The sequence below is a fragment of the Pseudoclavibacter sp. VKM Ac-2867 genome (assembly GCF_015351275.1).
In the GTDB taxonomy this organism is placed as follows: Bacteria; Actinomycetota; Actinomycetes; order Actinomycetales; family Microbacteriaceae; genus Pseudoclavibacter.
In genome coordinates this window covers 1-57,153 of record NZ_JADKSL010000005.1, presented here as the reverse complement: position 1 = coordinate 57,153, position 57,153 = coordinate 1, and the positions used below count along the sequence as shown (strand labels likewise).

Annotated in this window: 49 protein-coding genes and 2 tRNA genes (1 of these 51 only partly in view); 23 read left to right on the top strand and 28 right to left on the bottom strand. The window is 68.7% G+C overall.

Annotated features, from left to right (window positions below; all coding sequences use genetic code 11):
- Positions 1-263, bottom strand: the 5' portion of a protein-coding gene (gene ptsP / locus ITJ67_RS06725) for a phosphoenolpyruvate--protein phosphotransferase (protein WP_160072788.1). Its footprint begins 1,429 nt before the window's first position; the window shows 263 of its 1,692 coding nt (coding positions 1-263); the start codon lies at positions 261-263; its stop codon lies off the left edge, out of view.
- Positions 264-417: 154 nt separating this feature from the next.
- Between ptsP and ITJ67_RS06720 the strand changes: the two genes are divergently transcribed.
- The 7 genes from ITJ67_RS06720 to ITJ67_RS06690 all read left to right on the top strand — a co-directional run bounded on the left by ITJ67_RS06720 (position 418) and on the right by ITJ67_RS06690 (position 8,878).
- Entirely contained in the window at positions 418-1,506 is a 1,089-nt protein-coding gene (locus tag ITJ67_RS06720) for a YihY/virulence factor BrkB family protein (RefSeq protein ID WP_194677132.1), read from the top strand.
- Positions 1,507-1,594: 88 nt separating this feature from the next.
- Positions 1,595-2,443: an exodeoxyribonuclease III gene (locus ITJ67_RS06715; RefSeq protein WP_160072792.1), complete on the top strand. Its 849-nt coding sequence runs from the start codon at positions 1,595-1,597 to the stop codon at positions 2,441-2,443.
- Between the two features lie 90 nt (positions 2,444-2,533).
- The gene (gene trpS / locus ITJ67_RS06710; protein WP_194677131.1) at positions 2,534-3,541 is read left to right on the top strand and encodes a tryptophan--tRNA ligase; all 1,008 of its coding nucleotides are present in this window, start codon (positions 2,534-2,536) and stop codon (positions 3,539-3,541) included.
- A gap of 91 nt (positions 3,542-3,632) precedes the next feature.
- Complete coding sequence (locus ITJ67_RS06705) at positions 3,633-4,370, top strand: polyprenol monophosphomannose synthase (RefSeq protein ID WP_160072795.1); 738 nt, start codon at positions 3,633-3,635, stop codon at positions 4,368-4,370.
- A 14-nt stretch (positions 4,371-4,384) separates the two neighbouring features.
- Positions 4,385-5,020, top strand: coding sequence for a GTP cyclohydrolase II (gene ribA / locus ITJ67_RS06700; RefSeq protein WP_160072797.1), 636 nt, complete (start codon positions 4,385-4,387; stop codon positions 5,018-5,020).
- Between the two features lie 239 nt (positions 5,021-5,259).
- Entirely contained in the window at positions 5,260-6,669 is a 1,410-nt protein-coding gene (locus ITJ67_RS06695; protein WP_160072799.1) for an MFS transporter, read from the top strand.
- A 187-nt stretch (positions 6,670-6,856) separates the two neighbouring features.
- Complete coding sequence (locus ITJ67_RS06690) at positions 6,857-8,878, top strand: ABC transporter ATP-binding protein (RefSeq protein WP_228502401.1); 2,022 nt, start codon at positions 6,857-6,859, stop codon at positions 8,876-8,878.
- A gap of 397 nt (positions 8,879-9,275) precedes the next feature.
- Here ITJ67_RS06690 and ITJ67_RS06685 read toward each other — a convergent pair whose 3' ends face one another.
- The 14 genes from ITJ67_RS06685 to ITJ67_RS06625 all read right to left on the bottom strand — a co-directional run bounded on the left by ITJ67_RS06685 (position 9,276) and on the right by ITJ67_RS06625 (position 23,247).
- Positions 9,276-9,842, bottom strand: coding sequence for an isochorismatase family protein (locus ITJ67_RS06685; RefSeq protein WP_194677130.1), 567 nt, complete (start codon positions 9,840-9,842; stop codon positions 9,276-9,278).
- Positions 9,843-9,906: 64 nt separating this feature from the next.
- Complete coding sequence (gene dacB, locus ITJ67_RS06680; RefSeq protein ID WP_194677129.1) at positions 9,907-11,313, bottom strand: D-alanyl-D-alanine carboxypeptidase/D-alanyl-D-alanine-endopeptidase; 1,407 nt, start codon at positions 11,311-11,313, stop codon at positions 9,907-9,909.
- 160 nt (positions 11,314-11,473) lie between these two features.
- On the bottom strand, positions 11,474-12,256 hold the full coding sequence (locus ITJ67_RS06675) for a dihydrofolate reductase family protein (RefSeq protein ID WP_160072807.1): 783 nt from the start codon (positions 12,254-12,256) through the stop codon (positions 11,474-11,476).
- A 62-nt stretch (positions 12,257-12,318) separates the two neighbouring features.
- Positions 12,319-13,248, bottom strand: coding sequence for a dihydropteroate synthase (gene folP / locus ITJ67_RS06670; protein WP_194677128.1), 930 nt, complete (start codon positions 13,246-13,248; stop codon positions 12,319-12,321).
- Between the two features lie 95 nt (positions 13,249-13,343).
- Positions 13,344-13,419, bottom strand: a tRNA-Thr gene (locus ITJ67_RS06665).
- Between the two features lie 87 nt (positions 13,420-13,506).
- Entirely contained in the window at positions 13,507-15,105 is a 1,599-nt protein-coding gene (locus ITJ67_RS06660; protein ID WP_194677127.1) for an alpha/beta hydrolase, read from the bottom strand.
- Complete coding sequence (locus ITJ67_RS06655) at positions 15,102-16,271, bottom strand: DNA polymerase III subunit delta' (RefSeq protein WP_104243154.1); 1,170 nt, start codon at positions 16,269-16,271, stop codon at positions 15,102-15,104. The genes ITJ67_RS06660 and ITJ67_RS06655 overlap by 4 nt, the downstream gene beginning before the upstream one ends.
- 2 nt (positions 16,272-16,273) lie before the next feature.
- A complete protein-coding gene (gene tmk, locus ITJ67_RS06650; RefSeq protein WP_160072813.1) occupies positions 16,274-16,912 on the bottom strand; it encodes a dTMP kinase in 639 nt (212 codons plus the stop codon).
- Positions 16,909-19,803: a type I DNA topoisomerase gene (gene topA, locus ITJ67_RS06645; RefSeq protein WP_104243158.1), complete on the bottom strand. Its 2,895-nt coding sequence runs from the start codon at positions 19,801-19,803 to the stop codon at positions 16,909-16,911. Before topA ends, tmk begins: the two co-directional genes overlap by 4 nt.
- Complete coding sequence (locus ITJ67_RS06640; RefSeq protein ID WP_323741407.1) at positions 19,755-20,324, bottom strand: Rv3654c family TadE-like protein; 570 nt, start codon at positions 20,322-20,324, stop codon at positions 19,755-19,757. Before ITJ67_RS06640 ends, topA begins: the two co-directional genes overlap by 49 nt.
- Positions 20,321-20,689 carry a TadE family type IV pilus minor pilin gene (locus tag ITJ67_RS06635; protein ID WP_228502400.1) on the bottom strand — a complete coding sequence of 123 codons (369 nt, stop codon included), beginning with the start codon at positions 20,687-20,689 and terminating at the stop codon, positions 20,321-20,323. The genes ITJ67_RS06640 and ITJ67_RS06635 overlap by 4 nt, the downstream gene beginning before the upstream one ends.
- Positions 20,686-20,904 carry a DUF4244 domain-containing protein gene (locus ITJ67_RS19680; RefSeq protein WP_228502399.1) on the bottom strand — a complete coding sequence of 73 codons (219 nt, stop codon included), beginning with the start codon at positions 20,902-20,904 and terminating at the stop codon, positions 20,686-20,688. Before ITJ67_RS19680 ends, ITJ67_RS06635 begins: the two co-directional genes overlap by 4 nt.
- Positions 20,905-21,022: 118 nt before the next feature.
- Positions 21,023-22,072 (bottom strand): type II secretion system F family protein, encoded by a 1,050-nt coding sequence (locus tag ITJ67_RS19675; protein ID WP_228502398.1) that lies wholly within the window; start codon positions 22,070-22,072, stop codon positions 21,023-21,025.
- Complete coding sequence (locus ITJ67_RS06625) at positions 22,069-23,247, bottom strand: TadA family conjugal transfer-associated ATPase (RefSeq protein ID WP_194677126.1); 1,179 nt, start codon at positions 23,245-23,247, stop codon at positions 22,069-22,071. The genes ITJ67_RS19675 and ITJ67_RS06625 overlap by 4 nt, the downstream gene beginning before the upstream one ends.
- 573 nt (positions 23,248-23,820) lie before the next feature.
- Between ITJ67_RS06625 and acs the strand changes: the two genes are divergently transcribed.
- Positions 23,821-25,788 carry an acetate--CoA ligase gene (gene acs, locus ITJ67_RS06620; protein ID WP_194677125.1) on the top strand — a complete coding sequence of 656 codons (1,968 nt, stop codon included), beginning with the start codon at positions 23,821-23,823 and terminating at the stop codon, positions 25,786-25,788.
- A gap of 102 nt (positions 25,789-25,890) precedes the next feature.
- Here acs and ITJ67_RS06615 read toward each other — a convergent pair whose 3' ends face one another.
- Together ITJ67_RS06615 and ITJ67_RS06610 are read right to left on the bottom strand one after the other, a co-directional pair.
- The gene (locus tag ITJ67_RS06615) at positions 25,891-26,352 is read right to left on the bottom strand and encodes a RidA family protein (RefSeq protein WP_104285911.1); all 462 of its coding nucleotides are present in this window, start codon (positions 26,350-26,352) and stop codon (positions 25,891-25,893) included.
- Positions 26,349-26,513, bottom strand: coding sequence for a hypothetical protein (locus ITJ67_RS06610; protein ID WP_194677124.1), 165 nt, complete (start codon positions 26,511-26,513; stop codon positions 26,349-26,351). The genes ITJ67_RS06615 and ITJ67_RS06610 overlap by 4 nt, the downstream gene beginning before the upstream one ends.
- 164 nt (positions 26,514-26,677) lie before the next feature.
- On the opposite strand from ITJ67_RS06610, the gene ITJ67_RS06605 reads away from it, so the two are divergent.
- The 8 genes from ITJ67_RS06605 to ITJ67_RS06570 all read left to right on the top strand — a co-directional run bounded on the left by ITJ67_RS06605 (position 26,678) and on the right by ITJ67_RS06570 (position 37,434).
- Positions 26,678-29,134: a transglycosylase domain-containing protein gene (locus ITJ67_RS06605; RefSeq protein ID WP_160072823.1), complete on the top strand. Its 2,457-nt coding sequence runs from the start codon at positions 26,678-26,680 to the stop codon at positions 29,132-29,134.
- 31 nt (positions 29,135-29,165) lie between these two features.
- Positions 29,166-30,128: a metallophosphoesterase gene (locus ITJ67_RS06600; protein ID WP_160072825.1), complete on the top strand. Its 963-nt coding sequence runs from the start codon at positions 29,166-29,168 to the stop codon at positions 30,126-30,128.
- 5 nt (positions 30,129-30,133) lie between these two features.
- On the top strand, positions 30,134-32,662 hold the full coding sequence (locus ITJ67_RS06595; protein WP_194677123.1) for a transglycosylase domain-containing protein: 2,529 nt from the start codon (positions 30,134-30,136) through the stop codon (positions 32,660-32,662).
- Between the two features lie 85 nt (positions 32,663-32,747).
- A tRNA-Pro gene (locus ITJ67_RS06590) sits at positions 32,748-32,821 on the top strand.
- Positions 32,822-32,970: 149 nt separating this feature from the next.
- A complete protein-coding gene (locus tag ITJ67_RS06585; RefSeq protein WP_194677122.1) occupies positions 32,971-33,858 on the top strand; it encodes an aminoglycoside phosphotransferase family protein in 888 nt (295 codons plus the stop codon).
- Positions 33,859-33,951: 93 nt separating this feature from the next.
- Positions 33,952-35,073 (top strand): N-methyl-L-tryptophan oxidase, encoded by a 1,122-nt coding sequence (solA, locus tag ITJ67_RS06580; protein ID WP_194677121.1) that lies wholly within the window; start codon positions 33,952-33,954, stop codon positions 35,071-35,073.
- Entirely contained in the window at positions 35,070-35,972 is a 903-nt protein-coding gene (locus ITJ67_RS06575; protein WP_194677120.1) for a LysR family transcriptional regulator, read from the top strand. The genes solA and ITJ67_RS06575 overlap by 4 nt, the downstream gene beginning before the upstream one ends.
- A gap of 67 nt (positions 35,973-36,039) precedes the next feature.
- Complete coding sequence (locus ITJ67_RS06570; protein ID WP_323741406.1) at positions 36,040-37,434, top strand: sodium:glutamate symporter; 1,395 nt, start codon at positions 36,040-36,042, stop codon at positions 37,432-37,434.
- 24 nt (positions 37,435-37,458) lie between these two features.
- Here ITJ67_RS06570 and ITJ67_RS06565 read toward each other — a convergent pair whose 3' ends face one another.
- Both ITJ67_RS06565 and ITJ67_RS06560 read right to left on the bottom strand, forming a co-directional pair.
- Positions 37,459-37,971 carry a mycothiol transferase gene (locus ITJ67_RS06565; RefSeq protein ID WP_160072835.1) on the bottom strand — a complete coding sequence of 171 codons (513 nt, stop codon included), beginning with the start codon at positions 37,969-37,971 and terminating at the stop codon, positions 37,459-37,461.
- The gene (locus tag ITJ67_RS06560) at positions 37,968-39,059 is read right to left on the bottom strand and encodes a glutathione S-transferase family protein (RefSeq protein WP_160072837.1); all 1,092 of its coding nucleotides are present in this window, start codon (positions 39,057-39,059) and stop codon (positions 37,968-37,970) included. Before ITJ67_RS06560 ends, ITJ67_RS06565 begins: the two co-directional genes overlap by 4 nt.
- 149 nt (positions 39,060-39,208) lie before the next feature.
- On the opposite strand from ITJ67_RS06560, the gene ITJ67_RS06555 reads away from it, so the two are divergent.
- Complete coding sequence (locus ITJ67_RS06555; RefSeq protein WP_160072839.1) at positions 39,209-39,991, top strand: glucose 1-dehydrogenase; 783 nt, start codon at positions 39,209-39,211, stop codon at positions 39,989-39,991.
- A gap of 68 nt (positions 39,992-40,059) precedes the next feature.
- Positions 40,060-40,452, top strand: a complete 393-nt coding sequence (locus tag ITJ67_RS06550) for a DUF1801 domain-containing protein (protein WP_194677119.1) — start codon at positions 40,060-40,062, stop codon at positions 40,450-40,452.
- 38 nt (positions 40,453-40,490) lie between these two features.
- On the opposite strand, the gene ITJ67_RS20220 is transcribed toward ITJ67_RS06550, so the two are convergent.
- From ITJ67_RS20220 to ITJ67_RS06535, 3 genes are all read right to left on the bottom strand, one after another.
- Positions 40,491-42,161 (bottom strand): polysaccharide deacetylase family protein, encoded by a 1,671-nt coding sequence (locus ITJ67_RS20220; protein ID WP_194677118.1) that lies wholly within the window; start codon positions 42,159-42,161, stop codon positions 40,491-40,493.
- Positions 42,158-42,820, bottom strand: a complete 663-nt coding sequence (locus ITJ67_RS06540; RefSeq protein ID WP_194677117.1) for a hypothetical protein — start codon at positions 42,818-42,820, stop codon at positions 42,158-42,160. The genes ITJ67_RS20220 and ITJ67_RS06540 overlap by 4 nt, the downstream gene beginning before the upstream one ends.
- Positions 42,821-42,984: 164 nt before the next feature.
- Positions 42,985-43,596 (bottom strand): TetR/AcrR family transcriptional regulator, encoded by a 612-nt coding sequence (locus tag ITJ67_RS06535; protein ID WP_160072847.1) that lies wholly within the window; start codon positions 43,594-43,596, stop codon positions 42,985-42,987.
- 206 nt (positions 43,597-43,802) lie between these two features.
- On the opposite strand from ITJ67_RS06535, the gene ITJ67_RS06530 reads away from it, so the two are divergent.
- Together ITJ67_RS06530 and ITJ67_RS06525 are read left to right on the top strand one after the other, a co-directional pair.
- Positions 43,803-45,065, top strand: coding sequence for an MFS transporter (locus tag ITJ67_RS06530; protein ID WP_194677116.1), 1,263 nt, complete (start codon positions 43,803-43,805; stop codon positions 45,063-45,065).
- On the top strand, positions 45,062-46,696 hold the full coding sequence (locus ITJ67_RS06525) for an amidohydrolase (RefSeq protein WP_194677115.1): 1,635 nt from the start codon (positions 45,062-45,064) through the stop codon (positions 46,694-46,696). Before ITJ67_RS06530 ends, ITJ67_RS06525 begins: the two co-directional genes overlap by 4 nt.
- 30 nt (positions 46,697-46,726) lie before the next feature.
- Here ITJ67_RS06525 and ITJ67_RS06520 read toward each other — a convergent pair whose 3' ends face one another.
- Entirely contained in the window at positions 46,727-47,668 is a 942-nt protein-coding gene (locus tag ITJ67_RS06520) for a LysR family transcriptional regulator (protein ID WP_194677114.1), read from the bottom strand.
- Between the two features lie 121 nt (positions 47,669-47,789).
- On the opposite strand from ITJ67_RS06520, the gene ITJ67_RS06515 reads away from it, so the two are divergent.
- Together ITJ67_RS06515 and ITJ67_RS06510 are read left to right on the top strand one after the other, a co-directional pair.
- A complete protein-coding gene (locus ITJ67_RS06515) occupies positions 47,790-48,782 on the top strand; it encodes a DUF1852 domain-containing protein (protein WP_160072855.1) in 993 nt (330 codons plus the stop codon).
- Positions 48,783-48,802: 20 nt separating this feature from the next.
- Complete coding sequence (locus ITJ67_RS06510) at positions 48,803-49,828, top strand: methionine synthase (RefSeq protein ID WP_194677113.1); 1,026 nt, start codon at positions 48,803-48,805, stop codon at positions 49,826-49,828.
- A gap of 53 nt (positions 49,829-49,881) precedes the next feature.
- On the opposite strand, the gene ITJ67_RS06505 is transcribed toward ITJ67_RS06510, so the two are convergent.
- Together ITJ67_RS06505 and ITJ67_RS06500 are read right to left on the bottom strand one after the other, a co-directional pair.
- Positions 49,882-50,484, bottom strand: coding sequence for a thymidine kinase (locus tag ITJ67_RS06505; RefSeq protein ID WP_104299734.1), 603 nt, complete (start codon positions 50,482-50,484; stop codon positions 49,882-49,884).
- 92 nt (positions 50,485-50,576) lie between these two features.
- Entirely contained in the window at positions 50,577-51,086 is a 510-nt protein-coding gene (locus tag ITJ67_RS06500; protein ID WP_160072859.1) for a GNAT family N-acetyltransferase, read from the bottom strand.
- Between the two features lie 100 nt (positions 51,087-51,186).
- Here ITJ67_RS06500 and ITJ67_RS06495 point away from each other — a divergent pair, with 100 nt between their 5' ends.
- Entirely contained in the window at positions 51,187-52,431 is a 1,245-nt protein-coding gene (locus tag ITJ67_RS06495) for an APC family permease (RefSeq protein ID WP_194677112.1), read from the top strand.
- Between the two features lie 79 nt (positions 52,432-52,510).
- Here the strand turns inward: ITJ67_RS06495 and ITJ67_RS06490 are convergent, their stop codons facing one another.
- The 3 genes from ITJ67_RS06490 to ITJ67_RS06480 all read right to left on the bottom strand — a co-directional run bounded on the left by ITJ67_RS06490 (position 52,511) and on the right by ITJ67_RS06480 (position 56,541).
- On the bottom strand, positions 52,511-54,001 hold the full coding sequence (locus ITJ67_RS06490; protein WP_194677111.1) for a malate:quinone oxidoreductase: 1,491 nt from the start codon (positions 53,999-54,001) through the stop codon (positions 52,511-52,513).
- 190 nt (positions 54,002-54,191) lie between these two features.
- On the bottom strand, positions 54,192-55,244 hold the full coding sequence (locus ITJ67_RS06485; RefSeq protein WP_194677110.1) for an aspartate-semialdehyde dehydrogenase: 1,053 nt from the start codon (positions 55,242-55,244) through the stop codon (positions 54,192-54,194).
- A 25-nt stretch (positions 55,245-55,269) separates the two neighbouring features.
- Complete coding sequence (locus ITJ67_RS06480; protein WP_104243220.1) at positions 55,270-56,541, bottom strand: aspartate kinase; 1,272 nt, start codon at positions 56,539-56,541, stop codon at positions 55,270-55,272.
- Positions 56,542-57,153 lie beyond the last annotated feature (612 nt).

Genomic DNA, 57,153 nt, shown 5'->3' with positions numbered 1-57,153 from the left:
GCCGCCTTGATGCTGTCGGCGAGCGACGGGTCGGCAGCCATCATGGCCTGCGACTCCAGCACGTTCTTCGCGGCGCCGTCGACGGTCGCTGCGCGAGCGGTCAGCGCCTCGCCGGTCTCACGGAGTGCGGCGATCGCGCGCTCGTACTCGGTCGCGGCGTCGCCGGTGGCGCGCTCGTCGGCCGGTTCGGGGAGCGGATCAGGCATGCGCAGGACTTCACCGAAAGCGACGCCGGTCCCGACGCCAAACCCCGTGTATTTCATAGCAACTCCTTCGTGCTGGTAACTCAGACAGCGTATCGGCACAGCAACGTAGGCTTCGACCGTGACCGAGCAAGACTCAACCAAGAGTTCGCGCAGTTCCACTTTCGCGCCGCCGTTTCCGAAGTTCCCCCCGGAGGCGCCGTTCGGCGAGCGCATGCAAGCACTGATCGCCTGGGCCCAAGCTACTCGCCCCGCCCGAGTCTTCGCCCATTTCGGGGCGAGAAGTGCTTCGGTCCTGGCCGGCGGCATGGCCTACTCGGCTATCTTCTCCATCTTCGCGGGCATCTGGCTACTCTTTTCTGTCGCTGGCATCTTCCTCGCGACGAACACCGAACTTCGCGACGGGCTCATCGGAGTGCTCAACTCATCCCTGCCCGGCCTCATCGGCGAGCAGGGCGCGATCGACCCGAGCCTCCTTGAGAGCACGGGCGCCTTCGGCTGGGCGAGCGCCATCGCCCTCATCGGTACCCTCGGCACCGCACTCGGCTGGCTCGGGCAGGCGCGCACGGGCATCCGCACGATCTTCGACGTCCCCGTCGCCACCAAGCGGAGCTTCGTCGTCCAGAAGCTCATCGACCTCGGCTTCCTCCTCGCATTCGCCGTGGCCCTGGCCATCTCGACCGCGCTCACGGTGCTCTCCTCGACCTTCCTCTCGTCGCTGCTCGAGACGGTCGGCATCGACGAGTCGAGCGGATTCGCGCTTGTCGTCATCCGCATCGTGACGATCCTCATCCTCCTCGCGTTCGACACCGTCGTCCTGGCCGGCATCCTGCGCATCCTGGCCGGCCTGCGCATCCCCACACGCTCGCTGTTCTTCGCCGCCTTCCTCGGGGCGATCATCATCGGCATCCTGAAGCAGGTCTCGACGGCACTCATCGGCGGCGCCACGAGCAATCCGCTCGTCGCCTCCTTCGCCGTGCTCCTCGGCCTCATGATCTTCCTCAACCTGCTCTGCACCGTGCTCCTGCTCACCGCGGCGTGGGTCAAGGTGACGATGGATGACATCGGTGCCTCCCCGAGGCTCCTCACTGCCAAGGAGGCCCGCGAGGAATCGTCCGACACGATCCTCCGTGCCGAGCGGGAGAAGATCGCGACCCAGGTGATCGAGTCCCGAGAGCGGCTCAACGCTGCGCCTCGGTTCTTCCGGTGGAAGGCCATGGCCGAATACCGCGCGCTCCTGCGCGAGCAGCGCAGGATCGAAGCCGAGGCGCAGCGACGCCGCTTCCAAGGCGGACGCGTCTAGACGACGCGCCGCAGACGAGAGGCGCCAGGGGACGAGCGACCGGCGACGCCGAGAGCCCGTGTCGGTGGTCCCGTCTAGACTCGAGCGCATGCCAAGAACCATTCGCATCGCGTCAGTGAACGTCAACGGAGTCCGTGCCGCCTACAAGAAGGGCATGGGCGAGTGGCTCGCCGAACGCGAGGTCGACATCCTGGCGCTGCAGGAGGTTCGCGCACCCACGGAAGAGCTGCACAAGCTCATCGACACGTCCGATTGGGACTTGCACGACCACCTGGCGACCGCGAAGGGCCGTGCCGGCGTCGCCATCGCCTCCCGCATCCCGATCAGCGCCGTCCGCACCGAGCTCGGGCCCGACGACTTCGACTCGGCCGGCCGCTGGCTCGAAGCCGACTTCGACATCGACGGCGTCCCGCTCACGGTCGTGAGCTGCTACGTCAACTCCGGCGAGGCAGACACTCCGAAGCAGGACGAGAAGTGGAAGTTCCTCGACGCCATGAGCGCGAGGCTCCCCGAGCTGCAGGCGCACAGCGCCCACTCGCTGATCGTCGGCGACCTCAACGTCGGCCACACGAAGCTCGACATCAAGAACTGGAAGGGCAACGTGAAGCGTGCCGGCTTCCTGCCCCGCGAGCGCGCCTACTTCGACCGCATCTTCGGCGAGCGCGGCGCGAGCATCGAAGGCGCAGACGGCAGCGCTGGCACCGGACTCGGCTACGTCGACGTGGGCCGCGCGCTCACCGGCGAGGTCGAAGGCCCATACACGTGGTGGTCACAGCGTGGCCAGGCCTTCGACAACGACACCGGATGGCGCATCGACTACCAGGTCGCGACCCCCGACCTCGCCAAGCGTGCCGTCTCCTACGCCGTCGACCGCGCCGCCAGCTACGACACCCGCTGGTCCGATCACGCGCCCGTCGTCGTCGACTACACGTTCTGATCTCCGGGGCCGTCGCCCCGCATCCGCCCGCAGCGGCCCACCCCACTACCCCACTCGCACGACCAACCGCACGACCTCGAGGATCTCCTGATGACCAAGCCCGTGCTCTTCTCCGGCATGCAGCCCTCCGCCGACTCGCTCCACCTCGGCAACTTCATCGGCGCGCTCAGCAACTGGGTGCCCATGCAGGAGGACTTCACGGCCATCTACTGCGTCGTCGACCAGCACGCCATCACCGTGCCCTTCGAACCGAGCTCGCTGCGCGAGCGCACCCGGGTGACGGCGGCGCAGTACATCGCGGCAGGCATCGACCCCGAGAAGTCGATCCTCTTCGTGCAGTCGGCCGTGCCCGCGCACGCGCAGCTGCAGTGGGTGCTCTCCACCATCACCGGTTTCGGCGAGGCCAGCCGCATGACGCAGTTCAAGGACAAGTCGCAGCGGTACGGCGCCGACACGACCACCGTCGGCCTCTTCACGTACCCCGTGCTCATGGCCGCAGACATCCTGCTCTACCAGGCCGCGTCCGTGCCCGTCGGCGAAGACCAGCGCCAGCACATCGAGCTCACCCGCAACCTCGCCGAGCGGTTCAACTCGCGCTTCGGTGACACCTTCGTGGTGCCGGAACCGCACATCATGAAAGAGACCGCGAAGGTCTACGACCTGCAGAACCCAACCGCCAAGATGTCGAAATCGGCGGAGTCGGACGCTGGCCTCCTCCGCCTGCTCGACGACGAGAAGGTCACACGCAAGAAGATCATGCGCGCGGTGACCGACGCCGACGGCGAGATCCGCTTCGACCGCGAGTCCAAGCCAGGAGTGTCGAACCTCCTCACCATCGCGTCCGTGCTCTCGGGGTCGTCGATCGACGAGATCACGGCACAGTATGCGGGCGGCGGCTACGGCGACCTCAAGAAGGGCCTCGCCGAGCTCGTCGAGTCGACGTTCGCCCCCATCCGCGAACGCACCAACGAGCTCCTGGCCGACCCCGCCGAGCTCGACCGCATCCTGGAGCGCGGCGCAGAGCGGGCAAGCGAACTCGCCCTCACGACGCTCGACGAGGTCTACGCTCGCGTCGGCTTCCCCAAGCCGAGACGCTGACCTCGCCCCTCCCCTGAGGGGCGAGCTGGGCACTTCCCACACCCCAGCTGATCGCACCGTTTCTGCCGAATCTCCGCGCTAGGATGACGCAATGCCCGAAACGCTCGTCATCATCCCCACCTACAACGAACGCGAAAACGTCCGCTCCATCGTGGACCGTGTTCTCGGGGCGGATTCGCGTATCCACGTGCTGGTCGTCGACGACAACAGCCCAGATGGCACCGGCGACATGGCCGACGAGATGGCCGCGGCAGACGAGCGCGTCAGCGTGCTGCACCGAGCCGGCAAACTCGGGCTCGGCACGGCCTACCTCGAGGGCTTCGCGCTCGCCGCCGAGCGCGGCTACACCTACGTCTTCGAGTTCGACGCCGACGGCTCGCACCCACCCGAGCGACTGCCCGAGATGATCGACGCGCTCGATGCGGGCGCAGGCCTGGTCATCGGAACCCGCTGGATGCCCGGCGGGCGCACCGAGAACTGGCCCCTCCAGCGCCAGATCCTCTCCCGCGGCGCGTCCATCTACGCCCGCGTGCTGCTGCAGAGCAAGATCCGCGACATCACCGCCGGCTACCGCGGCTACCGCGTCGACCTCCTCCAGGGTTTCGACCTCAGCCGCATCAAGAGTGCCGGCTACTGCTTCCAGATCGAGATGGCCTGGCTCTTCGAACGCTCCGGCATTCGCGTGAGCGAAGTGCCCATCACGTTCGTCGAACGCCAGGAAGGCGCATCCAAGATGTCGAGCGACATCATCGTCGAGGCCGTCTGGCGAGTGTTCGCCTGGGGCCTCGGCTACCGACTCGGCGCACTCTCGCGCCTGACCGGTCGTTGAGCGAAGGCGATTCCATGAGCGACGCACCCACCCCCTCCGTCACCTTCGAGGCCGAGACCTCGATCCCCACGCGCCACGGGGTGCTGCGCTTCCGCGCGTACACCGACGATGCCGACGGGCAGCTGCACCTCGCGATCGTCTCCGGTGAGCCCGAGAACGGCGCCATCGTGCGCGTGCACTCCGAGTGCCTCACCGGCGAAGCCTTCGGCTCGCTGAAGTGCGAGTGCGGGCCGCAGCTCGACGCCTCCCTCGAGGCGATCGGCCGCGACGGCGGCATCGTGCTCTACCTCCGCGGCCATGAAGGCCGCGGCATCGGACTCCTCAACAAGCTCCGCGCCTACGCCCTGCAGGAACAGGGGCTCGACACGGTGGATGCGAACCTCGCGCTCGGCCTGCCCGCCGACAGCCGCGCCTACAGGGCAGCCGCCCAGATGCTCGACGACCTTCAGATCTCCCGCATCCGCCTGCTCACCAACAACCCCGCCAAGGCCGAGGCTCTCGAAGAGCACGGCATCACGGTCGAGGAGCGTGTGCCCCTCGAGGTCGGGCGCGAAGACGCGAACCTCGCCTACCTGACCACCAAGGTCCAGCGCATGGGTCACATCATGAGCGAGCTTCCGCAGCTGCCGAACGACGACGCCGCCAGCTGAGCACGGCCGGAACCGCATACCTCATGCGGCCCACGATTGGGTAGTGGGCCAGCGAAAGTGACGAATGACGTGTAACCTCGTCTCGGCCGGAAGCCACAAGCATCCGACCGAGCACGCGTCAATCGGCCTCGCATCCGCACGGTCCGACGCGTTCCACCCACCGCTGCTCTGAGCTCAAGCACCGCGCGACCCGCACCGAAACCGCGTCTCACCAGCGAGCCAGCTGTCTCAGGAGCAACGTGTCATCCCCCAGCAAGACCAAGACCGGAGCGTCCGTCGAGGAGTTCGAGGTCAAGAACTCCCGCGGCAAGGTCCTCACCGCGAGCCTCGTCGGAACCTCGATCGAGTTCTACGACTTCTACATCTACGCGACCGCCGCGAGCCTCGTCTTCCCGGCCCTCTTCTTCCCGAACGACAACGAGACGACGGCGCTCCTCGCCTCGTTCGCCGTCTTCGGTGTCGCCTTCATCGCTCGCCCAATCGGGTCGATCCTCTTCGGCCACTTCGGCGACCGCATCGGACGCAAGGGCACCCTCGTCGCGACGCTCCTCACCATGGGTATCGCCACCTTCGCGATCGGGCTCCTCCCGACGGCGCTCACTCCCGGCTGGGAGATCCTCGCACCGACGCTCCTCGTCATCATGCGCTTCTGCCAGGGCCTCGGCCTCGGCGGCGAGTGGAGCGGCGCTGCCCTCCTCGCCACGGAGAACGCCCCGGCGAACAAGCGCGCCATCTACGGCACCTTCCCGCAGCTCGGCGCCCCCATCGGCTTCATCCTCGGCAACCTGCTGTTCGTGCTGCTCTCCCACTTCATGAGCGACGAGACGTTCTTCGCCTGGGGCTGGCGAGTGCCGTTCCTCCTCAGCGCCATCCTCGTCATCGTCGGCCTCTGGGTGCGCATCAGCCTCCTCGAGACGCCCGCGTTCGAGAAGGTCGTCGCCGCAGGCGAGGTCTCCAAGGTTCCGCTGTTCGCAGCGTTCAAGACCAGCTGGCGCCAGATCATCCTGGGCACGTTCATCATGCTCGCCACCTACGTGCTCTTCTACATGATGACTGCGTTCACGCTGTCCTTCGGCACGAAGGCCACGACCGAGCAGGCTGCCGCGAAGGCCGAAGCAGCCGGCGAGGCGTTCGACCCGGCCGCCTGGGTGCCAGGCCTCGGCTACATGCGCGAGCAGTTCCTCATCATGCTCATCGTCTCCGTCGTCTTCTTCGGCATCTTCACGCTCGTCTCCGGCCCGCTCGCCGAGAAGTACGGCCGCCGCAAGATGCTGCTCTGGACCACCGGCGCGATCTTCATCTTCGGCTTCGCCATGACGCCGCTGCTCGCCGGCGGCTTCATCGGCACGCAGGGAATGCTCGTCATCGGCATGACGCTCATGGGCCTCACCTTCGGCCCCATGAGCGCCGTCCTCCCGGAGCTCTTCCCCGCCAACGTGCGCTACACGGGAAGCGCCATCGCCTACAACCTCTCGAGCGTCTTCGGCGCCGGCTTCGCGCCGACCGTCTTCATCGCTCTCTGGGCGTTCGGCGACGGCAGCCCGTTCTGGGTCGGCGTGTACCTCGCCGGTGCCGCGATCCTCACCTTCGTGGCACTGCTGATCTCCAAGGAGACCCGCGACATCGCGTACGTGACGAACACGAAGTAGTCACCGCGCCTCATCGACGGGGGCCGTGCATCCACTGCGGATGCACGGCCCCTCTCGTCTGCCCGCCCAGCGCACCGGAGGGCGGATGCTCCAGGTCGGGGCGGGTACCCTTGGCGGGTGCGCGCACACGACTGCGCGCCATCGGCGTGCGCGCATCTCGGCGCGCTGCGGGCGAAAGGCCAGGAGTTTGGGCGACAAGCCAGTGGATGCAGGAGCAGTTGGCAGCGGGGAGACGGCGCAGAAGAAGCGCAGGGGCTTCCCCGGGCGACCGGTTCGCGAGGCGTCGGGCGCACCGAGGGCGACCTTCAAGCAGCTCCTCCCCCACCTGCTCGTCAACAAGCCACTGCTGGCGGGCATCATCGCCATCAGCGTGCTCAGCTCCGCGTTGAGCCTCGCCCAGCCACTGCTCGTGAACGTGCTCATCGGCCAGGTCGAGGTCGGCACCATCGCCGCCTGGGTCGTGTGGGTGCTCGTCGGCGCCGTGGTCATCGGCGCCATCGCCAACGGGGTCCAGCACTTCCTCCTGCAGCGCACGGGCGAGTCGATCGTGCTCAACACGCGACGCCGCCTCGTCGCGAAGCTCCTGCGGCTCCCCGTCGCCGAGTTCGACGCCCGCAGGACGGGCGACCTCGTCTCCCGCGTGGGCAGCGACACCACCATGCTCCGGGCCGTGCTCACGCAGGGACTCGTCGAAGCCATCGGCGGCGCCCTCACCTTCATCGGCGCCGTCGTCGCGATGATCGTGCTCGACGGCGTCCTGTTCCTCATCACCTTCGCCGTGGTCGTCGTGGCCCTGCTGCTCGTCGTCGGCATGTCGATGCGCATCCGCGAGGCCAGCGCGGCGGCCCAGCAGAAGGTGGGCGACCTCACCGCCTCCGTCGAACGCGCCATCTCCTCGGTCAGGACCGTGCGGGCCTTCGGCGCGACCGAACGCGAGGAGCGCCTCGTCGACACCGACGCGGTTGGCGCCTACCAACGTGGCCTCGATGTGGCCCGCATCTCCGCGTTCATCGTGCCTGTTGCGGGCTTCGCCATGCAGGGCGCGCTCATCGCAGTGCTCGGCGTCGGCGGCCTGCGCGTGGCGGCAGGCGACCTGAGCATCGCCAACCTCATCGCCTTCATCATGTTCCTGTTCATGATGATCATGCCGCTCGGCCTCTTCTTCGGGGCCCTCACCGCCGTGAACACCGCCCTCGGCGCGCTCGGGCGCATCGAGGAGATCATCGCGATCCCCGAAGAGGGGGCAGGCGACCGCGATGAGGCGGCGCTGGTCGTCCTCGAGGGGCCCGCCAACGAGCGCGGGGAACCGGATGCGCCCGCCGTCGAGTTCGAGGACGTCACCTTCCACTACCCGGAGGACGTCGTGCGTGCGCGGGCCGCTCGCGAGCGAGCAGCTGCGCGGCTCGAGACGATCCGCCGCGAGTCGTCCCGCGGCGGAATGGCAGCCGCCATGACGGGGGCTGCTTCGGACCCCGACGCTCGACTCTTCGCTGAGGACGGAGCTCAGGCGCGCGTCGAGGCGCCGCTGGTGCTCGACGGTGTCAGCTTCGCGCTGCGCCGCGGCGAGCGCCTCGCCCTCGTCGGCCCATCCGGCTCGGGCAAATCGACGGCCCTTGCCCTGCTCGAGCGCTTCTACGACCCCACGGGTGGCAGCATCCGTCTCGGTGGTGTGGACCTTCGCTCCATCGACCGGCAGCAGCTGCGCGCACAGCTCGGCTACGTGCAGCAGGACGCGCCCGTGCTCGCCGGCAGCCTGCGCGAGAACCTCCTCCTCGGACGGCCGGACGCCGACGATGTCGCCTGCGAGGAGGTGCTCCGCGAGGTGAACCTCGGGGACGTCCTGGACCGCAGCGACGACCGGCTCGACACCCAGGTCGGCGAGTCCGGCGTCATGCTCTCCGGCGGCGAGCGCCAGCGCCTCGCCATCGCGCGCGCGTTGCTCTCGGCCCCGCCGATCCTGCTGCTCGACGAGTCGACGTCGGCCCTCGACGGCGCCAACGAGCGGCTCATGCGGGACGCCCTCGACAAGGTCTCGGAAGGACGAAGCGTCATCGTCATCGCCCACCGCCTGTCGACGGTCGTGGACAGCGACCAGATCGTGGTCCTCGAGCATGGTCAGGTGCTCGGCCGCGGCAAGCACCACGAGCTCGTCGACACGGTCCCCCTGTACCGGGAGCTCGCGCAGCACCAGCTGCTCCTCCCCCGCTGAGTCAGCCAGGCCGGACCGCGCCGCGCTGCTAAGCAGCCCGGGTTGCCATGCCGCATCGTGCCGCCATGCCGAGTCGTGCCGCCCCGCACCCACAGTCTCGGGATGGAGAAGTCCCTGTTAGGTGGGAAGCTTCCCAGCACGAAGTGAGGTTTCCATCCCGAGACCGGGCGCGACGGGCCAGCAGTATTCCCGAGCGCCCAAACCGGGCCGAGCTCCATGGGCCGACCTGAGCCGGGCGATCCACGCGCCGCATCCGCAGTCTCGGGATGGGGAAGTCCCTGTTAGGTGGGAAGCTTCCCAGCACGAAGTGAGGTTTCCATCACGAGACCGGGCGGGACGGGACTCGGGACGGGACGCGAGGCAGGACGCGGGGCCGGCGGCAGGCGCGGGGGCGACCCTACTCGACGGTGACGCCGACTGCGCGGAGCTCCTCAAGAGCCGTCGCTCTGGATTCCGGGGCCACGGCTGAGGTGAGGCCGTCGATGACACGCACCGTGAACCCCTCCCGGTGGGCGTCGAGCGCGGATGCGCGCACGCAGTGGTCGGTCGCGATGCCCACGACGTCGAGGTGGTCGACGCCGCGAGCGCGCAGCGCCTCGGCGAGCGTCTCGCCCTCAGCGGTTGCCCCGTCGAAGGCCGAGTAGGACGGCGAGCCCTGGCCCTTGAAGACGTGGAGGTCGACGAGCTTCGTGTCGAGCGCGGGGTGGTAGTCGGCGCCTGGTGTGCCGGCCACGCAGTGCTCCGGCCAGCTGTCGACGAAGTCGGGCTGCGGGTGGAAGTGCCCACCGTTGTCACTGTCGGCGTCATGCCAGTCGCGCGAGGCGACGATGACCGCGTAGTCCTCGCCGTTGTCCGCGAGGTGCTCGGTGATGCCGGCTGCCACGGCTGCACCACCGGCTGTCTCGAGGGCCCCGCCCTCGGTGAAGTCGTTCTGGACGTCGACGATCAGCAGTGCGCGGCTCATGCCCCCAGTCTGCCGCAGGGCTCCTGGATGAGCCAGGCGCATCCGCGCCCGCTCGGCTCGTCGCTCACCAGTTGGCGAGGGATGCGCCGCACGAGTAGGTGCGGGCGGCGATGGTGTCGAGGGCGTCACGGTTGGCGGGCGTGACGGCTCCCACGACGAAGAAGGCGAAGGTCAGCCTGCTGCCGTCCGCGGCGGTCATGTAGCCGGCGAGGCCGTAGACCTCGTTGATCCATCCCGTCTTGGCCGTGATGGCGCCTGGGGGGACGCCCAGGGAGGTGAGCCTCGTCTGGAGGGTGCCGCTCTGGCCGGATGCGGGCAGGTCGTCGAGCATCTGGGACGCGGCGATGTCCGGCTGCGAGATGGCTTGCAGCAGCTCGGCGACGAGTTCGGGCGGAACTCGGTTGTCGGCGGACAGACCGGAGCCGTCAGCGAGGACGAGGCCGACTGTGTCGAGGCCGAGGGTCGACAGTGCCTGGCTGGTCGAGGCTTGGATGGCGGCGAAGTCGGTGCCGGCGCCCTGCTCGATCGCGACGAGCCGCGAGAGCATCTCGGCGACGTTGTTGTCGCTGTCGATCAGGGCATAGTGCACGAGTTCGGAGACCGGCTGCGACCAGACCTCTGCGAGCAGCGTCGCGCCCGCCGGGACGGTGGCGCTTGCGCCTGCCGTCGCGGCTCCGAGCCTCGTGGCGAACGCGCTTGCGGCGGCGCCGCTCGGGTCGTCCGTGCGAGGCGAGACGAGGCTCGCCGGGTTCTGGCGTCCGCCGTCGACCATGAGCGCCGAGATCGGGCTGATGTAGCCGTCGGTGCGGTCCGCCTGCAACCACGACGGCTGCCATTCCGGCCCGCTGAACGCCGACTTGTCGACGAGCACCTGGGTGAGGGCTGTGCCGGAGAGGTTCGGGTCGTTCGCCCAGGCTGTCCGGGTCTGGCCGGCGAGGTCGGCGAGCGTCGCGGTCGCGCCGGAGTAGTAGCTGCCCGCGCCGGTGTCGGTGGAGGCGAGGGTCACGTCTCCACCTCCCACGATGACCACCGAGCCCGGCTCGCTGCCTGCGTAGACGCGCGTGGGGATGCGGAAGTCCGGGCCGAGCACCTGCATGGCCGCGGTCGTGGTGAGGAGCTTCATGACGGAGGCCGTCGGCACCGCGTCCGCCGCCTTGCGCTCGTAGATCGCTTCCCCGCTCTGCGAGTCGACGACCACGCCGTGGAAGTCGAGGGCTCCTTCGGCGCTCGCTACGTCTTCGATGGAGCAGGTGCGCATCGGCTCGGCGGCGGTGGCTTCGGCGGGTGCCTCGCGAACTGCGCCGAGCGACTTGGCGGGGAGGACCTCTGACGTGCCGGCGAAGGCCGGTGCCGCTGCTGCGAACCCGGCCGCGCCGGCGGCGAAGCCCCCTCCGAGCGCGAGGACGCCCACGAGCGCGAAGCCGACGAGGCGACTGGCGAGTGAGCGCGGGGACTTTCCTGAGCTGGCCATGTCACCTCCCGGCGGAACGAGGAGCCGCGTCGTCGTTCGACGCCACGGCAAGCTGCAAGTCTAGCCAAGCGACGCAGGCGCCGTGCTGACCAGGGAATCGGGGATGCCTCCTGCCCACTGGACCGCTCGGCGCGGCGGGGAGGGCAGGAGACTCGAGCCCTCAGCTCAGGCCGGCAGAGCGGAGGTAGTGGAGCAGCAGTGTGTCGTCGCACTCCAGGACGCCGGCGAGGGCGAGCGGGTGCTGCGCGAGCGTCTCCGAGTGCGTGATGCGTCCGCCCTGCCCACCCACCGACGCCGGCGAGATCGTCAGGCAGAGCTCGTCGAACGCGCCCTGAGCGTTGACCTCGCCGAACAGCGACGGTCCGCCCTCGCAGAGCACCTCCGTGTGACCCAGCTCGCGCAGCATTGCGCGGAGCTCGGTGACGTCGAGAGTTCCAGGGCGCTCCGGATGCTCCGGCACGGTGAGCACGGTCGCGACCTCCCGAAACGGCGCGAGCCGTTCGGGGTCAGAAACGGGAGTCACCACGATCGGCGGTACCGGCGCATCCGCGAACATCTCGTGCTTCGGGTCGAGCGCGAGCCGGCTCGAGACGATGCCGAGCGTCGGATGCGGGGGTCGCCCCCGCTCTTCACGCCAGGCGACGGAGGGCTCGGACACTCGAAGGCCCACGTAGCCTTCGTCGCGGAGGGTGCCCGCCCCCACCAGCACAAGATCCGCGAGGCGGCGCAGCAGCTCGAACACGCGATGGTCCGCGGCGGTGCCGAGGCTCCCCGACCTGCCGTCGCCGCCCATGGCGGCCCCGTCGACGCTTGCCACGAAGTTCAGCCGGAACGCCCCGTTGGCGGGGTAGGCGTAGTGGGCGAGCAGTTGCTCGTCGTCAAGCTGCTCACGGGCCCCTTCAGGGCCGAGCAGCGAGCGGATCGCCGGGGATGGAGCGTTCATGCTGAGAGCATGCCACGCAGACGTGGACGGCAGTGGTGAGTCGAGTGCGAACCGCGTGTGCCCTAGACGTTGTGTCGCGTGTAAGCGGGCGCGCGGAGGCCGAGGATCGCCTCGGTCATGCGGGTCGCATCGACCGCCTCAGGCACGTTGTGCATGCGGACGATGCGAGCGCCGAGCAGGATGCACGCGACGGCCGCCGCGAGCGATCCGGCTACCCGCTCCCGCTTCGGCCTGTCGAGGGTCTCGCCGATGAAGTCCTTGTTGGAGACCGCGGCAAGGGAGGGGAAACCCAGCGACGAGATCTCATCGAAGTGCCGTGTCAGTGCGAGCGTGTGCAGCGTGTTCTTGTTGAGGTCGTGCCCCGGGTCGACGATGAGCTGGTTGTCCTCGACCCCCAGCTCGATGGCCCGCTCGGCCCGCGCCTGCAGGAACGAGCGCACCTCTCCCACCACGTCGTCGTAGCGCGGCCGGGCGAGCTCCGCCCTCGGCGCCGCGACGCTGTGCGTGATGACGAGCTGAGCACCCGACCCCGCGACGACCCGCGCGAGGTCTTCGTCGCGGAGGCCGCTCGTGTCGTTGATGATGCCTGCGCCCGCTTCGAGGCATGCCTCGGCCACGCGTGCACGGTAGGTCTCCGCGGAGATGGGGATGCTGGTCCGCTCCCGCACGGCACGGATCACGGGCACCACTCGGCTGATCTCGTCCTGCTCGGAGAGCTCCTCACCTGGTGCGAAGGGCTGACCGCCGATGTCCACGATGTCCGCGCCGGCCCGCTCGGCGGCGAGCACCGCATCCACGGCGCTCTCGAGCGCGAAGGTCGCCCCATCGTCGTAGAACGAGTCGGGGGTGCGGTTCACGATCGCCATGACCGCCACGCGCCGGGAGAAGTCGAACCCCTCCCCCTCGCCGAGGCGATGGACCGGGCTGCGCAGGCCAGGGAACGCCAGGGGCGGGTGCTGGTCGGGGTCTTGGCGGTGCCGGCGCTCGAGCATCTCATCAGCGTAGGGGAGACGTGCTGAGGAGCGCGGCCGACTCGGTGCCGCCGGAGAAGACAAAAACCCCTCCGCACCGAAGTGCGGAGGGGCGATGGGGCCGCCTGCGAGAATCGAACTCGCGACCTATTCATTACGAGTGAATCGCTCTGCCGACTGAGCTAAGGCGGCCTGCCTGCAGCTCAACTCCCTGGGGCGCTGAACTCGACACCAAAGCATAACGCACACTCAGCTCAAGTGCACATCGGGGTGTCGTGGTCAGCAGACGAGGCCCTCGGCGGGCACCGTCCCGTCGATGAAGTACGCGTCGACGGCGCCCGTGACGCAGCTGTCGCCCTGCGTGTAGGCGAGGTGCCCTTCACCCTCGAAGGTGACGAGCGTGGCCGATTCGAGCTGCTCGGTCACTGCCTCCGCCCACGCGTATGGCGTGGCCGGGTCACCCGTGGTGCCGATGATCAGCACGGGATCTGCACCGGCCCCCGTGACGGGCGCGAGCTCGTTGGTGGATGGGAACGCCCACTGCTGGCAGGTCGTATCGCCGAGCGCTTCCGGGCCGGGGATGCCGATGGGGGTCGACTCTGCGATCTGCCGGTTGAAGTCGGCGATCTTCGCGGGATCGGTCTCGACCGGGTAGTCGAGGCAGTTGATGGCGGTGAACGCCTCGAACATGTTGTCCGCGTAGGTGCCGTCTGGCTCGCGCCCGTAGTAGGAGTCGCTGAGGGCGAAGAAGCCCGCTGGGTCGCCGGTGGCCTCATAGGCGGCGAACGCCTCGCTCAGGTACGGCCAGCTCTGGTCGTTGTAGAGGGCCGAGCTGATGGCGGTGTCGATGACGCTGCTGGTGAGCTTCCGCCCGTCGGCGTTGTTGGGGAGCGTGTCGTCGGCCTCGGCCATGAGGGCGTTGATCTTCGCGATCGCGTCGTCGACGCTGCCCGTGAAGGGGCAGCTGGTCGTCGTCAGGCAGTCCTCGAGGTAGGTGCGGGTCGCTTCGCCGAACGCACCCTGCTGGGCGAGCACGACCTCGAAGGTCGAGAGGGTGGGGTCGGTCGCGCCGTCGAGCACGACGCGTCCGACGGTCTCGGGGAACATGTCGATGTACTGCGCACCGATGTCGGTGCCGTAGGAGAACCCGAAGTAGTTGACCTTCGGGTCGCCGACGAGGGCTCGCATCATGTCGAGGTCCTTGACGGTGCTCTTCGTGTCGACGAACTCGAGGAGAGCCCCCGTGTTCTCGAGGCAGTCGTCGGCGAACTCCTTGGAGTTCGCGGTCACCGCGTCGATGATCTGCTGGTCGGTCGCCGTCTCGGCGTCCAGTTCCTCGTCGACGCCGTAGAACCATTCATCCATGCCAGCGTCGTCGCGGCAGTCGACGGCGCTCGATTCTCCGACGCCGCGCGGGTCCCAGCCCACGATGTCGAAGTCGTCCATGAGCTCGGGCGTGAAGACGTACTCGGCGCTGTCGCGAACGAAGGAGATGCCGGAGGCGCCGGGGCCGCCCGGGTTCGTGAAGATCGTGCCGAGGGGATTGCCGCTCGCTGCGGGCACCTTGACCATGGCGAGCTCGATCTTCTCGGACGCCCCGTCACCCCAGTTCATGGGAGCTTCGGCGGTGGCGCACTCGCGCCCGTTGCCGCAGTCGCCCCAGTCGAGGTCCTGCTCGTAGTACGCCTGGATGCTCGGCTCGAGCCCGGTGGGCACAAGCTGCGCGTCCTCCTGCGGCCCGCCGCCTCCCGAGGTTCCGGGGCCCGCGAGGGTCGTGATGAGCGTGCATCCGCTGAGCGCGAAGATGGCGGCGGCCGCGAGGAGCGAGGCGCCGATGCCCCGCGTCGCCGCTCGAGCGCGGGTGGTCGTTCTGGTCATGATGCTCCCTGCTGCTTCTGCGTCCAGCTGATCAAGAATGCCTCCAGTACGAGCGCAACGGGCACGTTCGCGGCGAGTCGTGCTCGTGCCTTGCTGACGGCGTCGATGCTGGTGAGCACGTCGTCGGAGCTGCGGGAGCCCGTTGCGGCTTCCAGTTCGCTCCTCCGGTGCTCGTTGACGAGCTCGACGGGCAGCTCGAGCTGGAGCATGAGCAGGTCGCGCAACAGAGAGACGGAGTCGGTGAGGATGCGATCGATCGCGTCGACCTGCCCTCGCTTGGCCCGGCGCTTCTGGTGCTCCTCGAGCTCGCGGATCTGGCCGCGCAACTGCCGTGGCACCGCCTGCCCCGGTGTGAGCCCGAGCGAGCGGAACGCCGCGGCGCGCTCATGCTCGTCGCGGTCGGCGGCGTTGGCGGTGGCGTCTTCGTCGGCGATGGTCACGAGCTGCGCCGCCTTGCGAACGGCCTCTCCGGTGGTGCGGATGTCGAGCAGGCCGTCGAGTGACGCGTCGCGCCTCCCCCAGGCGTCTTCGCTCGTCGCGAGGCGCTTGGCCATGCCGACGTGGCTCTGCGCTTCGCGGGCGGCGCGCAGGGCGGTGTCCGGTTCGATCCCGTCGCGCCGGACCAGCAGAGCCGCGACGTCTCGAACCGCGGGGACGCGCAGGCGCACGCTGCGCACTCGCGAGCGGATGGTCGGCAGCAGGTCGGCCTCGCTGGGAGCGCAGAGCACCCAGACGGTTGATTCCGGCGGCTCCTCGATCGCTTTGAGGAGGGTGTTGGAGGTGCGCGCGACCATGCGGTCGGCGTCCTCGACGATGATGACCCTGTAGCGCCCGGTCATGGGTGACATGGAGGCTCGTTCGACGAGCTCTCGAGCGGTCTTGATGTCCAGCTGCACGGTCTCGGTCACGACCGCCGTGAGGTCGGGATGTGAGCGGGCGCGCACCTGCACGCACGACGGGCACACCCCGCATCCCCCGTCCGGGCAGAGGAGCGCGGCCGCGAAGGCGTAGGCCATGTTGCTGCGGCCGGAACCGGGAGGGCCGGTGATGAGCCAGGAGTTGGTCATGCCACTCGGGTCGATGGCTCCCCGCTTCGAGGCTTTCGCCGCGTTGGAGAACAGCGCTATCGCGTCGTCTTGACCGGACAGGTCGTCCCAGACGGTCACGGCTACTCGCCCGCCGGCTGCCGCTCGAGGAGCTCGGCGACGCGGGTGCGGATGAGCTCCGCCACATGCTCGCGGGGCTGGGTCGCATCGATGACGAGGAACCTGTCGGGGTCTGCTGCGGCGAGAGCGAGGAACGCCGCGCGGACGGAGTCGTGGAACGACTTGGACTCTGCTTCGAGCCGATCGTAGGTGCCGCGGGTCTCGCCGATGCGGCGGCGGCCCTCTTCCGGGTCGAGGTCGAAGAGCACGGTGAGGTCGGGGAGGAGGCCACGTGCGGCCCAGAGCGAGAGGTCTCTGACCTCGTCGGCGCCGAGCTCGCGACCGGTCCCCTGATACGCGATCGAGGAGTCGAGGTACCGGTCCTGCACGACGATGTCGCCGCGCTCGAGGGCTGGCCTCACAACCGTCGCGATGTGCTGTGCACGGTCGGCGGCGTACAGGAGCGCCTCGGCTCGCGCGTCCATGTGTCCCTTGCGGTGGAGCACGAGCTCTCGGATGTCGGCGCCGAGGTCGGTGCCACCGGGTTCGCGGGTGCGCACGACCTGCCGGCCGAGCGAGTTCAGCCAGTTCTCGAGCAGGCCCGAGTGCGTCGACTTCCCTGCCCCGTCGCCGCCCTCGAGCGTGATGAAGAGGCCCGTCATTCGGTGGCTGCTGCTTCGCTGGCCTTGGCCGCCGGCTTCTTGGCGGGTGCGCGCTTCGCGGCTGGCTTCTTCGCGGCGGTCGTCTTCGCCGTCGTCGACTTCGCTGCCGGCTTCTTCGCGGCTGGCTTCTTGGCTGCCGGCTTCTTCGCGGCCGTTGTCTTGCGCTTCACTGGACCCTTGGCGCGCTTGTCGGCGAGCATCTGCACGGCCTCTTCGAAGGTGACGTCCTCGGGGTTCGCGCCGCGTGTGACGGTCACGTTCGTCTCACCGTCGGTCACGTACGGCCCGAAGCGGCCGTCCTTGATCTTGATCGGCTTTCCGCTGACCGGGTCGGCTTCGAACTCCTTGATCGCGGCCTTCGTGGTGCGAGCACCGTACTTGGGCTGCGCGAACAGCTCGTGGGCCGCTTCGAGCGTGACCGTGAAGATCTCGTCCTCGCTCGTGAGGGAGCGGGTGTCGGTCCCCTTCTTCAGGTACGGGCCGTAGCGCCCGTTCTGTGCGGTGATCTCCGCGCCCGTCTCGGCGTCGACACCGACGACCCGGGGCAGCTCGAGCAACCCGATGGCCTGCTCGTAGGTGACCTGCTCGGGGATCATGGACTTGAACAGCGATGCGGTGCGGGGCTTGTCCGCCGCGGCGGCCTTCTTGGCGCGCGGCTTCTTGACGGGACGCCCCTCGGCTGCGGCGGCTTTCGCCTCCGCCTCTTCCGCGAGTGCCTTGGCCTTCGCGTCCGCCTCCGCGGCGGCCTCTTCAGCTTCTGAGGGACCCTCGGTCACGTAGGGGCCGAAGCGGCCGTCCTTGACGAGGATGCGCTTGCCAGTCTCGGGGACGACGCCGAGCACGCGGTCGGTCTGGATCGGCGCCTCGACGAGCTCGATCGCCTTCTGGGCCGTCAGCTCGTCCGGCGCCAGCTCCTCAGGCACATTCACGCGGCGAGGAGTGTCGCCTTCCGTCTCCGGCGCCACCTCGAGGTACGGGCCGTAGCGTCCGATGCGGAGCACGATGCCGTCGGCGAGGGGGGTGGAGTTGATCTCGCGGGCGTCGATCTCACCGAGGTTGTCGATGACGCCGCGCAGGCCCTTGTGGTCCTCGGTTCCGAAGTAGAAGCCACGCAGCCAGTCGTTGCGCTGCTCGGATCCTGCGGCGATCCGGTCCAGGTCGCCTTCCATCTGCGCCGTGAAGTTGTATTCGACGAGGTCGTGGAAGTGCTCCTCCAGGAGTCGGACGACGGAGAAGGCCGTCCAGCTGGGGACCAGCGCGCTGCCGCGCGGTGCGACGTAGCCGCGGTCGATGATCGTGGAGATGATCGACGCATAGGTGGACGGACGGCCGATGCCGAGCTCGTCGAGGGTCTTGACGAGGCTGGCCTCCGTGTAGCGCGGGGGTGGGCTCGTCTCGTGGCTCTTGGCGTCTGCCGTCTCGGTCTCGAGCTTCTGGCCCTTCTCGAGCGGCGGCAGCTTGGCTTCCGCGGTCGTCGAGTCGTCGCGCGCTTCGTCCTTGCCCTCCTCGTAGGCGGCGAGGAAGCCGCGGAAGGTGATGACGGTGCCGGATGCCTGGAACTCCGCGGCGCGGCTGGTGACCGTGCCCTGCGCGTCGGACACGTCGACGGGCGAGGCGTCGATCGTGACGGTGGCCGTCTGCCCCTTGGCGTCGGCCATCTGCGAGGCGATGGTCCGCTTCCAGATGAGGTCGTAGAGCTTGAAGTCGTTCGGGCTCAGCTTGGGGCGCAGCTCGCTGGGGAGCGCGAAGGTGGAGCCTGCTGGCCTGACCGCCTCGTGCGCTTCCTGCGCGTTCTTCGACTTGGAGCCGTAGAGGCGGGGGGCGGCGGGAACCGTCTCGGCACCGTAGAGCTTGGACGCCTGCGTGCGGGCCGCGTTGAGGGCCTGCGACGAGAGCGAAGACGAGTCGGTACGCATGTAGGTGATGTACCCGTTTTCGTACAGCGACTGGGCGACGCTCATCGTCTGGCGCGCGGTGAAGCGCAGCTTGCGCGCTGCCTCCTGCTGCAGCGTCGAGGTCGTGAACGGCGCCGCGGGGCGGCGCGTGTACGGCTTGGACTCGACGGAGGAGACCGTGAGGGGCACGGTGCCCGCGGTGAGCTGCACGGTCAGCGTGGTCGCCTCGGCCTCGCCGAGGATCACGCTGGTGTTCTTGAGCACACCGTGATCGTCGAAGTCGCGTCCGGTGGCGACGCGCTCGCCGTCGAGCTTCGTGAGGCGGGCGACGAAGGCTGCACCGTCCTTGCCGGGCTCCGGCGCGAAGCGTGCTTCGACACCCCAGTAGCTGGCCTTGACGAAGGCGAGGCGCTCGCGCTCGCGGTCGACGATGAGGCGTGTCGCCGCTGACTGCACGCGGCCGGCGGAGAGTCCGGGGCCGACCTTGCGCCACAGGACCGGGGAGACCTCGTAGCCGTAGAGACGGTCGAGGATGCGCCTGGTCTCCTGGGCGTCGACGAGGTGCACGTCGATGTCGCGGGTCCGGTCCTTGGCCGCCTCGATCGCCTCGCGGGTGATCTCGTGGAACACCATGCGCTTGACGGGGACCTTCGGCTGGAGCACCTGCAGGAGGTGCCAGGCGATGGCCTCTCCTTCGCGGTCCTCATCAGTTGCGAGGATGAGCTCGTCGGCATCCTTCAGAGCTCGCTTGAGCTCGGCGACGGTCTTCTTCTTCTGCTCGGAGACCACGTAGTAGGGCTCGAATCCGTTGTCGACGTCGACGCTGAACTTGCCGAGGGAGCCCTTCTTGAGTTCCGGCGGGAGGTTCTTGGGCTCGATGAGGTCGCGAATGTGTCCGACGGAAGCGAGCACGGTGTAGTCATCACCGAGATACTGCGAGATGCTCTTCACTTTGGTCGGCGACTCGACGATGACCAGTGTGTTGCTGCCTGACACAAGCGTTCCTTGGATGGGTCTGCGTGCTTTCGCACGGCGATTCCGGCTGGCCGGAGTGATGTGGGGGCTGTTGCCACCCGTCGGCGCCCATTATATGGACGGGCTGGTCTGTGAACGGGCTGGCTGAAACGGAAGGCTTCCAAATGCTGGCGGCTCCACCTCACGTCTTCTCGTTCCGGCGGCGGTCCTGCCCTCGACGATTCCGAAAAGACGAACGGGCCGGACTCTACACGAACTCGCACAACGGCCTCCCGGCCGTCGGTCGCGCACTCCTCCAGCGATGCGCCGTTCGCCTCGACGACGCGAGCCGCTTCCGCACACGGTTCTCCGTCCAGATACCCCGAGGCGACATCGGCCGCCGCGAGCGCTCCGGCGTCCGCGGCCGCCTGCGCAGCCTGTCGGGCTGGGAAGGCAGCCAGCATGCCGATCGCGCCCACGGAGATCGAGAGGACAAGCAGCGCCACGGCGAGCACGACGACCCCGCCGGCACCGCGCTCTCCGGCGAGCCTCTCGGCGATCACCGCCCACCACCGAGAGCGCAGGCGCGTGCGGCGACCGTGACGGGCAGCTCCCGCTGGCCGAGTTCGAGCGGCGTGGATGCGAGTGCGCACACGAGCCCGTCCGCGTGGCTGACCTCGAGGTGCGCGTCGGGCACGAGGGCCAGGATTCGTGCACGCGCGATGGACTCGTCGTCGCCCCTTGCGATGAGCCGGACCGCGTCGGCAACCGCATCCTGCAGCCGCACCTGCACCACGACCCCCTGGAGTCCGGCGAGGCACAGAGCGAGCAGGAGAACGACGGCGGGTGCGACGATGGCGAACTCCGCGGTCGCGGAGCCCCGGGAAGAGCAAGCGATCTGTCGCCACCGCAGCACCCGGCGCATCATTCGTCCAGTGTGAGTGCGGTGCGGATGATGTTCTCGAGCAGTTCACGGACCTCGTCGCTCTGCATGATGACGACGAGGAGTCCCGCGAAGGCGACGGCGGCCATGGTGGCGATCGCGTATTCGGCGGTCGCTGCACCCTCCTCGTCGCGGAGACGAGTTCGGACTCTCGTGAGGATCGCGCGTGGGCCTGCGCTGAGGCGGTCGTTGGTGGGCAAGGTTGTACCTCTCTTATTGGTTGTCAGTTCGGAGTCGGCACGAGCGTCGAGGGGCGGGCGTCTGGGCGGCCGAAGGAGTGGGGGGCGGCGACGGCGCGCCACGCCTTCGCGGCGGGCCTCACAGCCGCGAGATCGTCTGGGTGAGCACCGCGAGGATGAGCGGCGCCACACCGAGCAGCAGGAACGCGGGGAGCACGCACAGGCCGAGCGGCAGCATGAGGCGCACTCCGAGCTGCGCGGCGTTCCGGCTCGATGCGGCTCTGGCATCACGTCGCTCGAGCGCGGCCTCGCTCCGGAGGAGCTCGGCGGCAGGCACTCCGGCGTCTCTGGCGAGATCGAGGACGCGCTCGATGCGACCGTCCGAACGCGAGGCTTCTCGACTCGACCGGCGGCCGTGGGCCAGATCGGCGTCTTCGAGGACACGTTCGACCTGGTGGAGAACGGTACTGGCGGATGCCCCGCCGAGCATTCCGAGCGCCGTCAGGTCGAGCGCAAGGCCGGGCACCGGGTCTCGTCTTGAGGCTGCCGCGATGAGGGCGCGGTTCCAGAGGTGCGCGGTCGCCATGAGCGCGAGGCCGCCGACGAGGCAGGCGCGGCCGATGGGGGTCCCGAAGAGCATGGCGAGACTGTCGAAGCCGAGCGCGAGGCCGAGCATCACCCCCACGGCGGGCAGGCCCATGACGAGGCGCGCGGCGCTACTCGGGCCGGCGAGCGCGAGCTCGACGTCGCGCTCGGCTGCCGCATGATCCCGGAAGGACTGCCCGAGGTCGGCGAGACCGCGGGCAAGCGGGGCACCCGTCAGTTCGGCGAGCGACCACGCGCAGCCCAGGGAACGCCAGCTCGTCGCCTGCTGCTCCCGGAGCATCGCGCCGACGCGCTGGCCGGCACGCAGGCCCCGCGCGACTCGCAGCTCGACGGGCTCGGCGATGTCGCCGCTGGGCGGCGCCGCCTTCACGCGAAACGCGGCGATCGCTCGTCGCCGCAGCTCACCTCGGAGCGCGCTTCCCACCCGAGCGCGCTCTCTCCCCGGGTGAGCCGACTCGGCTGCGGCGAAGCTCGCGACGTGCTGCCAGGCGGAGGTAGCCGTCGCACCGCCGAGGAGCAGGGCGGCCAGGCGCTCGACGACCGCAGCCGTCTGCTCCGCCTCGTCGATGGCCAGCCTCGTCATGGCCGCTTGGGCTCTCGGTGACGGGTTCCCGTCGTGCTGGTTCCCGACTGAGGGAAAGCCGTGGACCCGGTGACGTCGACATCCGACGCGCCCCGGGGACGCGCCACGGGGGCGACCGCCAATCGGCCCGCGGCATCGAGGCGGAACTCGCCGATCTCTGCGAGTCGTCGATGCCCGGATGTGGTGCGCTCAACGTGCATGACGAGATCGATGGCGCTCACCGTCTGTCGCGCAACCGCGTCCGGTGTCATCCCCGCAAGCGCGCCAAGGGCCTCCAGCCGGGAGGGCACGTCCGCGAGCGAGTTCGCGTGCAGCGTGCCCGCACCGCCATCGTGGCCGGTGTTGAGGGCCGCCAGCAGCTCGCGGAGCTCCGCGCCACGGCACTCGCCGAGCACGAGGCGGTCAGGGCGCATCCGCAGGGATTCGCGGACAAGGCGCTCGAGGGGCACGCTCCCCGCGCCTTCGATGTTCGCCTGCCTCGCCTCCAGCGAGACGCTGTGCGGGTGCGCGATACGCAGCTCAGCCACGTCCTCGATCAGGATGATGCGGTCCCGCTCGTCGGCCTCCGAGAGCATGGCAGCAAGGAAGGTCGTCTTCCCGCTTCCGCCAGCACCGGTCACCAGGACGTTCGCTCGGGCCCGCACCGCCTCTCGCACGAGTTCCTGGGCTCCGGGCGCGAAGAACGCCTGTCGTTCGAGCTGCTCCAGAGTGAGCTGGCAAACCTTCGGGGCTCTGATCGACAGGAGAGTGCCCGTGGTCGAGACGGGCGGGAGAACGGCGTGCACGCGGATGCCGTCGGCGATTCGCACATCCACGCAGGGCGCGGATTCATCGAGGTGCCGGCCGCCGGCCGCGACGATGCGGACCGCGAGCTCACGCAGTGCACGCTCGCTCGGGGCCAGCCAGGACTCCTCCCGTTCGGCCCCGCTCCCCCGGTCGACGTACAGACCTTCGCAGCCGTTCACGAAGAGGTCGGTCACCTCCCCGTCTGCCACGTACCCGGCGAGCGGCCCGAACGCGTCGGCTTGGCCTCGGGTGAGCGAGCGCACCGATCGCGGTGTGGAGTCGTCGAAACCAGCGCGCGGCGGCAACGTGAGCGACGCGGCGCGGTCGGCCGCTGGACGAGCGACGAACCGCTGGACGGGCGCCGCGCCGGGGCCTGAGGTGAAGGACATGCAGGAAGCGTACGAACGGCCGCGGTCGAGCGCGGGCGGCGCTGCGCCGACTGGGGAGAAGCACTCTCCACAAGTCCCCGAGCGACAGAGTCGCGCAGTGCGGTGGCGGAGTCGCGCGGTTAACTGAAGAGGCGCCCGGACAGGGGGATATCCGAGCGCCTCAGCTCATGCAGCGTTCAGGGGGGTTGATTGCTGCAGAGCGACGACAGTTGCGACAGAGAGCGAAACCATCGAAGTCCATGCTAGTGCATATTTCGCTCGAGACCACGTCTGATTCCCAGACAATCGAAAAATGTTCGGCTGGTCTCTCACGGCCGCACGGACGCCGAATCCCGCGCCCCCGCACGCCGTGGACGCTCCGCTCCTGCGCTCCGCAGCCATCCGTCGAGCGCGGCACCACTGGCACTGCTGCCGGTTCACTTCCGCAGGGCCTGGCGCAGCAGGATCGCGTCGAAGCGCTCCGACATTCCCCCCGAAAGGCGGGAGTCGGAGCACATGCTGGCTCCGTAGACTTCTGGCACGCTGCGCCGCACTGAGGTGGCGCCGCATCGCAACGACGCGAAAGGACCTGTGGTGGCTGACAAGATCGAACACCTTCTGGAAGACCTCGAGACCTTCCCGCCCAGCGACGACTTCACGTCCTCCTCCCCCGTGCCGGCCGACCTCGCCGCGCGAGCCGAAGAAGACCGTCTCGGATTCTGGGCCGAGCAGGCCAGGGAGCTGCACTGGTCGACTCCGTTCACGGAGGTCCTCGACTGGAGCGACGCTCCCTTCGCGAAGTGGTTCGCCGACGGCACGCTCAACGCGAGCTACAACTGCGTCGACCGCCACGTGCTCGCCGGCAACGGCGACCGGGTCGCCATCTACTGGGAGGGCGAGCCCGGCGACAAGCGCACCATCACGTACTCCGACCTCCTCGGCGAGGTGAAGCGGGCGGCGAATCTCCTCGAGAGCCTCGGCGTCACGGCCGGAGACGTCGTCGCCATCTACATGCCGATGATCCCGGAGACCGTCGTCGCGATGCTGGCGTGCGCGCGCATCGGCGCCATCCACTCGGTCATCTTCGGCGGCTTCAGCGCCGACTCCATCCGCAGCCGCGTCGAGGATGCGAACGCGAAGCTCGTCATCACGAGCGACGGCTCCATCCGCAAGGGGCGGATCTTCCCCCTCAAGGAGACGGTGGATGCGGCGCTCGAGGCAGACGGGCACACCGTCGAGCACGTGCTCGTCGTCCGTCGCGCCGACAACAAGCCGTCGCTGACCCCGGGACGTGACCTGTGGTGGCACGAGGAGATCGCGCAGGTGAGCGATGAGCACGTCGCGAAGCCGTTCCCCGCCGAGCACCCGCTCTTCATCCTCTACACGTCGGGCACGACCGGGAAGCCGAAGGGCCTCCTGCACACGACGGGTGGCTACCTCACCCAGACGTCGTTCACGCACCGCACCATCTTCGACCTGAAGCCGGAGCAGGACGTCTACTGGTGCTCGGCCGACGTCGGCTGGGTGACCGGCCACAGCTACTTCGTCTACGGACCCCTCGCGAACGGTGCGACGCAGGTCATGTACGAGGGCACGCATGACACCCCTGACCTTGGCCGCTGGTTCGACATCATCCAGCGCTACGGCGTCACGATCTTCTACACGGCACCGACGGCGATCCGCGGCTATATGAAGTCGGGCAGGCAGATCCCCGCGAAGTACGACCTCTCGTCGATCCGTCTCCTCGGCTCCGTGGGAGAGCCGATCAACCCGGAGGCCTGGGCCTGGTACCGGGAGGTCATCGGGGGCAATCGCGTGCCCGTCGTCGACACCTGGTGGCAGACCGAGACGGGCGCCATCATGATCTCCGCGATCCCGAGCCAGGTCGCGCTCAAGCCAGGCGCCGCGCAGGTGCCCGTTCCCGGGGTGGTCGTCGAGGTCGTCGACGACAAGGGCGAGCGCGTCAACCCTGGCGAGATGGGGCTCCTCACGATCACGGAGCCGTGGCCATCGATGACCCGAGGCATCTACGGCGACCGGGAGCGGTTCATCGAGACGTACTGGTCCCAGTTCCCTGGCCGCTACTTCGCCGGCGACGGTGCCGGCGTCGACAAGGACGGGCACCTCTGGCTGCTCGGCCGAGTCGACGACGTCATGAACGTCTCCGGCCACCGGCTGTCGACGACGGAGATCGAGTCGGCGCTCGTCGACCACCCGTTCGTCGCCGAGTCGGCGGTCGTCGGGGCGAGCGACGAGACGACGGGGCAGGCGGTCGTCGCCTTCGTCGTGCTGAAGGAGAGCAAGAAGGCGGAGATCGAGGCCTCTGACGCTCCGAAGGTGCTGCGCGAGCATGTGTCGACGAAGATCGGCGCGATCGCCCGTCCACGTCAGGTGTATGTCGTCGCAGAGCTCCCCAAGACCCGTTCTGGCAAGATCATGCGGCGTCTGCTGCGCGACGTCGCAGACGGCAAGGCGGTCGGGGACACGACGACCCTCACCGACGCCTCGGTGATGTCGGCGATCTCCTCCGGTGTCGCATCCGGAGCCGCCGACGACGACTGACCCGACGCGGCCCCTGACAGAACGACGGAAGCCCTGCGCCCCTCAGAGGAGGGATGCAGGGCTTCCGTCAGTGCGGATGCTCGCGCTGCGCGAGGCGGCCCGCTACTCGTACGCGACGATGAGGTCGACCTCGACCGGCGAGTCGAGCGGCAGCACCGCGACACCCACCGCGGCACGGACGTGCGTGCCCGCGTCGCCGAAGGCGAGGCCCAGCATCTCGGAGACGCCATTCGCGACGAGCGGCTGCTCCGTGAAATCAGGGGCGGATGCGACGTAGACGGTGACCTTCACGACTCGCGTCACGCGGTCGAGGTCGCCGATGACGGACTTGATGGCCGCAAGCGCGTTGAGACCGGCGAAGGCCGCGAACTCGATGGCATCGTCGCGCGGCACCTCGGCGCCGACCTTGCCCTTCTCGGGGAGCGCTCCCTCGATGAACGGGAGCTGGCCGGAGGTGTACACGAGGCCGCCGTGCTCGACTGCCGGCACGTAGGCGGCGACCGGAGCGGCAACCGGAGGCACCGCGAGTCCCATCGCACCGAGACGTTCTTCGACCTGGCTCATGCTGACTCCCCCGCGATCGGGCGCTTCATGTAGGCGACGGATCCGCCCTCGGCATTCGTGGAAACCTGCACCAGCTCCCAACCCTGAGCACCCCAGTTGTTGAGGATGACAGTGGGGGTGTGCAATGGGAGCGGGGTGATGAAATATTCCCACTTCTGCATGGACGTCCTCCTGTGCGATGAGCGCTCAGGCTCTTCATGGGGTACTCATTGAACACTCCTGAAGACGCCACGAGCGGGTGTGACTTACCCTTGATCCTATGTCTGTCACGAATCCAGGGGCGCCCAAACGCAACATTCTGGGTGGCCTCCTAGGGCTGCTTGGTATGAGCGGAGTCGCGGGCGTGCTCGTCACGGCCATGATCACCCCGCTCATCGCCGTCACCGGTGTGGCCGCGAACAGCACCATCTCGCTGTTCGAGAACCTCCCGACGTACCTCGAGATCGGTTCACTGCAGCAGAAGACCGAGCTGTACGCCGCCAACGGACAGAAATTCGCCGAGTTCTACAACCAGAACCGCGAAGAGGTCCCACTCGACCAGATCTCCCCATACGTCGCAGACGCGGCCATCTCTGTGGAGGACCCCAGGTTCCGCGAGCACGGTGGCGTCGACGTCATCTCGGCGGCGCGTGCGCTCGCCCAGTCCGTCATCGGCGATGGCGCGGCAGGCGCATCCACGATCACCATGCAGTACGTGCGCAACGTGCGCGTGCAGACCGCCGAAGCGATCCCCAATGAAGAGGAACGCGACAAGGCCTACCTCGAGGCGACCGAGACCACGACGGGCCGCAAGCTCCAGGAGATGCGCCTCGCGATCGGCGTCGAGAAGCAGTTCTCCAAGGACGAGATCCTCCAGGGCTACCTCAACATCGCCCTCTTCGGCGGCACCACCTACGGCATCGAGTCGGCAGCGCAGCGCTACTTCGGCAAGTCGGCGCTCGACCTGAACCTGCAGGAGTCCGCGAGCCTCATCGCGATCGTGCAGGAGCCGAACGCGTACCGCCTCGACGTGCCCGAGAACATCGAGGCGAACAAGGTGCGCCGCGACTACATCCTCATGCGCATGATGGAGGAAGGCAAGATCGACCAGGCGACCTACGACGCGACCGTCGTGCTGCCCGTCGAGCCCCGCCCGACGGAGCCCAAGCACGGCTGCAGCGCGGCCGAGGGCAACGCGCAGTACTTCTGCGACTACGTGCGACTCGTCATGGTCCAGGATCCCGCGTTCGGTGAGACCTACGAGGAACGGCAGTTCAACTTCCAGACCAAGGGCTACCAGATCCACACGACCCTCGACCTCGACATGCAGGCTCAGGGTCAGGCCTCGATGGCCTCGGCTGTTCCCGCCTACGTCGACGGCATGGACATGGGATCCGCAGCTTCCATGGTCGAGGAGGGCACGGGCCGCGTGCTCATGATGGTGCAGAACACCGCCTTCGGCGACACGGAGGAGCTGGCCGGTCAACCGGGCTACACCTCGGTGAACTACAACACCGACTACGAGTACGGCGGTTCCACGGGCTTCCAGGTCGGGTCGACCTACAAGATGTTCACGCTCGCCGAATGGCTGGCATCGGGGAAGTCTCTGAACTCCTCCGTGAACGGCAAGGACCGCGCCTTCAACCTCGCGAACTTCCAGAACTCCTGCCTCGGCGCGGATGGCGGCTCCTGGTCGCCGACGAACGACGGAGGCTCGAAGGTCGGCAACGTGTCGGTCCGCCAGGCGACGTCGCAGTCGATCAACACGGCGTACGTGGCCATGGCCGAGCAGCTCGACCAGTGCCGCATCCGCGACACCGCCATGGCCATGGGCGCACACCGCGCCGACGGGGCGATCAACGAGTCGAACCCGGCCGCAGTGCTCGGAACGAATACGATCGCGCCCCTCTCCATGGCGACGGCCGTGGCCGGATTCGCGAACGGCGGCGTCACCTGCACGCCCATCGCGATCGACAGCATCACGCTGCGCGACGGCTCCGCCATCGAGGCGCCGAAGTCGACGTGCAACCAGGCGGTGACCCCCGAGGTCGCGGCCGGTGTGACCTCCGCCCTCCAGGGCGTCGCCAACGGCGGCACGGGCAGTGCCTCGAACCCGGGCATCGCACCCCTCATGGGCAAGACCGGAACCACGGACAGCGGCCTGCAGACGTGGATGGTCGGAGCCACCACCAAGGTCGGCCTCGCCGTCTGGGTCGGCAACGCCAGCGGCCAGGTCCCCATGTACGGCGTCGACCTCCCCCGCGCGGTCGGAAGCCAGACGCGTCACGTCATCTTCAACGACGTCATCGCCCAGGCGATGCGCGTCTACGGCGGCGACTCCTTCCCCGAGCCAACCGGCAGCGCCGTCCAGAACGAGCAAGTGACGGTGCCAGACCTGACCGGGAAGACGACGGCTGAGGCGAAGTCCTCGCTCGAGGGGCTCGGCTTCACCGTGTCCGTCGGCAACGCCGTCGAATCCGATCAGCCGGAAGGCACTGTGGCCAGCACGCTGCCGAGCGCGAACACCCGTGTGACGCAGGGAACGACGATCACGATCACCCCGTCGCGCGGGCCGGCCGCCGCACCGACCACGGCGGCGCTCGTCGCACCGGACCTCGCGGGGCAGACCCAGGAACAGGCGCAGTCCACGCTCTCCCAGCTCGGCTTCAGCGGCACCATGGCGATCCTCACCGAGGAGAGCGCGACCGTCCCGAGCGGACAGGTGATCCGCACCGACCCGGCACCGGGCGCGGAACTGAATCGCAGCGGCTCCATCCAGGTCTACGTCTCTTCCGGCCCCTAAGGGCCATCGCACTAACTGAAACGAGTTCCACATGGCGGATTCCGTCGCCACCTCGGGCCAAGGAACCTCTTCCGGCCTCGGACCAGCAAGCGCCGTCGCCCTCACCCTCCTCGGGGTGGGGGCGGCGACCGCCATCTACGGCACGATGATCGAGCGCCGCGCGTTCCGTCTGCGTCGGGTCGAATCGCGCATCCTGCCCCCCGGTTCAGCCCCGCTGCGTGTCCTGCACCTCAGCGACTTCCACGTCGCGCCCTGGCAGCGCAAGAAGCAGGAGTTCGTCAGAGGGCTCGCCGCCCTGCAGCCCGACCTCGTCATCGGCACGGGCGACAACCTCGGCCACGTCGACGCCGTCCCGACCGTCGCCCGCATGCTCGAGCCGTTCGAGGGAATCCCTTCTGTGCACGTGTACGGGTCGAACGACTACCTGGGGCCCGTCCTCAAGAACCCCTTCACGTACTTCGGCAGTTCCGCCCACGTCGCGAAGACGGCGCCGCGTCTCGACACGGAGAGCCTCACCGGCCACTTCAACCGTCTCGGGTGGACGCCCCTCAACAACATGGCGGCTGTCCTCGAGGTCGCCGGCAGGCGCATCCGCTTCTTCGGGGTCAACGACCCGCACATCGACGGCGATGACTTCGCCGCCGCGGGTGAGGCCCTGCGCGAGGCGTCGGAAGGTGAGGACTGGGACCTCACCATCGCGCTCGCGCACGCCCCGTACCAGCGGGTCCTGAGCGGACTCGTCGACCTCGGCGCCGACGCGATCTTCGCGGGCCACACCCACGGCGGCCAGGTCTGCGTGCCCGGCTACGGCGCCCTCGTCACGAACTGCGATATCCCCCGCCGCCAGGTGAAGGGCCTCAGCGAGTGGACCTCGCGCGGGCGCACCGCGGCGCTCCACGTCTCCGCCGGCCTCGGCACGTCGATCTACGCCCCCGTGCGATTCGCGTGCCCGCCGGAGGCGACGCTCCTGACCTTCCTACCCCGGGTATCGTGACCGCCATGGCAACAAAGAAACGTGGAAACCGGAAGCGCGGTCCGCTGACGCGCGTCCTCGGACTCGTCGGCGTGAGCGGCCTCGCTGCCATCCTCATCTCCGCGCTCGTGACTCCGCTGATCTCCGTCGCCAACATCGCGGACAACAGCTCCATCAACCTGTTCGAGAGCCTCCCCGACTACCTGGAGATCAACGAACTCCAGCAGGTCACCGAGCTCTACGCCAAGCAGGGCGGGCAGGACGTCAAGTTCGCCCAGTTCTACAACCAGAACCGCATCGAGGTGCCCCTCGACCAGATTTCGCCGTGGGTGCCGCTGGCGGCCATCTCGGTGGAGGATCCGCGTTTCCGCGAGCACGACGGCGTGGACGTCATCTCCGCGGCTCGAGCCCTCGTGACCTCGGTCATCGGGGACGCCTCCGCTGGCGCCTCGACCATCACCATGCAGTGGGTCCGCAACGTGCGCGTGCAGGAGGCCGAGGCGATCCTCGACCCCGCCGAGAGCGAGAAGGCGTACATCGAGGCGACCGACCCCAACACGGGCCGCAAGCTCCAGGAGATGCGCCTCGCCATCGGCGTCGAGCAGCAGTACTCGAAGGACGAGATCCTCCAGGGCTACCTCAACATCGCCCTCTTCGGCGGCACCACGTACGGCATCGAGTCGGCAGCGCAGCGCTACTTCGGGAAGCCGGCCATCGACCTGAACCTGCAGGAAGCCGCGAGCCTCATCGCCATCGTGCAGGAGCCGAACGCCTACCGCCTCGACCGCGAGGAGAACATCGAGGGCAACAAGGAGCGCCGCGACTACATCCTCATGCGCATGATGGAGGAGGGCGCCATCGACCAGGCGACCTACGAGGCCACCATCGCGCTGCCCGTCGAGCCGAACGTCACCGAGCCGAACCACGGGTGCGAATTCGCGGAAGGCAACGCCAAGTACTTCTGCAAGTTCGTGCAGCTCTCCGTGCTCCAGGATGAAGCCTTCGGCGCGACCGAGGCCGAGCGGATGTTCAACCTCGCCGGCAAGGGCTACAAGATCTACACGTCCCTTGACCTCGACATGCAGGGCGTCGCGACGCAGTCGATGCAGAACGCCGTGCCGTCCAGCTACCCGGGCACGGAGCTCGGCGCCGCCGCATCCATGGTCGAGAACGGCACCGGCCGCATCCTCGCGATGGTGCAGAACACCCAGTTCAGCGAGGTGGCCGAGAATCAGGGCCAACCCGGCGTGACCTCCGTGAACTACAACACGGATTACGAGTACGGCGGCTCTACCGGCTTCCAGACTGGTTCGACGTACAAGATCTTCACGCTCGCCGAGTGGCTGTCTTCAGGCAAGTCGCTGTACTCGTCCGTCCCGGGACAGAACCGCACCTTCTACCTCGAGAACTTCTCCAACACGTGCGAGGCCGAGTCCGACGGCCCATGGGCGCCGACGAACGACAGCGGTCAACGAGTCGGGACCGTCTCGGTGAAGTCGGCCACCGCCTCGTCGATCAATACCGCCTACGTGACGATGGCGGAGCGCCTCGACCAGTGCCGCATCCGCGACACGGCGATGGCCCTCGGCGGCCACCGCGCCGACGGAGCGATCAACTCCTCGGTGCCGGCCGCCATCCTCGGCGCCGCCAACGAGATGGCTCCGCTCTCGATGGCCACAGTCATGTCCGGCCTCGCGAACAATGGCACGACCTGCTCGCCGACGGGCATCGACCGCGTGACGCTGCCAGACGGCACCGAGGTCTCGGGTCCCGAGTCCCGCTGCATCCAGGCCGTCTCGCCGCAGGTCGCGGCGGGCGTCGATGAAGCCCTCGCCGGCGTCGTCAACGGCGGCACCGGCTCGCGGTCGAACCCGGGCATCGTTCCGCTGATCGGCAAGACCGGCACGACCGACAACGGCCTGCAGACGTGGATGGTCGGGGCGACGACCAAGGTCGGCCTCGCCGTCTGGGTGGGCAACGCCAATGGCCTCCTGCCCATGTACGACGTCGACCTGCCGCTCGCGGCGGGAAGCCAGACGCGTCACGTGCTCTTCAACGACATCATCGGGCACGCGATGAGCACCTACGGCGGCGGCGACTTCCCCGAATACGTGGAGGACGAGGACGCCCTGGTGCTGGCAACCGTGCCGGACGTGACAGGCCGGTCGACGGAGGAGGCGCGCCAGGTGCTCGAGGGGCTGGGCTTCGGTGTCTCCATCGGGCCATCGGTCGACTCCGACCAGTCGCCGGGAAGCGTCGCGAACACCCTGCCGACCGCCAACACTCGCGTCGACAAGGGGACGACGATCACCATCCACCCGTCGGCTCTGCCTGAGGATGCGTCGAACGGGCTCCTGGCGCCGGACGTCGCGGGCAAGACACAGGATGAGGCGACGACACTGCTCGCGGGCGCCGGCTTCAGCGGGACCGTGACCGTCATCGCCGAGAAGAGCGCAACCGTGACGAGCGGGCAGGTGATCCGCACCGACCCCGCGACGGGCACTCCCATCGAGCCGACCGGCGACATCAGGCTGTTCATCTCTTCGGGGCCGTAGGAGTTTCCGTGGCTCGCGCCCTCGGTTGGCGGCGCGAGCAACCTTCGGGTACTCTTGGGGAGTTCGCCGCTCAGCGGTGAGCGATCGGGGTGTGGCGCAGTTTGGTAGCGCGCTTCGTTCGGGACGAAGAGGTCGTGGGTTCAAATCCCGCTACCCCGACAGTTGTCTGATGGGAAAAGGCCTGAGCTTGCTTGCAAGCTCAGGCCTTTTTCGTGCATGCAATCGCGACCGCGTCCGCGCCCTACCACGTGAGGAACGCGCCGGGACGCGATGGTGTACTTTCGGCGGATGCCCTCAGTGTGGCCATCGTGCTGATCCCAGAAGACCTCGTCCGTCGCCTCACGGGCCGCCCCTCCGACCTCGGGGTGGACGGCGATGAGTGGCTCCGCCGCCTGCCGTCTCTCATCGACGAGCGCCTCGACGCGTGGGAGCTGACCATCACCGGTGCGGCTCACAACGGCCATAACGCGATCGTGCTGCCGGTTGCTCGTCACGGGCAGCCGCAGGTCCTGAAAATCAGCTGGCCCCATCGGGAGGCAGCCGTCGAGCACCTCGGGCTTCGCCACTGGAATGGCGCGGGCATCGTGCGGCTCGTGGCGGCGCATCCATCGGACTTCGCGCTGCTCCTCGAGCCCCTGCACGCGGAGATCGATCTGCATTCGGTCGAGACCGACGATGCGTGCCTCGTGATCGGCGGCCTCCTGCGACGCCTCCACGTCGCACCCCCGCACTCGGTGCCGGATTTCCGTATCGAGGCGCGCGACTGGATCGCGCCGCTGCGGGCGCATCCGTCTTCCGTGCCTCGCCGGTGGGTCGACCGCGCCCTCGACACCTTCGACGCGCGTCCCTACGAGCCGACGCTGCTGCACCTGGATCTGCACTACGGGAACGTGCTCGCCGCCGAGCGGGAGCCGTGGCTCGCCATCGACCCGAAGCCCGTCGCGGGTCCCGCAGGATTCGAGGTGTACCCGGCGCTGCGAACTCGCGTCGAGGACTACCGGGGCGGCGCGCTCATGCACGCGGAGGTACGCAGCCGGGTCGAGCTGATCAGCGGTGAGGCCGGCATCGATCTCGACGACGCCAGGGAATGGTGCATCGCGCACGCCATCCTGAACGCCCACCAGGTCTCGGAAGAGGGGTGGCCGACGCTCGTGACCCTGCACCTCGCGATCGCGAAGGCGCTGTCGGACATCTGAGACATCTTTCTCAGCTGTTTTTTATCTATCCAATGACAACTTCAATCTGGTTTAAGTCTTGCGTTTGAGTTTCGGACGGCGCATGATCATGTGATGGATGCAGACGTTGTGGTCATCGGACTCGGAGCTGCCGGCTCGTACGCGGCCTGGAACCTGGCCTGCAACGGCGCGGGCGTGCTCGGCCTCGAGGCGCAGACCCTCGTCCATGACGACGGGGCCTACTCGGGCGAGAGCCGCCTCTTCCGCGCGGCCTACCACGAGGGGTCCCACTATGTGCCGCTCCTCATCGCGGCCCGCCATGCCTGGCTCGAGTTGGCCGAGGAGAGCCGGGCACCCATCTTCCAGTCGACGGGCGTGCTCTCGATCGGCTCGCCAGACGACCCTCGCCTCGAGCAGGTACGCCACTCCCTCGCCCAAGCCGACATCCCGCACGCGGCCCTGTCGACGGCGGAACTCCGGAGCCGCTACCCGCAGCATGAGCAGCTGACCGACGAGATAGCAGTGCTCGACGAGCTCGGCGGTGCTCTCAGACCCGAATCGGCCGTCACCGAGATCCAACGCCGCGCGACCGCCGCGGGCGCCGAGCTACGCGGAAGCACGCCGGTGCTCTCGATCGAGGAGACCGCAGGCTCGGTGCGCGTCACCACGGCGGAGGGCACGCTGAGCGCGAAGCAGGTCATCGTATCGGCAGGGATCTGGACCCCACGCCTCCTCCCCGCACTCGCGCCGCATCTGACGATCAAGCCCATCGCGCTCACCTGGTTCGCGCCAGAGAACCCCCACGACTTCGCACCCGAGGTGTTCCCCGCGTTCATCCGAGACCACGGCAACGTGCACATCTTCGGCGTCCCCACCCTCGACGGCTCGCTCGTCAAGGCCGGCTACGACGCGAAGTGGGGCGACATCGACGCTCCAGAACAGCTCGATCGCCGACTGAGCGTCGCCGAGCGAGCCAAGATCTCGCGCGACATCCACACGCTCATCCCCGGCCTGCCCGACGCGATAGCCAAGCACTCCGTGCACGCAGACCTCTTCACGTTCGACAAGACCCCGATCATCGGGAGGATCAGCGAGCGCATCACGGTCGGCACCGGATACTCGGGCCACGGCTTCAAGTTCACCCCGGTCTTCGGCGACATCCTCGCCGACACCGCCTTGGGCCGCACGCCCGAGTTCGACATCTCCCCCTTCGCGCCGCTGCGGTTCAGCGCATGAGCGAGATCAGCCTCAAGCAGCTGCGCTGCTTCGTCGCCGTCTACACGGAGCGCAGCTTCACCCGAGCAGCGAAGCGACTCGGACTCGCGCAGTCACCCGTGAGCCAGGCGGTCGCGGCCCTTGAAGCGCAGCTGGGTGTCACCCTGTTCGAACGCGGCGGCCGTGACGTCGTCCCGACGCCGGCCGCAGAGGCGCTGTACCCGGAGGCGGTCGAGATTCGGCGCCGAGCAGAGGGCCTTCAGCACCTCGCTTCGACGGCCACCGAGGAACGCGCGAAACGGGTGCTGCGCCTCGGGTCGATCAGCTCCATGTTCTCCAGCGCGCTGCCGACACTGCTCCGCGCCGAACCGCTGTCGCCATACGCCGTCACGGTCTCCGACGGCGGCACCACGGACCTGAGCAGGGCAGTCGACGACGGAGACCTCGACGTGGCGCTGCTCCGGGACCTCTCGCCGGACAGTGACCGGCACGCGGTCGCCTTCCGCGAACGCCTCTGCGTCGCGGTGGCGGCCGACCATGAACTGACAGCGCAGCAGGTCGTCTCGGCCGAGCAGCTCCGCGACTTCCCGCTTGTGCTCTTCGATCGCGGGCGCGCGCCGCTCGCCTTCGACCTGACGGCGAGCGCGTTCCTCCGTTCCGGCCACCCGCTCCGAATCGCCGCGCGCGTCACGAACGAGCAGGCCATCCTCGGTCTCGTCAGCGCCAGGCTCGGCATCGCGCTCGTGCCGCAGTCGCTCGCCCTGCACCCCTGGCCGGGGGTGGCGTTCCGTGACCTGCGGGACGCGGAGTACTCCTATCCGCTGGCGGTCCGCGTCGCGGCGGGCGACCCGCTCGGCCTGCTCGGACCGATCACGTCGGCGCTTCACGGCTGGGCGTCGCAGAACTCGCTCATCCGCTGACCCCATCCCTGCCTCCCGGTCACCGCCGACCGGATTCACGATCCCCAACGCACAGAAATGAGTTCTCGTGGAGTACACGCCTCAAGCTCTCCTCGTCGATGCCGGTCTCATCGGCATGCTCCTGATCATCGGCACCCTCGCGAGGGCGAAGATCAAACCGCTGCAGACGATGATGATCCCCGCTTCGGTCATCGCCGGTGCGCTCGGCTTGCTGCTCGGTCCGAACGGGCTCGGGTTCCTTCCCTTCTCCGACCAGCTGGGCACGTACGGCTCGCTGCTCATCGTCCTCGTGTTCGCGTGCCTCGCGCTTACCGACGACTTCAACATCTTCAAGATCGGCCGCAACGTCGCGGGGTTCGCCGCCTACGGCGTGCTCATGTACTCGCTGCAGGTCGTCATCGGCCTGGTGCTCGTGCTCGTGCTCCTCGGCCCCCTGCTCGGGGCTCCGGACAGCATCGGCCTCATGCTCTTCGCGGGCTGGGCGGGCGGCTTCGGCTCGGCCGCGGCGATCGGGGCGGTGTTCGCGGATGCGGGCCAGCCGGAGGTGCAGTCGATCGCGTTCACGGCGGCGACGGTCGGCATGCTCGTCGGCGTGGTCGGTGGCATCATCCAGGCGAAGATCGGCGCGATGCGCGGCCACGCGAAGGAGTTCGCCGGCATGAAGAGCATGCCGGAGGACCTGCGCACGGGCGTGCTCGATCAGATCAAGACGCGCCCCTCGATCGGCACGCACACCTTCTCCGGTGGAACGATCGAGTCGCTCGCGTTCCAAGCGGCGATCGTCGCCGGCGTCTCCGCCGGCGCCTACGGCATCAACCTGCTGCTGGGCGAGCTGCTCCCCGCTGTGACGTTCCCGCTCTTCTCGATCGCGTTCATCGTCGGCCTCGTCCTGCGGGGGCTCATGGCCGCCTCGAAGACGCGCAAGTACATCGACCCCGACTCGCTGCGCTCCATCTCGGGCGCCGCCACCGACGTCCTCGTCGTGTGCGGCATGGTCTCCATCGTGCCGAGCATCGTGGCCGACAACTGGCTCGCCTTGCTCATCCTCTTCCTCGTGGGGCTCGCGTTCTGCCTGTTCCTCGGCTTCTTCGCGGCGCCGCGGCTCATGCAGGATGGCTGGTTCGAGCGCCAGCTGTTCACCTGGGGGTGGGCGACGGGCGCCGTCGCGACGGGCATCGCCCTGCTTCGCATCGTGGACCCGCGCATGAAGTCGCGCACGCTGGAGGACTTCTCGATCGCCTACCTGCCGGTCGTGCCGGTCGAGGTGGCGGCCATCACCTTCGTGCCGTTGCTGGTGATCGGCGGCGCCGCGTGGGCCGCTGTCGGCATCTGGGGCGCGATCGCGATCGTCGCGGCGATCGGCGCGGCCATCGTGATCTTCACGGGGCGGAAGGCGCCGGGAAGCGCCGGCGGGGAGTCGAGCGCAACGGCCGCGGTCGGCGGCGGCTCGAGCTCGAAGTAGGGCTCGAGCCCGAGCCGGCGGGTATCAACCCCGCAGGATGCCCGCGGCGTACGCGGCCTGGCCGACGTGCTGGGCCGCGTCGTCGATGATGCTGACGATGCGGGCGGCGCGTGTGACTGGCGGATCCCACTGCTCGTCGATGATGTCGCCGAGCACATCCGGGCTGAGCGAGCGGATGTAGGTGCGCAGTGCATCCGTCGCCGCGCGCAGGTAGTCGAGCAGCAGCGTGGCGTCGTCGACGATGACGGCGCGCGCCTGGGCCGTCGAGTGCCCGTAGCCGACCGAGTCGCCGAGCTCGCCGAGGCCGAAGCGGGCGTCGAAGCCCTCAGCCGACCAGACCTCGGGAACGCCGGAGAGGCCCGTGAGCTGCACGTCGATCTCGCGCGCCGTGTGCCAGAGCAGCCAGGCGATCGAGTTGTCGTGGCCGCCCGGATGCGCGTTGAGGGCCTCGGCGCTCAGCTCGCCCGCGAGGCGCTCGGCGGCCTCGACGGGGCGGCTCGCGAAGTCGTCGAGCACGCCGATCGTGTCGCCGCTCATGCGCGCGAGCGTCCGAGGCGCACGAGGTCGTGGGCAGCCTCGATGGGCTCGGGGTTCGGCCCTGGAGGGGTGCCGTCGCCGAACGGCGATCCGCCGAGCTGCTCGCGGAAGTGCGGCAGCTTCCAGTTGTGGAGCTCCGGGCCGGCGGGGACGATGCCGCTCGGGTTGATGTCTCGGTGCACCTCGTAGTAGTGGCGCTTGATGTCGACGAAGTCGGTCGTGTCGCCGAAGCCGGGAGTCTGGAAGAGGTCGCGCGCATAGGCCCAGAGCACCGGCATCTCGCTCAGCTTCTGCCGGTTGCACTTGAAGTGGCCGTGGTAGACGGCGTCGAAGCGAGCGAGCGTCGTGTAGAGACGCACGTCGGCCTCGGTGATGGTGTCGCCCATGAGGTAGCGACGTGTCTCGAGGCGCTCCGAGACGATGTCGAGCGCCGTGAAGAGCCGGTCGTAGGCCTCGTCGTAGGCCTCCTGCGATCCCGCGAAGCCGCACCGGTAGACGCCGTTGTTGATCTCGGTGTAGATGTGCTTCATGACGGCGTCCATCTCGTCGCGCAGCGCCTCCGGGTAGAGCTCGGGGGCGCCGTCGCGGTGGAACTCGGTCCACTCGGTCGAGAAGTCGAGGGTGATCCACGGGTAGTCGTTCGTCACGACGCCGCCGCTCGGCACGTCGACGATGGCGGGCACGGTGATGCCGCGGGGGTAGTCGGGGAATCGCTTCAGGTAGGCATCCTGGATGCGCGGGATGCCGAGCACCGGGTCGAGCTCGCCTGGGTCCTTGTCGAAGGTCCACGAGCGCTTGTCGTGCACGGGTCCGCAGATGCCCATCGAGATGGCGTCCTCGAGGCCGAGGAGTCGGCGGACGATGGTCGAGCGGTGCGCCCACGGGCAGGCGCGGGCGACGACGAGCCGGTAGCGTCCGGCTTCGACGGGCCAGGTCTGGATGCCCTCGCCGACCGAGCGGGCATCCTTCGTGATGCGGTCGCCGATGTAGTTGGTGTCGCGGTCGAAGGGCTGCCCCGCCTTCGAGTACACGCCCTGCTCTGCCGCTTCTTCGCCGTCTGGTCGTGCGTCCTGCGTCGCCTGAGTCATGGGGCAATCCTAGGAAGCGGATGTGGATGCTCGCTGGGGGCGAGTCGGGCCCGTCGCGGAGGCCTCACGGGAATAAATTCACTAGGCCACGACATAACTAGAGTGTCGTCCTGCGACTGCCGGGCGATGCACCGCAACGAAGGAGAAGCATGTCTCGGTTCACCGACAAAGTCGTTCTGATCACCGGCGGAGGATCCGGCCTCGGCCGCGCAACCGCGGTCCGCGTCGCGAGCGAGGGCGGAAAGCTCGCACTCGTCGACATCTCGGAGCAGGGCCTCGAAGCGAGCAAGGCGGCCATCCTCGAGGCCGCGCCTGACGCCGAGGTCTTCACGACGACCGCGGACGTCTCCAGCGAGGCCGACACCGACGCGTACGTCGCCGCCACCCTCGAGCGCTTCGGCCGCATCGACGGCTTCTTCAACAACGCCGGCATCGAAGGCCGCCAGAACCTCACCGAGGACTTCGGCGCAGACGAGTTCGAGCGGGTCGTCTCCATCAACCTCCGCGGAGTCTTCCTCGGCCTCGAGAAGGTACTCAAGGTCATGCGCAGGCAGGGCTCCGGCTTCGTCGTGAACACGGCCTCCGTCGGCGGCATCCGTGGCGTCGGAAACCAGTCAGGCTACGCTGCCGCAAAGCACGGCGTCGTCGGCCTCACCCGCAACTCGGCCGTCGAGTACGGCCAGTTCGGCGTGCGCGTCAACGCCATCGCGCCCGGCGCGATCTGGACGCCCATGGTCGAGAACTCCATGCGCCAGCTCGACGCGGAGAACCCGAAGCAGGCCGCAGAGCAGTTCATCCAGATCAACCCCACGAAGCGCTACGGGCAGCCCGAGGAGATCGCCGCGGTCGTCGCGTTCCTCCTGTCGGACGACGCGAGCTACATCAACGCGGCTGTCGTTCCCATCGACGGCGGCCAGTCGGCGAAGTACTGACCGGCGCTCCGAGCCCGAGCAGTGCAGCGAGTCGAGCCGCCGGCGGACCACGGGTCTACGCTGGCGGCATGACCGCTGCCCCGTCGCCGGATGTCGATGCGTACTTTGCCGAGCTCGAGCATCCGCTGCGGGATGTGGCGGTCGGCCTGCGCCAGCTGCTGCTCGACGCGCATCCCGACGTCGTCGAGAGCCTCAAGTGGAAATCGGCGAACTACGAGGTCGCCGACGACTTCGGGACCCTCAATCTCCGACGCCCGAAGGCCGTGCAGCTCGTCCTGCACACGGGCGCGAAGGTGAAGCCAGAGCACCCGGAGATCGTCGTCGACGACCGCTCGAAGCTGCTCACGTGGCCGGGCCGCAACCGCGCTGTCGCCTCGTTCGCGAGCCTGGCTGAGTTCGAAGATGCGCGGGGCGCACTCGCCGAGCTCGTGAGGGCCTGGGCCGCGCAGGTCGAGCTCTAGCTATCTTGGCGGAGCCGTCTCGGTCTCGCACCCCTGAGCTACCGGGCTGACGTGTAGCTGTTGCCCGCCGCGGGGGCGCCACCGAAGATCTGGTCGATCGTCACGAGCACGAACCCCCGGTCGTGGAGGCCTGTGAGGATCTCGGGCACCGCGTCGACGGTCGAGTCGTGGATGTCGTGCATGAGGATGATCGACCCGGCCTCTGCCTCGTTCGCGCCGCGGTCGACAAGAGTCTCATGGGGCGGCCCCTCCCAGTCGAGCGTGTCGATGTCCCACAGGATGGCCGGCATGCCGAGCTTCGTGAGAACCCGGGCGTCGAGGTCGCCGTATGGAGGCCTGAAGACACTCGGCCGTTCTCCGGTCGCGGCGGCGATGGCGTCGTTGGTCTTCTTCACCTCTTCCTCGATCTTCTTGTCGTCGAGGGTCGTGAACTGCGGATGCGTCCACGAGTGGTTGCCGAGCTGGTGGCCGTCGTCGTCGATCTGCCTCGCGATCTCAGGGTGCCGCTGCACGTTGGGGCCGACGAGGAAGAAGGTCGCGGTCGCGTCATGCTCCCGCAGCTGCCCGAGGAGCGTCTCCGTGATCGGCGCGGGCCCGTCGTCGAAGGTCAGGGCGACACACGGGAACAGCGTGCAGTCGACCTGGCGGTCACCGGCGAGCGGCCGCTGGCCGGCGACGAGCGGTTGCGGGGTCGCCGACGCGGCGACGAGCTCTCGGCCGAGGTCGGTGAGCATGGGGGATGCCGCCTCCGCACCGATGTGGATGCTCGGGAAGCGGTGCGAGATCGGCTCTCCGACGACGAGCGTGGTCTCGCCGTCAGGAGAGACGGGAGGAACTGCGTTCGCACCGCCGGATACGTCCATCTCAGGGGTAAGGAGGCCCGCGGGGATGCCGATCCGCAGTCCACCGTCCGGGGTGGGCGTGACGTCGGCGAAGCCCTGCGCGAGCACGGCCGCGTTGATGTCGCTCGGCGCCGCGACCTGCGTATCCCAGAGGGCGCCGAGCTCTCGCCGCGCGGCGAGCACGAGCTCGTTCCAGATGGCCAGCGCCGCGTCCGCCGTGATGACGTCGACGCCACCCGCTTGCTGCGCCGTCGCGGTGTCGGCGAAGAAGACGAAACTCTCGTCGCGGGTGATTGCCGGCGCTGCTCCTGCGGTTCCCTCGACGACCCGGACGCGCTCGCCGAACTCGCTGCCGCTTGCGACGACGATCTCGCACGTGATGACCATCGCCTCACCATCGGTGGCGCCGCCTTGAGCGAGCACCTCCGCAGCCGGCACGCCGCTGGAACCCGCCTCGCAGCCGCGACTTCCGAGCCCGGCTCCCGCTGCTGCGGCCTCCGGCTCGTACACGGTGCCGAGCCTCGTCGCGAAGGCGCCGACCGTGTCGACGACGAGTGAGCGGATGCGCGAGTTCAGCTCGGCCTGCCCTGGCACCTCCGTCCACCTCGCGTCGACGGCGGGTGCCGAGTCGCGGATGCGGTAGTGGTCGAGGGGCGTGGCACCGGCTTCCGCGCCGGCGACGTCACCGGCGGCCTCGTCGAAGCTCGTCACGGCCGCGCGAACGGGCGGCTGCCAGGCCAGGTCGGGAGCAGGGGCGCACGCCGAGAGCGCGAGGGTCGCAATCGCGAGCATCGCGACGGCGAGCAGGCGCCGCAGAGGGCGAGGCTGCGTGCTGGACTGCCGCGAGCTCCATCGACTGCGGGTCACGCGACCGGCCCGCCGATGCTCTCGAGGATCTGGGCGATGGCCGGGCGGTAGCGGTCGAGGTCGTCGGCGCTGGCGCTGAAGCGCACTGCAGCGTTCGGCGTGGTGGCGCCCGCGCTTGCGATCGCCGCGGAGCCGACCATCACGCCGGGAGCTCCCTGTCCTTCTGCGGCAGCCTGCCCGTACTCGTAGCTCGCGTGACGCACGGAGAGCCCCTCCTTCGGCGCCTCGTCGATCCAGAAGAGACCACCAGCCTCGGCGGCCATGGCGCCCTCTGGCATCAGCCCGTCCTTGACAAGCGCCTCGCTCGCTTCTCGTGCCGCGACTTCGGACGCATCCACCATCGACTGGGGCTGGGACGGCACTTGGAGGGTGATCTCGAGGCGCGCGTCCGGACTGCGGAGCGTCACGACGTCGGTGCCGAAGTAGTGGGGCACGATGACCCACCCAGCCGGCGCGACGACCGCGACGGCCGACTCGTCGCTGCCTACCGTGACCGTCTCGTCGGCCTCCGTGGCGCGGCTCGTGGCCTGCGTGAGCAGTGCGCCGCCGAAGAAGAAGCCGAGCACCGCGAGCGCGGCAACGAGAACGACGCCGAGCACGACGTACAGCCAAGGGCTGCTGCGTGTGCGCTCGGGAGCGGCACCGTGCGAGAACGTCATCGTGGGCTCCGGGCTGAGGGGGGGGTAGCGGGCGGATGCCACCAGGCTACTGACTCGACGGAAATTCTGCCCCACCCAGACGCGGACTCTCCCCGCCCGAGGAGAAATCACCCTCGCCCAGGGCTGACTTACGGTTGCTTGCAGGGCGCGAGAGCGACCACAACTCAGCCCTGGGCGCGCGGGATGCGTTCGCGCAGCGCTGCCAGCAGGACCGCGAGTCCGAGCTCGAACGAGCGCTCGATGCGCTCGGGACCCGACTTGGAGTCGGCGAGGAGTCTCCCGAAGAGCCGAGTCGGCGCATCCGGCTGCCAGACCTGCTCCGGCGACGCCAGTTCGAGGCCGAAGCCGAGCGCGAACGCGTCGATCATGCCGATGAGCGTGACGATGTCGTCGTCGGGGAAGCCCCCAGCCTGCAGCGCGACGGCGAGGTCATCGTAGGACTCGATCACCGAGGGGCTCGTGATGGTCTTCCCGATGAGGAACGGCAGCAGCGCCGGGTGGTCGGCGTACATGCGCCGCTGGAGCCGCACGACCTCCTCGACGTACTGGTCCCATGTCCGCTGCTCCGGCGTTGCCCGGTAGCGATCCACGAGACGGCCGCGCATGAGCTCGACGATGTCGTCGAGCCCCGAGACGTGCTTGTAGAGCGAGGAGGGGCGCACCTCGAGCTTGCGCGCGATGGCGTTGACGCCGAACGGCTCGCCCGCTTCGACGAGCTGCAGCCCGGCGTCAGCGATGCGGGCCGGCGTGAGCCCGACGATCCTGCGTCCCTCCATGGCTCGCCCCTTCCCTCGTGCACGCGTGTTGGCCTCCCCGTCGTGTTATTCGAGGAAAATGCCCCGGATGCCTTCCGCTCGGCCCCGTCTCCGTGCATACTAGCGAACACCATTCGCTGGCGAATGGTGTTCGCCAAACACGCGTCGCGCCGGAACCTGTTCGCAGCAGCAGGTCGCACGCCGAGAACCCAGACCCATGGAGCCCCATGACCACTGCAGCCGAACTCAGCACGCGGGTGCCCCTGCGCCTCGCGCCGGCCTCTGCGACGTTCGCCATCGCGATCGCCGGCTATCTGGCCGTGAACCTGTCGCCGTACATGATCACCGCGGCACAGACGGCGGTCGACCTCGACGTGCTCGCCGCGAGCTGGCTCGTCACGGGCACGCTCCTCCTGACCGCGGTCGCCGGCCTCGCCGCCGCCGGCCTCTGCGCGGGCGCGCGACGCCATCAGGTGGCCCGCATCGGTCTCGCCGTCGCGACGCTCGGTTTCCTCGCCGCCGCCCTCGTGCCGTCGCTCACGATCCCCGGCCTACTCGTCGGCGGCATCGGCGCCGGCGGAGCGGTCGCCTCGGCCGGAGCGGCGATGGCGTCGTTCCGCAACCCGGACCGCGTTGCCGGCTGGAACGGCTTCACGAACCGAGGCGTCATCTCGATCGTCCTCGCGACCCTGCCCCTGCTCGGGCTCGCGCCGCTCAACGTCTTCGGCTCGCTCGCGCTCTTCTCGGCCATCGGCCTGGTCATGACGAGGTGGCTCCCCCGCGTTCCCCTGCTCGATGCGGATGCCGCACTCGGAACAGCTGGCGCTGCGACGGGCGAGGCGATGCCGATCGAGATCCCACCGACCGGCGCGATCCGCACGCAGAGCGCCGCGTCGTCGCGCCTGCTCACGGTGAGCGGTTTCGGCCTCCTGGTCGTCTTCGCGCTCTGGGCGGTCAGCGAGGACTCGCTCTGGGCGATGATCGGCGTCATCGGTGCCGAGACGAGCGGCCTGACTCCGGAGGGGCTCGGCATCGCGCTCTCCGGCGCCACCGCGGGAGGCCTCCTCGGTTCGCTTGCGCTCATGGCCGTCGGCAACCGCCTCGGCCGGGCCGTGCCCCTCGTCGTCCTGCTGGTGCTCGGCGGCATCCTCAAGATCGTGCAGGGCACGCTCACCGACGAGGCGGCGCTCATCGTGGCGTTCATCGCCTGGAACTCCATCTACGCCGTCGCGTACATGTACTTCCTCTCGACGGCGGCAGCGCTGGATGCTCGGGGCCGCTGGTCCGGCCCGCTCCTGTCGGTCTATCTCGTCGGCTCGGCTCTCACTCCCCTCGTCGGGGCCAGCCTCAGCGAGATGCTCGGCGCGCAGGGCTTCACGCTCGCGCTCGGCATCACCAGCTTCGTCCTGGCAGTCCCCACCGGCATCATCGCCGCCATCTCGACCCGCACCGAACGTTCCACCCCGATCCTCACGGAGGCCAACGCATGACCACCACCCTGTACTCGAATGCCCGCGTCTTCCAGGGCGCCTCATCCGGGACCGCAGCGGATGCACCCGCCCCGACGGCGTTCGTGGTGCGCGACGAGGTGTTCGCGTTTATCGGCGACGAGGCCGGCGCGCGAGCTTTCACCGCGCATCCGGACGCGGCGGTCGACCTGGGCGGGCAGCTTGTGCTCCCCGGGATCACCGATGCGCACACGCACCTCGTGATGATGGGCGAGGCTCTCGGGCAGGTGGGGCTCACGGATGCCCGCAACCTCGGTGAGATCCAGCGCCTCCTGGCAGAGGCCCGCGCCGCGGACCCTGATGCCCGCGTCCTGCGGGGTCGCGGCTGGCTGTTCGATTCGATCCCGGGCGGCGCCCCGACGGCGGCGATGATCGATGAGGTGGTGGCCGATGTGCCCGTGTACCTCGACGCGAACGACTACCACTCCTGCTGGGTCAACAGCGCGGCCCTGCGGGAGCTCGGCATCACCCGCGACACCCCTGATCCGAGTGGTGGCCGCATCGGGCGGGATGCGGATGGGGAGCCGAACGGCATGCTGTTCGAGACGGCCGCGGTCGAGTATGCGTGGGCGCAGCGTGACGCCGCGATGACCGACGCCGACCGAGACGTCGCCGTCGAGCGCGTGCTCGCCGCGTACAGCGCAGTCGGCGTGACGGGGGTCGTCGATATGGCGCTCAACGAGGTCGCGCTCGACGCACTCCGGCGCGCGGCGGACCGACGGGGCGGCACCCTCCCCCTGCGGGTGGCGGCGCACTGGCTCGTCTCCAATACCGACGACGACGCGCAGAACCTGGCGCAGGTCGCGCGTGCCGGGGAGCTCTCGGCTCAGCATGCCTCGCCCTGGTTGCGCGTGGTCGGCGTCAAGCTCATCCTCGACGGCACGATCGACGCCTGCACGGCGGCAATGAGCACGCCGTACGCCGACGGGTCGAACGCCGATGCCATCTGGCCGCAGGACCGACTGCTCCCCGTGGTCGCGGCGGCAGACGCGGCCGGCCTGCAGATCGCGATGCACGCCATCGGAGACGCGGCGAGCAGCATGGCGCTGGATGCACTCGAGCATGCGGTCGAGGCCAACGGCGAGCTTCCGCGCCGTCACCGGATCGAGCACCTCGAGTACGCGGCACCCGGCACCGCCGAGCGCATGGCGGCCCTCGGGGTGACGGCATCCATGCAGCCCGTGCACGCTGATCCGGCGGTGCTCGGCAACTGGATCGCGCAGCTCGACGACGACCGAGTCGAGCGGGGCTTCGCCTGGCACGAGTACGAGGACGCCAAGGCCACGCTGGCCTTCTCGACGGATGCGCCAACCGCCCCGCACGGTCCGCTCGCCAACCTCTACATCGCGGCCACCCGCGAGTCTGCCCTCGACCCGAGCTACTCGGCGACTCGCCTCGACCGCACCGTGCCGATCGAGCGCGCACTGCTCCACGCGACGCGGGACGCAGCCGCCTCCGTCGGCGACGCGAGCTGGCGCGGCGAGATCCGCGAGGGCTCCGCCGCCGACTTCACGGTCGTCGACACCGACGTGCTCACCGAGCCCGCCGCGAGCCTGCTCACGGCGCGGACGCTGTTGACCGTCATCGGCGGGCGGGTGACGTTCGAGGCGTGAGGTCGTGGCGCGACCGCGGACGCGTCATCCCTACCCGAGCAGCTCAACCCCCGCCTCCGCGACCACCGCTCGCACCTCGTCGAGGTACCGCTGCGCCTGAGAGGTGAGGGGGATTGCGGAGTGGCCGATCCAGCCGATCTCGATGCGCTCGTCCACCTCGAGCGGAACGGCGACGATGCCCGGGTCGAGGTCGTCGCTGATGATGCCCGTCGAGATCGTGTAGCCGTCGAGGCCGATCATGAGGTTGAAGATCGTCGCACGATCGGAGACGCGGATCTCCTGCTTGCTCGACAGCGTGGAGAGGATCTCCTCCGCGAAGTAGAAGGAGTTGTTCGCCCCCTGGTCGAAGGTGAGCCGAGGCAGGCCGGCGAGGTCGTCGAGGGTTGCTCGCGCCTTCGACGCGAGCGGGTTCCTCCGGGAGACGAAGATGTGCGGCTCCGCGAGGAACAGCGTGTGAAAGGCGAGGCCCGACTCCCGCAGCAGCTTGTCGATGACGTTCCGGTTGAACTCGTTCCGGTAGAGGAGGCCCAGCTCGCTGCGGAGCGTGCGCACGTCCTCGATGATGTCCCACGTGCGGGTCTCGCGCAGCGAGAACTCGTACTCGGCCGCCCCGGTGCCCTTGACCATGCGGACGAACGCGTCGACCGCGAACGAGTAGTGCTGCGCGGACACCCCGAGCAGGCGACGCGAAGGCGGGCGACCGAGGTAGCGCTGCTCGAGCAGCTCCACCTGCTCGACGACCTGCTTCGCGTAGCGCAGGAACTCCGTCCCGTCGGTCGTGAGCGAGACGCCGCGGGCAGAGCGGACGAGGAGCGCGCGACCCACCCGGGTCTCGAGATCCTTCATCGCCGCGGACATCGTCGGCTGGGCGACGAACAGCATGTCGGCGGCGGCGCTGATCGACCGTTCGGCGGCGACCTCGACGAAGTAGTGCAGCTGCTGCAGAGTCACGCCGTTCGATCGCCGAGTCATAGCCGAAGCCTATAGTGACGCATAGTTGCGTCGAATTACTCGATGGCCCCGAATCGCCTGCACAATGGACGCATCCACGCCCACAGGCCGACCGGCCTCTCGACTCCCGGATAGGCCTCACATGGCGAACGACATCACGTTCAACATCACCACCACCCGCTTCGACGAGCACTACGCGCCGTCGGAGAGCTCCCGCATCACCACGAACTTCGCCAACCTGGCCCGCGGCGAGCACCGTCAGCAGAACCTCCGCAACGCGCTGACGATGATCGACCGGCGCTTCAACGACCTCGCCCGCTGGGACAACCCGACCGGCGACCGCTACACGCTCGAGCTCGACATCATCTCCGCGTCGCTGCAGTTCGACGACGAAGGCGACGACCGCGAGTTCCCGCTGCTCGAGGTCCTCGACATCGGGATCGTCGACCAGTCGACGGGCGAGCACCACCAGGGCATCGTCGGCAACAACTTCTCCTCCTACCTCCGCGACTACGACTTCAGCGTGCTGCTGCCGTCGGCAAACGCGGGCGGGGGCGGCTTCTCCCTGCCAGACGGCTTCGGCGAGCTCCACGGCAAGCTGTTCCAGCACTTCCTCGACTCGGCCGCCTACCAGGCGCGGTTCCCGAAGTCGCCCGTCATCTGCATCAGCGTCTCGACGAGCAAGACGTACACACGCACCGACAACCACCACCCCGTCCTCGGCGTCGAGTACCGGCAGGACGAGTACTCGCTGACCGACCAGTACTTCGGCAAGATGGGGCTGCAGGTCCGCTACTTCATGCCCCCAGGCAGCGTCGCGCCGCTCGCGTTCTACTTCCGCGGCGACCTGCTCAGCGACTACTCCACGCTCGAGCTCATCGGCACGATCAGCACGATGGAGGCGTTCCAGAAGATCTACCGACCCGAGATCTACAACGCCAACTCCGCGGCCGCGAACATCTACAGCCCCACACTCGACCAGCAGGACTTCTCCCGCACCGAGATCGCCTACGACCGCGAAGAGCGCAGCCAGCTCGCCATCACCCAGGGCCGCTACACCCAGGAGCACTTCGTGAAACCGCACGGCGACGTGCTCGACGCCTGGGCCGCCGGCTACGCCGTCTCCGCTCGATGACCCCAGAAGGATCGACGAACATGAACACACTCCTCCCCGTCGCAAGCGTCGGCAGCCTGCCCAAGCCGTCCTGGCTCGCGAAGCCAGAAGTCCTCTGGTCACCCTGGGAGCTCGAGGGCGCGGCGCTCGTCGAGGGCAAGCAGGACGCACTGCGCATCGCCGTCCAAGAACAGCGCAATCGTGGCGTCGACATCATCAGCGATGGTGAGCAGACCCGCCAGCACTTCGTCACGACCTTCATCGAGCACCTCGAGGGCGTCGACTTCGAGAATCGCGAGACGGTCCGCATCCGCGACCGCTACGACGCGAGCGTGCCCACCGTCGTCGGAGCCGTGAGCCGCAAGCAGCCCGTCTTCGTCGAGGATGCCAAGTTCCTGCGCCAGCAGACCGACCAGAAGATCAAGTGGGCGCTCCCCGGCCCAATGACGATGATCGACACCCTCTCCGACCGCCACTACAAGAGCCGCGAGAAGCTCGCGTGGGAGTTCGCGACGATCCTCAATCAGGAGGCCAAGGAGCTCGAGGCCGCCGGAGTCGACATCATCCAGTTCGACGAGCCCGCCTTCAACGTCTTCTTCGACGACGTTCAGGACTGGGGCGTCGCAGCTCTCGAGCGTGCCGCGGAGGGCCTTGGCGCTGAGACGGTGGTGCACATCTGCTACGGCTACGGCATCAAGGCGAACAACGACTGGAAGGCCACCCTCGGGGCGGAGTGGCGTCAGTACGAGAAGACGTTCCCGCTCATCCAGCAGTCGTCCATCGACATCGTCTCCCTCGAGAGCCAGCACTCGCACGTGCCCATGGACCTCATCGAGCTGATCCGCGGCAAGAAGGTCATGCTCGGCGCCATCGACGTGGCGAGCGAAGAGATCGAGACCCCGGATGAGGTCGCAGACACCCTCCGCAAGGCGCTCCAGTTCGTGGATGCGGACAAGCTCATCGCCAGCACGAACTGCGGCATGGCTCCCCTGCCGCGAGACGTCGCCTACGGCAAGCTCAGCGCACTCGCTGCAGGCGCCGACATCCTCCGCGCGGAGCTCAGCTGACCATCGTCGCCTGAGTCGGGCTTTCGGGGCGGGGTGCGCCGGTCGTAGACGACCTACAGGCGCCCCGCCCCGAGTCGTCCGTGCGACGCCTCGAGGTAGCAGTTGCCGCACATCGACTCGTAGCTGACCTCGCCCTGATCGATCGCGACCTGGCCGCCGTCGAACACGAACTCGCCGGCGACGCGGCGACCGTTGAAGATGGCCTTGCGCCCGCAGCGGCAGATCGTCTTGAGCTCCTCGAGCGAGTGCGCGATCTCGAGCAGCCGCTGGCTCCCGGGGAACGCGATGGTCTGGAAGTCGGTGCGGATGCCGTACGCGAGCACCGGGATGCCGTCGAGCACGGCGATGCGCAGCAGCTCATCGACCTGCCAGGTCGTCAGGAACTGGGCCTCGTCGACGAGCAGGCACGAGATCGGCTGACCGTCAGCGACCAGCGCCGCCAGCTGCTCGCGGGGGCTGTCCTCGACACCCACGAGGATCTCAACGCCCCTCGTCATGCCGAGGCGCGACGAGATCTCCCCCTCGACCTTCGTGTCGATCGCCGGCTTCGCGAGCACCACCCGGTGCCCGCGCTCCTCGTAGTTGAACGCCGCCTGCAGCAGCGCCGTCGACTTGCCCGAGTTCATCGCCCCGTAGCGGAAGTACAGCTTGGCCATGGTCCTCCTCGTTTCAGGGCTGAGCCCGGTCGATCGTACCCGCAGGGCGCGCATCCGCCCACCTCGTGACACCGTTCGCGGGATGCGACAGTTCAGAGCCGCTTGACCATCTCCAGCTCCCGCTGCCGCCGATCGAGCGGGTAGGGGATGGTCGAGCCGGTCGCGACGAAGCCGCGCCGCTCGTACGCGGCCCTCGCCCGCGCGTTGTCCTCGTGCACGTGCAGCATGAGCCCGGATGCCCGCGAGCTGGCCCACGCCTCGACCTCGGCGAGCAGCGCATCCGTCACCCCGGCCGCGGTCCCGCGGAAGGCGCCCGCCACGTACACGCTGACGAGCATCGGCCACGGCTCATCCCGGAAGGAGACGCACCCCATGGTGCCGACCCAGCGGCCGTCGTCGAGCACCGCGACGAGCGAGATGCCGTTGGCGGCATCGCCCCGCGCGCCCCTCCGTCGCCACTCCGCCTCGTCGTGGCCGAGCGCCTCCTCGAGGGTCTCCGTGTAGGCAAGCGGAGTGTCCTGGAGCATCTCGAGCCGGATCTCCCGCACCTCGTGCCAGTCGTCTGGCGTCGTCGCGCGAATCGTGAACGGAGCTGAGGTCATCGCCTGAGCGTACCCGCCGCGCGGCGTTCACCGACGGCCCCTATCGTCGGCCTGACGAGCAGGCGAACAGGCGATGCGCGCAGGAGCGGGAGGCGGGCGGATGCAGCAGACGGCGGAGCCGAGGAAGGTCGGCACGGTCGGCGCGACGGCGATCGGCGTCTCCGCCATGCTCGGCGCCGGCGTCTTCTCCGCGTTCGCCCCGGCAGCCCAGGCGGCCGGCAGCTGGATGCTGCTCAGCCTCGGGGTCGCGCTGGTCGTCGCCGCGAGCAACGCAGCATCGACCGCACAACTCGCGCGTCAGCATCCAGGAGCCGGTGGCGTGTACCTCTACGGGCGCGAGCAGCTCGGCGAGTGGCCCGGCTTCCTCGCCGGCTGGGGCTTCGTGATCGGCAAGACGGCCTCGGTCGCGGCCATGGCCATCACAGCCGCCGCATACCTCATGCCTGAGCCGTTCGCGCGGCCGGTCGCACTCGCCGTGCTGCTCGCCGTCACCGCCGCCGGGATGTTCGGCATCACGAGAACAGCGACCATCGCGACGATCATCGCCGGCGTCGTGATCGTCGGGCTTGTCGCAGTCCTGGTGACGGCGCAGCTCTCGCCGCCGCTCTTCGGCTCCGCGTCCGGAAGCGATGCCCAGGTCTCGGCCAGCGGCGTCCTGCAGGGCGCTGGCATCCTCTTCTTCGCCTTCGCCGGCTACGCCCGCGTCGCGACGCTCTCCGAGGAGGTCCGCGATCCGCGGCGCACCGTGCCAAGGGCGATGCTGCTGTCCTTCCTCATCGTGAGCGTCATCCTGGCGACGCTCGGATGGGCGCTCCTCGCAACGCTCGGCCCGGGCAGGCTCGCGCTGACGCCGGCTCCGATAGCAGCCCTCGTCGAGACCCAGCCCGGCCTCCAGGTCGCGGTCGGCATCCTTGCCGCGGTTGCCTCGATCGGGGCACTCTCGGCCGTGCTGGCTGGGAGCTCCCGCACGGCGATGGCCATGGGCAGACGACGCGAGCTGCCCGGCCCGCTGGCGCGCCAGCATCCGTCGACCTCGGTGCCCCGGGTCGCGGTGCTCGCCGTCGCAGCCGGCGCCGCGCTGCTGATCTGCATGGGCGACATCCGCGAGGTCATCGGGTTCTCCAGCGCTGGAGTGCTCGTCTACTACCTGGTCGCGAATCTCAGCGCCCTCACGCAGGCGAGGGAGCACCGCACCGTTCCGCGCGCCGTCTCAGCGCTCGGCGCCATCGGCTGCGTCGCGCTCGTCGTGACGCTGCCCCCGCTCGCGCTGGCGTCGGCGCTCGGAGTCTTCCTCGTGGGCGTCGCCGTCCGCCTCGCGCTGCGCCGCCGATCGAACCACGGCTGACGCAGCGAAGCCGCCCCGCGGGTGCGGAACGGCTTCGGTGGCGTGCGCTGGCTGCCTCGGAGCTGCCCGAGCGCGTGGCCTAGTGCGCGTTGAGCTCGAGGGCCTTCGCGCTGGCCGCCTGCGTCGAGTCGGCGAGCTCGGCCGAATCGTTGACGTCGGTGCCGAGGCTCGGCACGAGCGCCTCGAGCTTCGGGGCCCATTCGGCCTTCTTCTGCGGGTAGCAGCGGCCGAGCAGGTCGATCATGACCGGCACGGCGACAGACGCTCCGGGGGATGCCCCGAGCAGACCGGCGATCGAGCCGTCCTTCTTGGCCACGACCTCCGTGCCCATCTGCAGGATGCCGCCGCGCTTCGGATCCTTCTTCATGACCTGCACGCGCTGCCCCGCCGTGATGAGGCGCCAGTCGGCGGCGTTCGCCTCCGGGAAGAACTCCTGCAGCTGCTCGAACTTCTTGTCCTTGCTAGCGAGCACCTGGCCGACGAGGTAGGTGACGAGGTCGAAGTTGTCCTTCGCGACCGCGAGCATCGGGATGAGGTTGTGCGGGCGCAGCGACTTGACGAGGTCGAGGTAGCTGCCCGTCTTCAGGTACTTGGGGCTGAAGCCCGCATACGGCCCGAACATGAGGGCCGGCTTGCCGTCGACGACACGAGTGTCGAGGTGCGGCACCGACATTGGCGGGGCGCCGACGGATGCCTTGCCGTAGACCTTCGCGAGGTGCTTCTCGACAACCTCCGGGTTGTCGGTGCGCAGGAACTGGCCGGAGATGGGGAAACCGCCGTAGCCCTTGATCTCGTCGATGCCCGACTTCTGCAGCAGCGGAAGTGCGCCGCCGCCTGCCCCGACGAACACGAAGCGCGCACGGGTGACGTTCTTGCGGCCCTTCTGCTCACCGGCACGCTGCTGCGTCGCGATCTGCCAGATGCCGTCCCGCTGCTGGCGCAGCGCGATGACCTCGGTGTTGAGGCGCAGCACGGCGCCCCGGTCGACAAGACCCTGCACGAGCTTGTGCGTCAGCGCACCGAAGTCGACGTCGGTTCCGGCGGCGACGCGCGTTGCGGCGACCTTCTCGCCCGACGGACGCCCCTCGACGAGCGACGGCGCCCATGCCTTGATGACCTCGAGGTCGTCAGAGAACTCCATCGTCGAGAAGAGCGGTTCGGTCTTGAGCAGCTCGAAGCGGCGACGCAGGAACTCGACGTTCTCGGCACCCCGAACGAACGTCATGTGCGGCACGGAGTTGATGAACCCTGACGGCTCGGGCAGCTCGCCCGCCTCGACGAGCGAGGCCCAGAACTGCCGAGACACCTGGAACTGCTCGTTGATCTGGATCGCCTTGGACGCGTCGATGACGCCGTCCTTCTCAGGCGTGTAGTTGAGCTCGCAGAGCGCCGCGTGCCCAGTCCCAGCGTTGTTCCACGGGCTCGAGCTCTCCTGAGCGAGCCCGTCGAGTCGCTCGATGATCTTGATGCTCCACTCCGGCTCAAGCTTGTTGAGAAGCGAGCCGAGGGTGGCACTCATGATGCCCCCGCCGATCAGAACGACGTCGTAGATCTTCTGTGAATCAGTCACCGAGACAGTCTACGTCCGAGGCAGATGCACGTCCGCTTCGAGGATGCCCGTCGGTCGTCACATTCGGGGCTTTTTGCCGTTTTCGAATGCGATGGCCGCCGCGGGCGTGTTTCGCCGCGGCATTCTCGGCACCAGACGCAAGAACGGACGCCCCCGAGAGGGCGTCCGTTCTCCGTGGAACAGGCGGCTGTCAGGCCTTGGCGGCGACGAGCTCGGCGATCTGCACCGCGTTGAGCGCTGCGCCCTTGCGGAGGTTGTCGTTCGAGATGAACAGCGCGAGACCGCGGTTGCCGTCGACCGACTGGTCCTGGCGGATGCGGCCGACGAGGCTCGGGTCGGCGCCGGCAGCCTGCTGCGGCGTTGGCACATCGACCAGCGCGACACCGGGCGCCGCAGCGAGCAGCTCGCGCGCACGGTCAGGCGTGAGCGCGTCGGCGAACTCGGCATTGATCGACAGCGAATGACCGGTGAAGACGGGGACGCGAACGCACGTTCCGCTCACGCGAAGCTCGGGGAGGCCGAGGATCTTGCGGCTCTCGTTGCGCAGCTTCTGCTCTTCGTCCGTCTCCTCCGATCCGTCGTCGACGACCGACCCGGCGAGGGGGATCACGTTGAAGGCGATGGGGGCGACGTACTTGTCCGGAGCCGGGAACTCGACGGACGAACCGTCGTGCACGAGCCCGAGGAGCGCCTCCTCGCCCTGCGAGACCGCGGCGACGGCCTGACCGGAGAGCTCACGGGCACCCGCGAGGCCGGAGCCAGACGTCGCCTGGTAGGTCGACACGATGAGGCGCTCGAGGCCGGCCGCCTCGTGGAGCACCTTGAGGACGGGCATCGCGGCCATGGTCGTGCAGTTGGGGTTCGCGATGATGCCCTTCGGCGGCGCGACGATGGCCTCCGGGTTGACCTCGGAGACGACCAGCGGCACCTCGGGGTCGCGGCGCCACGCGCTCGAGTTGTCGATGACAACCGCGCCGGCGGCGGCGAAGCGCTCGGCCTGCGCACGCGACGTGGTCGCGCCCGCGGAGAAGAGCGCGATATCGATGCCGCTCACGTCGGCGACGGCGACGTCTTCGACCGTGATGTCCTCGCCACGGAACGGGAGGGTCGTGCCCGCCGACCGGGCGGAGGCGAAGAAGCGGATGCTCGCGACGGGGAAGTCGCGCTCCTCGAGGAGGGTGCGCATGACGGCGCCGACCTGACCGGTCGCGCCGACGACGGCGACGTTCAACTTGGTGCTCATGACTGCTCTTTTCTGCTCAGCCGCGTCAGCGGCCGGTGCCTGCGTAGACGACTGCCTCGGCGTCGCCGTCGAGGTCGAAGGCGGTGTGGATGACACGGGTGGCCTCGGTGACGAGGTCGGCCTGCGTGATGATCGAGATGCGGATCTCGGACGTGGAGATCATGTCGATGTTGATGCCAGCATCCTTCAGCGCAGTGAAGAGCTTCGCCGTCACGCCGATGTTGGTGCGCATGCCGGAGCCGACCAGCGAGATCTTCCCGATGTCCTCCGTAAGACGCAGCGACGCGTAGCCGATCTGCTCACCCTCCGCGGCGACCGCGTCGAGCACGCGCTGCGCGTCAGCCTTGGGCAGCGTGAAGGAGATGTCGGTGACCTTCGTGTCCTGCTCGGACACGTTCTGCACGATCATGTCGATGTTCGCGCCCTGCTCGGCGACGATCGTGAAGATCGCAGCCGCCTTGCCTGGCACATCCGGGACCCCCGCGATGGTGATCTTGGCCTGGCTCAGGTCGTGGGCGACACCCGCGATCATTGCTGCTTCCACTTCGTACTCCTCTGCCCGGTCTGGGTTGTAGACGATGGTGCCCTCGTGGTCGGAGAACGACGAGCGGACGTGGAGCGTGACTCCCTGTCGGCGTGCGTACTCGACCGCGCGGATGTGAAGGACCTTCGCGCCCGAGGCGGCGAGCTCCAGCATCTCCTCGCTCGAGATGTAGCTCAGCTTGTGCGCCTTGGGCACGATGCGCGGGTCGGCGGAGAAGACCCCGTCGACATCGGTGTAGATCTCGCAGACGTCGGCGCCGAGCGCAGCGGCGAGGGCGACAGCGGTCGTGTCCGATCCTCCGCGCCCGAGCGTGGTGATGTCCTTGGAGTCGCGGTTGAAGCCCTGGAAGCCGGCGACGATCGCGATGGCGCCCTCGTCGAGCGCTTCGCGCACGCGCACCGGGGTGACGTCGACGATGCGGGCATCGCCGTGCGTGGAGTCGGTGATCATGCCCGCCTGGCTGCCCGTGTAGCTCCTGGCATCCATGCCGAGGTCCTTGATGGCCATCGCGAGGAGTGCCATCGAGACGCGCTCTCCGGTCGTGACGAGCATGTCGAACTCGCGCGCATCCGGAATCGTGGCGATCTGGTGGGCGAGGTCGATGAGGTCGTCCGTCGTGTCGCCCATGGCGGAGACAGCCACGACCACGTCGTTCCCTGCACGGCGGGTCTCGACGACTCGACGGGCTACTCGCTTGATGCTCTCGGCATCGGCGACCGATGATCCGCCGTACTTCTGGACGATCAGACTCACGTGTCGTGTCTCCTCCGGTTCGGGATGCGCGTCGAGCCTCGCTCGCGCGCCACAAGCTCCCATCCTATCCGGCGGGGGCATGCGGTTCCTAGCGCGAGTGCCGTTCGTTTCCGTTGATTGCGGGGCGGTGACCGCCTGGCGACACTGCTCGGCGCCGCTCGCTGGCTCCGCGCGCTCGACTCGCTCGCGCCACGGGCTCCACGTACTCCAGTCCCTCGCGTCACGCGCTCCGCGTACTCCACTCACTCGACAGAGTTGTGGGCAGATGCACTCGACAACGCCCGCAAACGCACCAACCCACAACTCCGCGCCGCGCGGGTCGGCGTCGCACCGCCCCACTCAGGGACCCGCAGCCCCACCGACCCGCTCAACCACCCGCACCACTCACCCACTCACCTGCCCATCCCCTCGACAGAGTTGTGGGCGGATGCGGTTAGCAACGCGCGCAACCGCACCAACCCACAACTCTGCGCCGCGCGGGTCGGCGTCGCACCGCCCCACACACGGACCCGCCGACCCGCTCAACCACCCGCACCACTCACCCACTCACCCAGTCACTCGACAGAGTTGTGGGCAGATGCGCTCGACAACGCCCGCAAGCGCATCTGCCCA

What these genes read in the sequence shown, in the direction of transcription:
- ITJ67_RS06720 (WP_194677132.1), top strand. Translation starts at nt 418, where the DNA reads ATGCAAGCACTGATCGCCTGGGCCCAAGCTACTCGCCCCGCCCGAGTC.
- ITJ67_RS06715 (WP_160072792.1), top strand. Translation starts at nt 1,595, where the DNA reads ATGCCAAGAACCATTCGCATCGCGTCAGTGAACGTCAACGGAGTCCGT.
- trpS (WP_194677131.1), top strand. Translation starts at nt 2,534, where the DNA reads ATGACCAAGCCCGTGCTCTTCTCCGGCATGCAGCCCTCCGCCGACTCG.
- ITJ67_RS06705 (WP_160072795.1), top strand. Translation starts at nt 3,633, where the DNA reads ATGCCCGAAACGCTCGTCATCATCCCCACCTACAACGAACGCGAAAAC.
- ribA (WP_160072797.1), top strand. Translation starts at nt 4,385, where the DNA reads ATGAGCGACGCACCCACCCCCTCCGTCACCTTCGAGGCCGAGACCTCG.
- ITJ67_RS06685 (WP_194677130.1), bottom strand. Translation starts at nt 9,842, where the DNA reads ATGAGCCGCGCACTGCTGATCGTCGACGTCCAGAACGACTTCACCGAG.
- dacB (WP_194677129.1), bottom strand. Translation starts at nt 11,313, where the DNA reads ATGGCCAGCTCAGGAAAGTCCCCGCGCTCACTCGCCAGTCGCCTCGTC.
- ITJ67_RS06675 (WP_160072807.1), bottom strand. Translation starts at nt 12,256, where the DNA reads ATGAACGCTCCATCCCCGGCGATCCGCTCGCTGCTCGGCCCTGAAGGG.
- folP (WP_194677128.1), bottom strand. Translation starts at nt 13,248, where the DNA reads ATGCTCGAGCGCCGGCACCGCCAAGACCCCGACCAGCACCCGCCCCTG.
- ITJ67_RS06660 (WP_194677127.1), bottom strand. Translation starts at nt 15,105, where the DNA reads ATGACCAGAACGACCACCCGCGCTCGAGCGGCGACGCGGGGCATCGGC.
- tmk (WP_160072813.1), bottom strand. Translation starts at nt 16,912, where the DNA reads ATGACGGGCCTCTTCATCACGCTCGAGGGCGGCGACGGGGCAGGGAAG.
- ITJ67_RS06635 (WP_228502400.1), bottom strand. Translation starts at nt 20,689, where the DNA reads ATGATGCGCCGGGTGCTGCGGTGGCGACAGATCGCTTGCTCTTCCCGG.
- ITJ67_RS19675 (WP_228502398.1), bottom strand. Translation starts at nt 22,072, where the DNA reads ATGACGAGGCTGGCCATCGACGAGGCGGAGCAGACGGCTGCGGTCGTC.
- ITJ67_RS06625 (WP_194677126.1), bottom strand. Translation starts at nt 23,247, where the DNA reads ATGTCCTTCACCTCAGGCCCCGGCGCGGCGCCCGTCCAGCGGTTCGTC.
- ITJ67_RS06615 (WP_104285911.1), bottom strand. Translation starts at nt 26,352, where the DNA reads ATGAGCCAGGTCGAAGAACGTCTCGGTGCGATGGGACTCGCGGTGCCT.
- ITJ67_RS06610 (WP_194677124.1), bottom strand. Translation starts at nt 26,513, where the DNA reads ATGCAGAAGTGGGAATATTTCATCACCCCGCTCCCATTGCACACCCCC.
- ITJ67_RS06605 (WP_160072823.1), top strand. Translation starts at nt 26,678, where the DNA reads ATGAGCGGAGTCGCGGGCGTGCTCGTCACGGCCATGATCACCCCGCTC.
- ITJ67_RS06600 (WP_160072825.1), top strand. Translation starts at nt 29,166, where the DNA reads ATGGCGGATTCCGTCGCCACCTCGGGCCAAGGAACCTCTTCCGGCCTC.
- ITJ67_RS06595 (WP_194677123.1), top strand. Translation starts at nt 30,134, where the DNA reads ATGGCAACAAAGAAACGTGGAAACCGGAAGCGCGGTCCGCTGACGCGC.
- solA (WP_194677121.1), top strand. Translation starts at nt 33,952, where the DNA reads ATGGATGCAGACGTTGTGGTCATCGGACTCGGAGCTGCCGGCTCGTAC.
- ITJ67_RS06575 (WP_194677120.1), top strand. Translation starts at nt 35,070, where the DNA reads ATGAGCGAGATCAGCCTCAAGCAGCTGCGCTGCTTCGTCGCCGTCTAC.
- ITJ67_RS06565 (WP_160072835.1), bottom strand. Translation starts at nt 37,971, where the DNA reads ATGAGCGGCGACACGATCGGCGTGCTCGACGACTTCGCGAGCCGCCCC.
- ITJ67_RS06560 (WP_160072837.1), bottom strand. Translation starts at nt 39,059, where the DNA reads ATGACTCAGGCGACGCAGGACGCACGACCAGACGGCGAAGAAGCGGCA.
- ITJ67_RS06555 (WP_160072839.1), top strand. Translation starts at nt 39,209, where the DNA reads ATGTCTCGGTTCACCGACAAAGTCGTTCTGATCACCGGCGGAGGATCC.
- ITJ67_RS06550 (WP_194677119.1), top strand. Translation starts at nt 40,060, where the DNA reads ATGACCGCTGCCCCGTCGCCGGATGTCGATGCGTACTTTGCCGAGCTC.
- ITJ67_RS06540 (WP_194677117.1), bottom strand. Translation starts at nt 42,820, where the DNA reads ATGACGTTCTCGCACGGTGCCGCTCCCGAGCGCACACGCAGCAGCCCT.
- ITJ67_RS06535 (WP_160072847.1), bottom strand. Translation starts at nt 43,596, where the DNA reads ATGGAGGGACGCAGGATCGTCGGGCTCACGCCGGCCCGCATCGCTGAC.
- ITJ67_RS06530 (WP_194677116.1), top strand. Translation starts at nt 43,803, where the DNA reads ATGACCACTGCAGCCGAACTCAGCACGCGGGTGCCCCTGCGCCTCGCG.
- ITJ67_RS06525 (WP_194677115.1), top strand. Translation starts at nt 45,062, where the DNA reads ATGACCACCACCCTGTACTCGAATGCCCGCGTCTTCCAGGGCGCCTCA.
- ITJ67_RS06520 (WP_194677114.1), bottom strand. Translation starts at nt 47,668, where the DNA reads ATGACTCGGCGATCGAACGGCGTGACTCTGCAGCAGCTGCACTACTTC.
- ITJ67_RS06515 (WP_160072855.1), top strand. Translation starts at nt 47,790, where the DNA reads ATGGCGAACGACATCACGTTCAACATCACCACCACCCGCTTCGACGAG.
- ITJ67_RS06510 (WP_194677113.1), top strand. Translation starts at nt 48,803, where the DNA reads ATGAACACACTCCTCCCCGTCGCAAGCGTCGGCAGCCTGCCCAAGCCG.
- ITJ67_RS06505 (WP_104299734.1), bottom strand. Translation starts at nt 50,484, where the DNA reads ATGGCCAAGCTGTACTTCCGCTACGGGGCGATGAACTCGGGCAAGTCG.
- ITJ67_RS06500 (WP_160072859.1), bottom strand. Translation starts at nt 51,086, where the DNA reads ATGACCTCAGCTCCGTTCACGATTCGCGCGACGACGCCAGACGACTGG.
- ITJ67_RS06495 (WP_194677112.1), top strand. Translation starts at nt 51,187, where the DNA reads ATGCAGCAGACGGCGGAGCCGAGGAAGGTCGGCACGGTCGGCGCGACG.
- ITJ67_RS06485 (WP_194677110.1), bottom strand. Translation starts at nt 55,244, where the DNA reads ATGAGCACCAAGTTGAACGTCGCCGTCGTCGGCGCGACCGGTCAGGTC.